This is a genomic window from Desulfobulbus oralis (genome assembly GCF_002952055.1).
GTDB lineage: Bacteria > Desulfobacterota > Desulfobulbia > Desulfobulbales > Desulfobulbaceae > Desulfobulbus > Desulfobulbus oralis.
Map to the genome: position 1 here is coordinate 2694612 of NZ_CP021255.1, position 57671 is coordinate 2752282.

47 protein-coding genes, 2 tRNA genes and 1 pseudogene (2 of these 50 cut by a window edge) are annotated in these 57671 nt (G+C 60.0%); 28 read left to right on the forward strand and 22 right to left on the reverse strand.

The window, feature by feature from the left end; genetic code table 11:
• The 3 genes in view from CAY53_RS12015 to CAY53_RS12025 are tightly spaced (at most 14 nt apart) and all read left to right on the forward strand, a layout consistent with a single transcriptional unit that may run on beyond the window.
• Positions 1-182, forward strand: the final stretch of a protein-coding gene (locus tag CAY53_RS12015) for an adenylate/guanylate cyclase domain-containing protein (protein WP_104937303.1). It extends 469 nt beyond the left edge of the window; the window shows 182 of its 651 coding nt (coding positions 470-651); its start codon lies beyond the left edge, outside the window; it ends in the stop codon at positions 180-182.
• A gap of 3 nt (positions 183-185) precedes the next feature.
• Entirely contained in the window at positions 186-1139 is a 954-nt protein-coding gene (locus CAY53_RS12020) for an AEC family transporter (RefSeq protein ID WP_104937304.1), read from the forward strand.
• A gap of 14 nt (positions 1140-1153) precedes the next feature.
• The gene (locus CAY53_RS12025) at positions 1154-2593 is read left to right on the forward strand and encodes an aldehyde dehydrogenase family protein (protein WP_181040472.1); all 1440 of its coding nucleotides are present in this window, start codon (positions 1154-1156) and stop codon (positions 2591-2593) included.
• On the opposite strand, the gene CAY53_RS12030 is transcribed toward CAY53_RS12025, so the two are convergent.
• Positions 2588-3337: a GTP cyclohydrolase I FolE2 gene (locus tag CAY53_RS12030; RefSeq protein ID WP_104937306.1), complete on the reverse strand. Its 750-nt coding sequence runs from the start codon at positions 3335-3337 to the stop codon at positions 2588-2590. The two genes, CAY53_RS12025 and CAY53_RS12030, sit on opposite strands and share 6 nt — an antisense overlap.
• 178 nt (positions 3338-3515) lie before the next feature.
• On the opposite strand from CAY53_RS12030, the gene CAY53_RS12035 reads away from it, so the two are divergent.
• The 12 genes and pseudogenes from CAY53_RS12035 to mfd all read left to right on the forward strand — a co-directional run bounded on the left by CAY53_RS12035 (position 3516) and on the right by mfd (position 21766).
• Positions 3516-3908: an RNA-binding S4 domain-containing protein gene (locus CAY53_RS12035; protein WP_104937307.1), complete on the forward strand. Its 393-nt coding sequence runs from the start codon at positions 3516-3518 to the stop codon at positions 3906-3908.
• Between the two features lie 8 nt (positions 3909-3916).
• Positions 3917-4492, forward strand: a pseudogene (locus CAY53_RS12040) (IMP cyclohydrolase); the annotation flags it as partial.
• Between the two features lie 44 nt (positions 4493-4536).
• The gene (purN, locus tag CAY53_RS12045; protein WP_104937309.1) at positions 4537-5136 is read left to right on the forward strand and encodes a phosphoribosylglycinamide formyltransferase; all 600 of its coding nucleotides are present in this window, start codon (positions 4537-4539) and stop codon (positions 5134-5136) included.
• The gene (gene pyrR, locus CAY53_RS12050; RefSeq protein ID WP_104937310.1) at positions 5115-5651 is read left to right on the forward strand and encodes a bifunctional pyr operon transcriptional regulator/uracil phosphoribosyltransferase PyrR; all 537 of its coding nucleotides are present in this window, start codon (positions 5115-5117) and stop codon (positions 5649-5651) included. Before purN ends, pyrR begins: the two co-directional genes overlap by 22 nt.
• Before the next feature lie 37 nt (positions 5652-5688).
• On the forward strand, positions 5689-7128 hold the full coding sequence (locus CAY53_RS12055) for a sensor histidine kinase (protein WP_104937311.1): 1440 nt from the start codon (positions 5689-5691) through the stop codon (positions 7126-7128).
• Between the two features lie 20 nt (positions 7129-7148).
• Positions 7149-9383, forward strand: coding sequence for a peptidase U32 family protein (locus CAY53_RS12060; RefSeq protein ID WP_104937312.1), 2235 nt, complete (start codon positions 7149-7151; stop codon positions 9381-9383).
• 63 nt (positions 9384-9446) lie between these two features.
• Positions 9447-11207, forward strand: coding sequence for a lipid A export permease/ATP-binding protein MsbA (gene msbA / locus CAY53_RS12065; protein WP_104937313.1), 1761 nt, complete (start codon positions 9447-9449; stop codon positions 11205-11207).
• The gene (locus CAY53_RS12070; protein ID WP_104937314.1) at positions 11204-12448 is read left to right on the forward strand and encodes an O-antigen ligase family protein; all 1245 of its coding nucleotides are present in this window, start codon (positions 11204-11206) and stop codon (positions 12446-12448) included. The genes msbA and CAY53_RS12070 overlap by 4 nt, the downstream gene beginning before the upstream one ends.
• Positions 12445-13497: a glycosyltransferase family 9 protein gene (locus CAY53_RS12075; RefSeq protein WP_104937315.1), complete on the forward strand. Its 1053-nt coding sequence runs from the start codon at positions 12445-12447 to the stop codon at positions 13495-13497. The genes CAY53_RS12070 and CAY53_RS12075 overlap by 4 nt, the downstream gene beginning before the upstream one ends.
• Positions 13498-13606: 109 nt before the next feature.
• Positions 13607-15097, forward strand: a complete 1491-nt coding sequence (locus tag CAY53_RS12080; RefSeq protein ID WP_146106519.1) for a hypothetical protein — start codon at positions 13607-13609, stop codon at positions 15095-15097.
• 354 nt (positions 15098-15451) lie between these two features.
• Positions 15452-18139, forward strand: a complete 2688-nt coding sequence (gene bamA, locus CAY53_RS12085) for an outer membrane protein assembly factor BamA (protein ID WP_245874821.1) — start codon at positions 15452-15454, stop codon at positions 18137-18139.
• A 21-nt stretch (positions 18140-18160) separates the two neighbouring features.
• Complete coding sequence (gene mfd / locus CAY53_RS12090; RefSeq protein ID WP_104937318.1) at positions 18161-21766, forward strand: transcription-repair coupling factor; 3606 nt, start codon at positions 18161-18163, stop codon at positions 21764-21766.
• Positions 21767-21819: 53 nt separating this feature from the next.
• Here the strand turns inward: mfd and CAY53_RS12810 are convergent, their stop codons facing one another.
• From CAY53_RS12810 to pilM, 8 genes are all read right to left on the reverse strand, one after another.
• On the reverse strand, positions 21820-22746 hold the full coding sequence (locus CAY53_RS12810) for a hypothetical protein (RefSeq protein WP_146106520.1): 927 nt from the start codon (positions 22744-22746) through the stop codon (positions 21820-21822).
• A gap of 211 nt (positions 22747-22957) precedes the next feature.
• Positions 22958-24055, reverse strand: a complete 1098-nt coding sequence (locus tag CAY53_RS12100) for a hypothetical protein (RefSeq protein ID WP_104937320.1) — start codon at positions 24053-24055, stop codon at positions 22958-22960.
• A gap of 50 nt (positions 24056-24105) precedes the next feature.
• A complete protein-coding gene (gene mshL / locus CAY53_RS12105) occupies positions 24106-25803 on the reverse strand; it encodes a pilus (MSHA type) biogenesis protein MshL (protein ID WP_104937321.1) in 1698 nt (565 codons plus the stop codon).
• A gap of 22 nt (positions 25804-25825) precedes the next feature.
• On the reverse strand, positions 25826-27313 hold the full coding sequence (locus CAY53_RS12110; RefSeq protein ID WP_104937322.1) for an AMIN domain-containing protein: 1488 nt from the start codon (positions 27311-27313) through the stop codon (positions 25826-25828).
• A complete protein-coding gene (locus tag CAY53_RS12115; RefSeq protein WP_146106521.1) occupies positions 27310-27912 on the reverse strand; it encodes a pilus assembly protein PilP in 603 nt (200 codons plus the stop codon). Before CAY53_RS12115 ends, CAY53_RS12110 begins: the two co-directional genes overlap by 4 nt.
• Positions 27913-27942: 30 nt before the next feature.
• Positions 27943-28593 carry a type IV pilus inner membrane component PilO gene (locus CAY53_RS12120; RefSeq protein WP_104937324.1) on the reverse strand — a complete coding sequence of 217 codons (651 nt, stop codon included), beginning with the start codon at positions 28591-28593 and terminating at the stop codon, positions 27943-27945.
• A gap of 10 nt (positions 28594-28603) precedes the next feature.
• Positions 28604-29122, reverse strand: coding sequence for a PilN domain-containing protein (locus CAY53_RS12125; protein WP_181040306.1), 519 nt, complete (start codon positions 29120-29122; stop codon positions 28604-28606).
• 70 nt (positions 29123-29192) lie between these two features.
• Positions 29193-30242, reverse strand: a complete 1050-nt coding sequence (gene pilM / locus CAY53_RS12130) for a type IV pilus assembly protein PilM (RefSeq protein WP_104937326.1) — start codon at positions 30240-30242, stop codon at positions 29193-29195.
• 287 nt (positions 30243-30529) lie between these two features.
• Here pilM and lepB point away from each other — a divergent pair, with 287 nt between their 5' ends.
• From lepB to CAY53_RS12145, 3 genes are read left to right on the forward strand one after another with little or no spacing between them, the layout of a single operon-like run.
• On the forward strand, positions 30530-31291 hold the full coding sequence (gene lepB / locus CAY53_RS12135) for a signal peptidase I (RefSeq protein WP_104937327.1): 762 nt from the start codon (positions 30530-30532) through the stop codon (positions 31289-31291).
• A complete protein-coding gene (locus CAY53_RS12140; RefSeq protein ID WP_104937328.1) occupies positions 31288-32217 on the forward strand; it encodes an aspartate carbamoyltransferase catalytic subunit in 930 nt (309 codons plus the stop codon). Before lepB ends, CAY53_RS12140 begins: the two co-directional genes overlap by 4 nt.
• Positions 32217-33524 carry a dihydroorotase gene (locus CAY53_RS12145; protein WP_104937329.1) on the forward strand — a complete coding sequence of 436 codons (1308 nt, stop codon included), beginning with the start codon at positions 32217-32219 and terminating at the stop codon, positions 33522-33524. Before CAY53_RS12140 ends, CAY53_RS12145 begins: the two co-directional genes overlap by 1 nt.
• Here CAY53_RS12145 and queC read toward each other — a convergent pair.
• On the reverse strand, positions 33512-34198 hold the full coding sequence (gene queC, locus CAY53_RS12150) for a 7-cyano-7-deazaguanine synthase QueC (protein WP_104937330.1): 687 nt from the start codon (positions 34196-34198) through the stop codon (positions 33512-33514). The two genes, CAY53_RS12145 and queC, sit on opposite strands and share 13 nt — an antisense overlap.
• A 6-nt stretch (positions 34199-34204) precedes the next feature.
• On the reverse strand, positions 34205-34909 hold the full coding sequence (gene sfsA / locus CAY53_RS12155; protein WP_104937331.1) for a DNA/RNA nuclease SfsA: 705 nt from the start codon (positions 34907-34909) through the stop codon (positions 34205-34207).
• A 162-nt stretch (positions 34910-35071) separates the two neighbouring features.
• Here sfsA and CAY53_RS12160 point away from each other — a divergent pair, with 162 nt between their 5' ends.
• The 8 genes from CAY53_RS12160 (at position 35072) to CAY53_RS12195 (ending at position 41281) form a co-directional block, all read left to right on the forward strand.
• Entirely contained in the window at positions 35072-36289 is a 1218-nt protein-coding gene (locus CAY53_RS12160) for a glyceraldehyde 3-phosphate dehydrogenase NAD-binding domain-containing protein (protein WP_104937332.1), read from the forward strand.
• A 35-nt stretch (positions 36290-36324) separates the two neighbouring features.
• Positions 36325-36738 carry a ribosomal protein S18-alanine N-acetyltransferase gene (gene rimI, locus CAY53_RS12165; RefSeq protein ID WP_281261057.1) on the forward strand — a complete coding sequence of 138 codons (414 nt, stop codon included), beginning with the start codon at positions 36325-36327 and terminating at the stop codon, positions 36736-36738.
• Positions 36735-37910, forward strand: coding sequence for a phosphoglycerate kinase (locus CAY53_RS12170; RefSeq protein ID WP_104937334.1), 1176 nt, complete (start codon positions 36735-36737; stop codon positions 37908-37910). The genes rimI and CAY53_RS12170 overlap by 4 nt, the downstream gene beginning before the upstream one ends.
• A 21-nt stretch (positions 37911-37931) precedes the next feature.
• Positions 37932-38684 (forward strand): triose-phosphate isomerase, encoded by a 753-nt coding sequence (tpiA, locus tag CAY53_RS12175; RefSeq protein ID WP_104937335.1) that lies wholly within the window; start codon positions 37932-37934, stop codon positions 38682-38684.
• A complete protein-coding gene (secG, locus tag CAY53_RS13625) occupies positions 38681-39346 on the forward strand; it encodes a preprotein translocase subunit SecG (RefSeq protein ID WP_245874822.1) in 666 nt (221 codons plus the stop codon). Before tpiA ends, secG begins: the two co-directional genes overlap by 4 nt.
• 12 nt (positions 39347-39358) lie before the next feature.
• Positions 39359-39444, forward strand: a tRNA-Leu gene (locus CAY53_RS12185).
• Positions 39445-39963: 519 nt separating this feature from the next.
• The gene (locus CAY53_RS12190) at positions 39964-40677 is read left to right on the forward strand and encodes a cytochrome c biogenesis protein CcdA (protein WP_104937336.1); all 714 of its coding nucleotides are present in this window, start codon (positions 39964-39966) and stop codon (positions 40675-40677) included.
• A 22-nt stretch (positions 40678-40699) separates the two neighbouring features.
• Positions 40700-41281, forward strand: coding sequence for a TlpA family protein disulfide reductase (locus tag CAY53_RS12195; protein ID WP_245874823.1), 582 nt, complete (start codon positions 40700-40702; stop codon positions 41279-41281).
• Here the strand turns inward: CAY53_RS12195 and CAY53_RS12200 are convergent.
• A complete protein-coding gene (locus tag CAY53_RS12200) occupies positions 41278-41727 on the reverse strand; it encodes an acyl-CoA thioesterase (RefSeq protein WP_104937338.1) in 450 nt (149 codons plus the stop codon). The two genes, CAY53_RS12195 and CAY53_RS12200, sit on opposite strands and share 4 nt — an antisense overlap.
• 418 nt (positions 41728-42145) lie before the next feature.
• On the opposite strand from CAY53_RS12200, the gene CAY53_RS12205 reads away from it, so the two are divergent.
• The gene (locus CAY53_RS12205; protein ID WP_245874824.1) at positions 42146-43954 is read left to right on the forward strand and encodes a cysteine synthase; all 1809 of its coding nucleotides are present in this window, start codon (positions 42146-42148) and stop codon (positions 43952-43954) included.
• A gap of 20 nt (positions 43955-43974) precedes the next feature.
• A complete protein-coding gene (locus CAY53_RS13630; RefSeq protein ID WP_245874825.1) occupies positions 43975-44550 on the forward strand; it encodes a DALR domain-containing protein in 576 nt (191 codons plus the stop codon).
• Between the two features lie 784 nt (positions 44551-45334).
• Here CAY53_RS13630 and CAY53_RS12210 read toward each other — a convergent pair.
• The 10 genes from CAY53_RS12210 to CAY53_RS12255 form a co-directional block, all read right to left on the reverse strand.
• Positions 45335-45410: transfer RNA gene (locus CAY53_RS12210), tRNA-Ala, on the reverse strand.
• Between the two features lie 157 nt (positions 45411-45567).
• Positions 45568-46233 (reverse strand): NikL family nickel/cobalt ECF transporter subunit, encoded by a 666-nt coding sequence (locus tag CAY53_RS12215; RefSeq protein ID WP_104937339.1) that lies wholly within the window; start codon positions 46231-46233, stop codon positions 45568-45570.
• Between the two features lie 454 nt (positions 46234-46687).
• Entirely contained in the window at positions 46688-48106 is a 1419-nt protein-coding gene (gene gltA / locus CAY53_RS12225; RefSeq protein WP_104937341.1) for an NADPH-dependent glutamate synthase, read from the reverse strand.
• Positions 48093-48938, reverse strand: a complete 846-nt coding sequence (locus CAY53_RS12230; protein WP_104937561.1) for a sulfide/dihydroorotate dehydrogenase-like FAD/NAD-binding protein — start codon at positions 48936-48938, stop codon at positions 48093-48095. The genes gltA and CAY53_RS12230 overlap by 14 nt, the downstream gene beginning before the upstream one ends.
• 570 nt (positions 48939-49508) lie before the next feature.
• Positions 49509-51929 carry a carbamoyltransferase HypF gene (hypF, locus tag CAY53_RS12235; RefSeq protein ID WP_104937342.1) on the reverse strand — a complete coding sequence of 807 codons (2421 nt, stop codon included), beginning with the start codon at positions 51927-51929 and terminating at the stop codon, positions 49509-49511.
• A 45-nt stretch (positions 51930-51974) separates the two neighbouring features.
• Positions 51975-52166 (reverse strand): hypothetical protein, encoded by a 192-nt coding sequence (locus CAY53_RS12815; protein ID WP_146106522.1) that lies wholly within the window; start codon positions 52164-52166, stop codon positions 51975-51977.
• Positions 52167-52420: 254 nt separating this feature from the next.
• A complete protein-coding gene (locus tag CAY53_RS12240; RefSeq protein ID WP_104937343.1) occupies positions 52421-53854 on the reverse strand; it encodes a GTPase/DUF3482 domain-containing protein in 1434 nt (477 codons plus the stop codon).
• Entirely contained in the window at positions 53851-55644 is a 1794-nt protein-coding gene (locus tag CAY53_RS12245; protein ID WP_104937344.1) for a DUF2868 domain-containing protein, read from the reverse strand. Before CAY53_RS12245 ends, CAY53_RS12240 begins: the two co-directional genes overlap by 4 nt.
• Before the next feature lie 603 nt (positions 55645-56247).
• Positions 56248-57168, reverse strand: coding sequence for a manganese-dependent inorganic pyrophosphatase (locus CAY53_RS12250; protein WP_104937345.1), 921 nt, complete (start codon positions 57166-57168; stop codon positions 56248-56250).
• Positions 57169-57341: 173 nt separating this feature from the next.
• Positions 57342-57671, reverse strand: partial view of a Bax inhibitor-1/YccA family protein gene (locus tag CAY53_RS12255; RefSeq protein WP_104937346.1) — the 3' portion only. Its footprint extends 399 nt past the window's final position; the window shows 330 of its 729 coding nt (coding positions 400-729); its start codon lies off the right edge, out of view; its stop codon occupies positions 57342-57344.

Sequence of the window (57671 nt, forward strand, 5' to 3'; positions counted from 1 at the left end):
CCCTGGGCGTGCCGGTCAATGTGGCGCAGCGGCTCGCGGCCGAAGCGGCGGAGGGTGGCGTTTACTGCACCGCCGCAGTCCGGGCGGAGGTGGACGCAGCCATTGCCGCCGAGGCCCTGGGCGCTGTCCAGCCACGGGGCATGAGCGCGCGGATCACGCTCTTCCGCCTGCGGCAGGGTTGAAACATGTGCACCATTTTTGCCGTCACCGGCCCGATTTTCGCCCTCATGGGTCTGGGCTTCTGCTGCGTGCGGCTGGGGCTGTTTCAGCGGGCCGACATGAGTGTGTTGGGCCGTTTTGTCATCCATGTGGCCCTGCCGGCGCTCCTGGTGTCTACCATCTCGCAGCGCGCGCCGGCGGAAATCTTCCGGGCCGACTATCTGTTGGCCAGTGCCGGCGGCACCCTCCTGGCCTTTCTGCTGGTGCTGGGTCTGGCGCTGGGCCCCCGGCGCCTGGGCCTGCAGCAGAGCGCCATTCGGGCCATGGGCGTTTCGGTGTCCAACAAGGCCTTCCTCGGCCTGCCCATCGTGGCGCAGGTTGTGGGAGGGGCTGCGCCGGTGGCGCTGGCCCTGAGCCTGGTGGCCGAAGACATTCTGGTCCTGCCGCTGGCCCTGCTGTTGACGGATTTGGGCGGGCGGCAGCGCCGCGGCCTGTGGGCGCTCTTGCTGGATATCGGCCGCTCGCTGGCAGGCAATCCGGTGATTCTGGCGATCTGCATTGGTCTTGCCCTGTCCCTGCTGCACGTGCAGGCGCCCGACCCGGTCCTGCGCCTGCTGGACATGCTGGGTCGGGTGGCCGCGCCGACCGCGCTCTTTGCCATTGGCGGCACGCTGGGCGGCAGCCTCGCCACCCTGCGTGCCTGCGGCTCATGCGGCGACATCGGCCTGATTGCCGGGGTCAAGCTGATCCTGCACCCCTTCCTTGTCGGGCTCCTGGCCCTGCACCTGCCGCTGTCGCCTGAAATGCGGGCCGCGGCGATTCTCTACGCCAGCATGCCCATGTTCAGCATCTATCCGCTTTTCGGCGCCAAATACGGGCTGGAAGTCTTCTGTTCGGCTACGGTGCTGCTGGGGACCAGCGCCTCCTTTATAACCATCAGCACGGCCATCTGGTGCGTGCAACACTTTGTGCTGTCATGATTATCCTGCATGAAATTCTGGCCTCCCGTCTCAAGCGCCCGGAGCTTTTGCAGACCTGCGCCCACGTGGTGGATTCCGGTCTGCCGGTCGTGGATCCGGCCAGCGGCGCGGTGCTGTGCCGGGCGCCGGCTGTGGGAGCGGAGGCGGTGCGGGCCGCGATTCTGGTGGCAGATCGCGCCCTGTTGGCCTGGAAGAAACTGGGTCCTGCCGCACGCTCCCGGCTCTTGCACGCCTATGCCGATCTGATCGCCGAAAACGTGGACGATCTGGCCGTGATTATGACCGCCGAGCAGGGCAAACCCGTGCCCGAGGCAAAGGGCGAGGTGGAGCATGGTCTGGAGTATGTGCGCTGGTATGCGGAGGAGGCCCGGCGGGTGTACGGCCAGGAGTGGCGGCTGGATGCGGGGCGTCGGATTCTGGTGCAAAAGGAGGCCCTGGGTGTGGCGGCAGCCATCACGCCCTGGAATTTCCCCTGTTCCACGCTCCTGCGCAAGATAGCGCCCGCACTGGCAGCCGGTTGCCCGGTTCTGGTCAAGCCGGCCAGCCAGACGCCGCTTTCGGCCCTGGCGCTTGCGGCGCTCTGGCAGGAGGCGGGCGGTCCGGCAGAGGTTTTCCAGGTGCTCGTGGGTGATGCCCAGGAGATCGGGCAGGTCCTCACCGAAAGTCCACTGGTGCGCGGCCTCAGCTTTACCGGCTCGACCGAGGTGGGCAGGCTGCTCATGCGCGCGAGTGCGGCCACGGTCAAGCGCCTGTCTCTGGAGCTGGGCGGCCACGCGCCCTTTATCGTGTTTGCGGATGCGGATATGGATGCGGCCCTTGCCGGCGTGCTGGCCTGCAAGTTCAGGAACAGCGGCCAGACCTGCGTCTCCGCCAACCGGCTCCTGCTGCAGGAGAGCATTGCAGAGGAATTTTGCGCCCGCCTGGTTCCGGCTGTTTCCGCCCTCAAAACCGGCAACGGCTTCGATGCGGGGGTCGATCTGGGGCCGCTCATCGATGAGGCGGCCATGGCCAAGGTGGAGCGCCATGTGGCCGACGCCCTGGCCAGGGGCGCCAGTCTGGCCTGCGGCGGCGGCCGGCTGACGGTGCCCGGCAATGCCGACCATTTTTTTGCGCCCACCCTGCTCGTGCAGGCCAGGCCCGATATGCTGGTCGCCCGGGAAGAAACCTTTGGCCCGCTGCTGCCGGTCCTCACCTTCAGGGATGAGGCCGAGGCCCTGCGACTGGCCAATGCCACGATCTACGGCCTAGCCGCCTATTTCTACAGCCGCGATGTGGCCCGGGTGCAGCGGGTGGCGGAGAGGCTGGCATTCGGCATGGTGGGCGTCAACACCGGCCGCATGTCTGCCGAGGCCACGCCCTTTGGCGGGGTCAAGCAGTCTGGCTTTGGCCGCGAGGGCGGGCATTTCGGCATCGACGAATTTCTGGAAATCAAAACCCTGCATCTGGGGCTATAGGCCCATGCTGTCGCTGTCCACCAGGGCAAAGGCATTGTGCCTGTGAATGGACTCGAAGCTCTCGACCGCCACCGAAAAGCGGTGGATGTCCGGATGGGCCGCCGCCTTTTGCGCCACCATGCGGGCCACGTCCTCCACGAACATGGGGTGCTCGTAGGCCCATTCGGTGACGAATTTTTCGTCCGGCCGCTTCAACAGCGTGTAGACCTGGCTGGAGCCGCAGGATTCGACCAGGGCGATCAGATCCTCCAGCCAGACGAGCGCTCTGGGCTGCACGGCAAGCCGCACGGCAGCCCGCTGGTTGTGCGCCCCGAAGCGGCTGATCGCCTTTGAGCAGGGGCAGAGCGTGGTTACCGGGACGAGTACCGTCAGCTCCGGCTCGCCTGTTTCGGCATCGCTGCCGGCGGCAAAGGCGCCGCGATACTCCATGAGGCTCTCCGTGCCGCTTGCCGGCGCGGTTTTGCGGATGAAGTAGGGAAAGCGCATGGCTATGCGGGCGCTTCTGGCCCCGAGCCGGGCCCGCACTGCGGCCAGAAGCTCCGGAAAGATGCCGCTGTGGATGTCCGGCAGCCGTTCTGCCAGCAGGTCCCGGATGAGAGCCGCCGGAGTTGCTGCCGGCGCGCCGGGGCAGGCGGCTTCAAGTTCGGCCCACAGACCGATGCTGGCCACGGTCTGCTGGATGCCGCCGCTTTTTTCCGGGATGCGCACCGGACAGGTGAAATCTGCAATGCCAACGCTGAACATGGGGGCCTCGCCTGGTGGATGTGACGCAGGCTTTAGCCGTTTTTTCCCGGTCCGGCAAGCTCCCTTTTTTGGCTGGGCCGGGCAAAAAGAGCCGGAATCGGCCTGAGGCCGGCCAGATAATGGCTGCCCGGCCGCTTTCTGTTTTGCGTTGCGGCAAAGTTACGGTATTGTACTGCCCATGAAGACGCTTGCGGATGCTGTGCGCATAGACAGGTGGCTCTGGGCGGCCCGTTTTTTCAAAACACGCTCGCTGGCGGCCAGGGCGGTCGCGGCCGGGCATGTGACGGTCTTTGGCCAGCATGTCAAGCCGGCGAAAATGGTGCAGCCGGGCGATCTGCTGGGCATCCGGGTCGGCTTTGCGGTCTATGGGGTGCGGGTGCTGGCGCTTGCCGGGCAGCGCGGACCTGCGGCGGTCGCCCGGCTTTTGTACGAGGAAACTCCCGAATCCGTGGCCCGGCGCGAAGCGGAGCAGGAGGCCAGACGGCTGGCGGGCGGCGGCGCTTTCCGGCCCGCCACCAGGCCGGAGAAGCATCAACGCCGGAAGATCCGGCAATTTTTGAAAAAAGAGTGAGGCATAGCATGCAAAAGGCGGAACGCGCGCTTATCAGTCTGACGGATAAAGATGGCTGCGCGGCATTTGCCGGCGCCCTGGCCGGGCTGGGGATAGAACTGCTCTCGACCGGCGGTACCGCGGGGGTGCTGAGAGCTGCCGGCTTGCGGGTGGTAGAGATTTCCGATTTCACAGGTTTTCCTGAAATGCTGGACGGCCGGGTCAAGACCCTGCATCCAAAGGTGCACGGCGGCATCCTGTTCCGGCGGGACAATGCCGAACACCAGCGCCAGTGCCTGGACAACGGCATTCTGCCGATCGACATTGTGGCGGTCAATCTCTATGCCTTTCGGGAAACCGTGGCCGATCCGGCCTGCACCCTGGACAATGCGGTCGAGCATATCGACATTGGCGGGCCCACGCTGCTGCGTGCGGCGGCCAAGAATTTTCACGACGTGACCGTTATCGTGGACCCGGCGGATTACCCGCAGGTTCTGGCCGAGCTGAAGGACAAGGGCCATACCGAACTGGAGACGCGCTTCAGGCTGGCGCGCAAGGTCTTTGCCCTGACCAGCGCCTATGATGCGGCCATCGGCCAATGGCTGGACAGGCTTGACCCGGCAAGCCTGCCCGGCTGCAGGGATTGACCATGCAGAAACTCGCGGTGCTGCTTTCGGGCAGCGGCAGAACACTGGACAATTTCCACCACTGCATCCAGGCCGGAAGCCTGCATGCCAAGATTCTGGTGGTGGTTTCCAGCAGCGAGAGGGCCCTGGGTTTGACAAAGGCCAGAAACTACGGCTACCCGGCCTTTGTGGCGAAGAACAATGCAGCCATCAACGAGATCCTCGCAAACTACGACCCGACGCTGATCGTGCTGGCCGGCTACCTGAAGCTCTACACGCCGCCGGCCGGACTGGCCCGTTCAGTGCTCAATATCCATCCCGCGCTCATCCCCTCCTTCTGCGGTCCCGGCTTTTACGGCCACCGTGTCCACGAGGCGGTCAAGGCCCGGGGCTGCACGGTCAGCGGCTGCACCGTGCATTTTGCGAACGAGCGCTATGACGCCGGGCCGATTGTGCTGCAGCGCTGCGTGGCCCTGGAGGAGGGCGACAGCCCGGACGACATTGCGGCCCGGGTCTTTGCGAAGGAATGCGAGGCCTATCCCCAGGCCATCAATCTGGTGGACCGGCGGGGCGTGGACTATTTCTGGAACAGGAGCACAGAATGCCTGCAAAAATCATCATGACGAGCTCTGACATCGAACGGAGCCTGAACCGCATTGCCCTTGAGATTGTGGAACACAATCCCAGACTCTCCGAACTCTCCATCATCGGGGTGCATACCGGCGGGGTGTTTTTGGCCCAGCGCCTGAAAGAGCGGATAGAGGCCACGGAGCCGGACAGCAGCCTGCCCTTCGGCACCCTGGACATCACCCTGTACCGGGACGACTGGAGCCTGATTTCCCAGAACCCGGTGGTGAAGAAGTCGGAGATCGGCTTTCTTATGGAAGAACGGCGGGTGATTCTGGTGGATGACGTCCTCTTTACGGGCCGCACCATCCGGGCCGCTCTGGACGCCATCATGGACTACGGCCGGCCCCTTGCCATTCAACTGGCCGTGCTGGTGGACCGCGGCGGCCGCGAGCTGCCCATTCAGCCGGACTATGTGGGCATGAGCGTGAGCGCCAGCCCGGGCGAGCGGGTGGACGTGCTGCTGGCCGAATCCGGCCAGGGCGATCGGGTACAGCTTTCCGGCCCCTGACCGGCCTTTTCCACGAATCCTGTCTTTGGATCCATCCATGCCTGCCCTTGCCACTCCGTCCATACCCGCCGATCTGGACGCCATTGTCCAGCGCATTCACGAGAAGATGGCGAACTACGAGCGCTACAACTTCTCGGCGGACCATAACGATTTTCTCAAGGCCTTCTTCGATCTGTCCCAGGAATACGACCAGATGGAGGATTTCTATCGCATCTGCGTGGCGGTCCCGCTCACCGTGGCGGCCATTCCCTGCGATCTCTATCTCTGCCGCAAGCCGGACGGCGTCCTGGAACTGGTCTGCTCCTGCGACTGCGGGCTGCTGCCCAGGCCGGAACCCGCCGCCTGGCCGGTGTACCTTTCGGAAATTTCCTATATCGACAGCGGCCACTTCGTGGCGCCGATTTTCAGCCACCACAGCGCCAGCCAAGGCGGCCTCATTCAGGGCGGCGTGGCCGGGCGGCAGCAGGAGGGCCGGGACCTCCGTCTCCTCGGCATGTTTGTGGTCCGCTGCAACGACCGGCTGAACGAGAACGACCGTTTTTTCCTGGGCAAATATGTCAACCGCATCGCCTACAATCTGGACAACCGCCTGCTGGCCCAGCAGAACGCAGACCGGCTGACCTTCATCAATACCCTGGTCGCGGACATCGAGCACAACGTGATCGTGCCCAACATGTACTTCCGCCACCTCTTTGGCCAGCTCAAAAAGCGCATTGCGGCCCTGCAGCTCATGCGCGAACAACTGGAGGAACTGGCGGCCCGGGATGGGCAGGACGCGCTGTGCAGCCATCATGCCGCCCAACTGCTGGACATCGAGGGCAGCCTGAAGAACGATTATCAGGAAATCGTCAAGCACCATGCCCACATGGCGCTCTTTATCGAAAGCCTGTTCCGGCGCGAGCACTTCGAGCAGGGCCGTCTGGTGCTTCGGCCCAGGCGCTGCTTTATCGAGAAGAGCATCATCATTCCCCAGCTGGAGCACTATGCGACCCGGCTCAAGGCCGCCCACATCAGCGTGGACAGGCCCATGAACATGGACCAGGAGGAAGTGCCCATCATGGTGGACATCGGGCTGCTGGCCCAGGTTTATGCCAATCTCTTCTCCAATGCCGCCAAATATACGCGGGAGATCGTCGATCACCGGGGCCAGTGCCGCAAGGCCATGGCCTATGGCCGGGAGCGGGTGGAGAATTTCCCGAAGGCCGGCCAGTACGGCATCAAGTTCAACGTCTTCACCACCGGCCCGACCCTGGATGAGGAAGAGGGCAACCGTCTCTTTCTGGAGGGCGCCCGCGGCGAAGGCGACGGCCCCCTGCCTGGCAGCGGCCACGGTCTGTCCTTTATCCGTCACGTGGTGGAGATGCATGGCGGCAAGGTGGGCTATGAGGCCACTGCCGAGGGCAACAACTTCTATTTCATTCTGCCGCTGCCCTGCAGCCAGAAGAAGAACGGGCATTGCCCCGACCGCTGCTGTTAACCCTTCCCCGTGACCCGCCCATGACTCCGGAACTGCTTGCCCCGGCCGGCACGGTGCCTGCCTTCGAGGCCGCGCTGGCGGCTGGTGCGGATGCCGTGTATCTCGGGGCGCCGGCCTGCAACGCCCGTGCCCTGGCCCGTGATTTTTCCTTTGCCGAAATCGGCGCCATGATCGCCATGGCCCACGAGCGCGGCAGGAAGGTGTATCTGGCCATGAACAGCCTGGTCAAGGAGCAGGAATTGCCGGCGGCCGTGACCACGCTCGCCCGCCTGGCGGCGCTGCGGGCCGATGGGCTGATTGTGCAGGATCTGGGGCTGCTGGCGCTGGCGCACCGGCATTTTCCCGAATTGCCGCTGCATGCCTCCACGCTGATGGCCGCCCACAATAGCCCTGCCGTGGCCTGTCTGGCCGGCCTGGGCTGTCGCCGGGTGGTGCTGGCCCGGGAACTCTCGCTGGCTGAAATCGGCCTTGTCGCCAGGCAGGCCGCCCGTTTGGGCGTGGCGATCGAGGTCTTCATCCACGGCGCGATGTGCTTCAGCTATTCCGGTCTCTGCCGTTTTTCCAGCCTGCACGGCGGCAGATCCAGTCTGCGCGGCCAGTGCGTGCAGCCCTGCCGCAGGCGCTATCAGTGGCTGGCCTCGGGGCAGGGCAAAAAAGGCGACCGGGGCAGCCGCGGCGGGGCCGGGCGGGGCCGGGAACGGCCGCCGCAGGAGGGGGGCTATCTTTTTTCCATGAACGACCTCTCGGCCGTCGATCAAGTCGACGCGCTGGCCCGGGCCGGGGTGGCCAGTCTGAAGATCGAGGGCCGCCTGAAGTCCGTGGCCTATGTGGCGCATACGGTGCGGGCCTATCGGCTGGCCCTGGATGCGCGGGCGGAGCCGGACGAGCGGCGGCGCGCCGGGATGCTGAGCGAGGCCAGGGCCGCATTGGCCGCCGCCATGGGCCGCCGGAGCGGCAGCGGCTTTTTCCTGCCCGGCGCAGCCCAAAGCGCCAGGCTGATCAGCCCGGAGCAGTCCGGCAACACCGGCACGCCGGTGGCCACTCTGCTGGACCTGAAGCCGCTGCGCTCCGGGAACCGGAAGCTGGTGCGGGTGCTGGCCCGCCTGCAGGCGCCGCTGCGCTCCGGTGATCGTCTGCGCCTGCACGAGGAACGAAGCGATGCCCGTATCGCCTTTACCCTGCGCGAATTCAGGGCAGCCGGGCGATCATCCGCCGCGGCCGGGGCCGGGGCAACCGTGGAAATGCTCGTGGAGGATGCAGCACTTTTGGCCCTCAGGCCGCCTTTTCACGGCAAGCTTTACCGGGTTGACGTCAGCGGCCGCAAGGAGCGGCCCAGTCCGGAGCTGGCCCAGTTGGTGGCCAGATTCAGCGCGGAAGACGAAAGGCTGCGCCGTCTGGCCCAGGCCCGGGCCCAGGCGCTCATGCCACCGCAGGCGGAGCGGCCACCGGCTGTGTTCAGGCCCGCCAAGGCAGCAGCCAGGGCGCAGTGGTGGCTCAGAGTCGCCACGCTGACGGCTCTGCGCGAGCGCCTGCCCTTTGCGGTCAGCCGGGTGCTGCTCGACCTGAACGCCGGGAACCTGGAGCTGGCCCTCTCCGGCCAGCTACGCCGCCTGCTGCGCGGCCCCAAACTGAGCTTCGCCCTGCCGCCGCTCATGCAGGAGGCCAGTCTGGAATCCTGGCGCGCCAATCTGGCCCGTCTGCAGGCCGCAGGCTATACGTCCTTTCAACTGGGACATCCGGGCCAGGTCCAGCTCTTTGCCCAGCCCGGGAAACTGGAACTCTTCGGCGACGCCTCCTTCAACCTGCTGAACCATCAGGCCCTGGCCGCTGCGGCCGGGCTGGGCTTTAAGGGCCTGCAGTTTTCGCTGGAAAGCGACCGGGAGACCCTGCATGCCGCCCTGGCCGCCCGGGCAACCCACCTCTGCGCTGTGGGCCTCCTGGTCTATGGCCGGCCGGCGCTCTTCACCGCCCGGGCCCAATCGCCCCACTTCCAGGGCCGTTACGCCCTGCAGAGTCACCGGGGCGAGCGCTATGCGCTGAAGAGCGGCGAGGATGGCGTGAGCCTCTTTGCCAAAGAGCCCCTGTCCCTCCTGGCCCATGGCCGCAGGCTCCTGACCAGCGGGCTCGATTATCTGGTGGTCGATCTCAGTTGCGGCCACCCAAAACAGGAGGCCCAACTGGTGACGGCCCTGTGGAGCGGCAAGGGCGAGCTGCCCCCGCACCTTGCCGGCAACTACAACGGCCTGCTCGCATAACAACAAACACAGGTTTCTTCCATTCCTTCTGCCCGGCGCTGGAGCGCCCCGGAGTCCACAGGCATGTTCACATTCAAGGCCCCACTCCAACTGCATGACCCCACCCTGCGCCATCTGGGCACGGTGCTCGGTCCCTACTCCCGCAAGCTGGCCATTGCCATGGCGGCCATGGTGGCGGTGGGCATCTTCAACGCCCTCCAGGCCTGGATGGTGCAGCCGCTTCTGGATGAAATTTTTTACCGCAAGGACGCGCGGCTCCTGCACCTGCTGCCCCTGGCGCTGCTGCTGGTCTTCTTCGTCAAGGGACTGTTCTATTTCGCCTATTCCTTTATCCTGGAGGGTGTGGGCCAGAGTATCATTCGCGACCTGCGCAACCGGATCTATGCGCATATCCACGAGCTGTCGCTTTCCTACTTCCAGAACACGCCCACCGGCGAGCTGATCTCCCGTATCATCAACGATGTCAGCATGCTGCAGGGCGCGGTTTCCCATGCCCTGATCCATCTGCTGCGCGACCTGTTTTCCGTGCTGGGGCTGTTGGGCGTCATCTTTTACATGGACTGGCGCCTGGCCACCATCTCACTCCTCTTCCTGCCCGCGGCCGGAGTGCCCATTGTGCTCTTTGGCCGGAAATTCCGCCGGCTGAGCACCAACTACCAGACCCAGCTTGGCGAAGCCACCAACCGGCTGCATGAGACCATCGCGGGCATCCGCATCGTCAAGGCCTTCTGTACCGAGGCCTACGAAAAAAAGCGCTTTGCCGACAAGACGCAGCGTATCATGGATATCCTTATGATGGAGGCCAAATACCGCTGTCTGGCCCATCCGGTGGTGGAACTCATGGGCGGCGTCGGCATAGCCCTGATCATCTGGTTCGGCGGCACGCAGGTGCTGAACGGCCATGCCACGCCCGGCACCTTCATGTCCTTTCTGACCGCGCTCATCATGCTCTACGAGCCGGTCAAGGGCGTGACCCGCATCAACTCCACCATTCAGCAGGGCATGGCTGCCGCGACCCGCATCTTTGAACTCCTGGACCTGCGGCCGGATATCCGCGAGCAGGCAGCCGCGCAGGTGCTGCCGCCTTTTCAGGACAGCATCCGCTTTGCAGACGTCTGCTTTCATTACGGCAGTGATCCGGATGTGTTGCGCCACCTCAACCTGGAGGTGCGGCGGGGCGAGGTGCTGGCCCTGGTCGGGCCGAGCGGCAGCGGCAAGACCACGCTGAGCAATCTGGTGCCGCGTTTTTACGATGTCAGCTCAGGCGCCATTCTGATTGACGGCCAGGACATTCGCCGGCTGTCCCTGCACAGCCTGCGCGGGCAGCTCGCCATGGTGACCCAGCAGACCATTCTCTTCAACGATACGGTGCGCAACAACATCATGTATGGCCGCAGCGATTCCACCGAGGCCGAGGTGCGGGCAGCGGCCCGTGCCGCCTATGCCCTGGACTTTATCGAGGCCCTGCCGCGAGGCTTCGACACCGTGATCGGCGAGGCCGGGGTGCGGCTTTCCGGCGGCCAGCAGCAGCGGCTCTCCATTGCCCGGGCGCTTCTGAAGAACGCCCCCATCCTGATTCTGGACGAGGCGACCTCCTCCCTGGATACCGAGTCGGAGCGCGAGGTGCAGCGGGCGCTGGACAACCTCATGCAGAATCGGACCACCATTGTCATTGCCCACAGACTCTCCACCATCATTCATGCCCATCGCATCGTGGTGCTCAAAAACGGCGAGCTGGTGGAAGAGGGCACACATGAGGAGTTGCTGGCTCTGGGCGGCGAGTACAGCACCCTCTACCATCTCCAGTTTGCCGACAGACCATGAGCGGCGCAGATTTTCGTCGGTGCATGGGGCACCTCAATTCCTGGCTGCTGGTGCTGGTGGCCTTTTGCCTGCCGATTTCCACCACAGCCACCTCGATCGCTGCCCTGCTTTGCGTGCTGGGCTGGGCCCTGGGAGGGGATTACCGCCGTAAGCTGGCCGAGATTGCGGCCAATCCCATGAGCCGGGCGGTGCTGGCATACGTAGCGGTTCTGCTCGCGGGCCTGACCTGGAACGAGCAGCTCGCGGAGAGCCTGAACGGGATTCACAAACAGTGGAAGATCCTGCTCATGCCCTTCTTTCTGGGGATCATCCGGCCGAAACAGCGGCGGCTGGTGCTCTGGGCCTTTATCGCGGGCATGGCCCTGATGACGCTTTCCACCTTCCTGGCCTGGTTTGGCCTGATTCGGTATACCGGCGTCCCCCCCGAGCAGCTCACGCGAAAGACCTACCATGTGGTCTACAATCCCATGCTGGCCCTGGCCATCTATCTGGTGCTGCACCAACTGATCTGGACCCGGCTCAGACAGCGGTGGATGCGCCCGGCCCTGGTGCTGTTGACCATTCTGATGCTCACCAGCATGTTCATGACCGATGGCCGTACCGGCCAGATGGCGGTGCTGATCCTGCTGGGCCTGTATTTTTTTCAGTATTTTCAAGGCTCGCGCTGGAAGGCCGCACTGGCCCTGGTGCTGGTGCCGGTGCTCGTGTTCTGCGCTTCCTACAAGATCAGCTCCACCTTCAGAGGGCGAATCGAGCAGGCCAGGCAGGAGATTGCCATCTTCAACCACAATCCCCGGACCTCGGTGGGCCAGCGCCTCTTTTTCTGGCAGCAGTCCCTGCAGATTTTCCGTGATGCGCCGCTTCTGGGCGTGGGTACCGGCGGCTTCGCCCCGGCCTACGCCGAACACAACAGAACCTACACGCCCTACATGCCGCCGAGCAGCAACCCGCACAGTCAGTACATACTCGCGCTGGTGCAGGGCGGGCTCCTGGGGCTCGCGGCCCTGCTGGGCCTCTTTGTGACCCAGTTTTATCTGGCCCTGAAAAGCGGGGACGAGTGGGGCAGGCTGCGTCTGGCCTTCCCCCTGTTCTTTTTGGTGATCATGCTGACCGAGAGCTACCTGTTGATCCATGAAACCGGCATCCTCTTTTCCCTCTTTGCCGCTGTCCTGTACAAGGAAGATCGCCCGGAGGGCCGGCGGCTGACGCGGCAGGTGGCCCCGGGGCCTGAGCCCGTATGACCCGCATCCTCATTGTCAAGCCGAGTTCCCTTGGCGACATCGTTCATACCCTGCCCCTGGCCCATGCCCTGAAACGCGGCCTGCCCGACGCTCATATCGGCTGGGTGGTGGACAGCGCCTTTCAGCCGCTTTTGGCAGCCGATCCCACGATAGCCAGCCTCTATCCCATGCACATTCCGGCCACCAGTGCTCCCGGTGCCGGCAGGGGCGTGTACGGCAAGGCCCTGCGCGCGCTGCTCGCCACCATGCATGGCCTGCGGGCCGCCTTGCGCAGCCGGCCCTATGATGTGGTGCTGGACTTGCAGGCCTCGTTCAGAAGCGGCCTTTTGGCCCTGATGAATCCCGGCGGCCGGCGGATTGGCTTTGCCGATGCCCGGGAGCTGAACACCCTGTTTCAGCACGAAGGCATCCGGGTTCCTGCCGGCATGGAGCATGCGGTGGACAAAAACAGCCTCTTTGCCGCGCATCTGGGCGCTCCGGTGCGGGAGGAAGACTTCTTTCTGGCCAGCACGGATGAGGCCGAGGCAGCGGTCAGCGCCTTTCTGCAAAACGAGGGTCTGGCCTCGGAGCCCTGGGTTTATGCCCAGCCGGCTGCCCGCTGGGCTTCCAAGGAATGGCTGCCGGAGCGTTGGGCCGAGCTGGCGGACCGGCTCCCGGCGATTGGGCTGCAGTGCGTGTTTGGCGGTTCGGCGGCCGATCTGCCGCACCTGCAGCGCATTGCCGCAGGCATGCGGGCCAGGGCGCATATCGCGGCCGGCCGGCTGAATCTGGTGGCGGTTGCGGCCTTGATCAGGCGGGCAAGACTGTATGTGGGGGTGGATACCGGCCCCATGCACATGGCCGCGCTGGCCGCGGTGCCGGTGGTGGCGCTCTTTGGCCCCACCCATCCGGAGCGGGTTGGGCCCTATCACACGAAAAGCCGGGTGCTGCAGGCAGCGGGCCTCCCCTGCCTGCGCTGCCGCAGACGCCTGTGCGAGCATCAGCGCTGCATGCAGGGCATCAGCGTGGCGATGGTGACAAGGGCTGTCCGGGAATTGCTGGAGCCCTGAGCGGGAGCAGCCTTGGCAATGAGCATCTACCCGTCACTGCCGGAAGCGGCATGAACGGGGCTGAGTGATGGGCCGCCGGAACAGGCGCCGTAACCAGGAGGCAGTCATCATGCGCATCAGGTACACTCTGATCAAGATATGGCTTGCGACCATCGCGCTTGGCGCGCTTGCCTATGTTCCGCTCGACCGGGCAAGCGGCCTGATCGTCGAATTTGACCTCGTCCACGATCTCGACGCGCCCAGCGAAGCCTTTGTGCGGATTGACCATGCCTCGCACAGGTTTGGGGAGGAAAGAGCACAAGAGGAATACGCCAGCGTCTGGGTACCGCTGGCAGACGGCAGAAGCGGCATAACACACGTAAAGACCAAGCTGCCCCTGCCGCTTGCGCGGGCGCTTTGCCGAATCCAGCTGCATTACCAAAGCGTGCCTGGCAGGGCGCTTATCAAAAATTTCACGGCCTACGATGCCCTGACCCACCTGCGGGTCAAATTGACGGACAATACCCTGAGCTCATGGACCGAAGAGGTAAAAGACGCGGTGTTTGACCGCGACCCACCCTACGTGTTTCCGGCTTTCCGGCTCTATCTCTTCCTTCTGCTGAATATTGTTCTGCTGGCGCTTCCGGGGGCCATCCTTTTGGTTATCCTGCTCGTCGCAGGTAAGTACCTAACGAGCCACCCGGCGCTTATTTGCCTGACAGGCTGCATCGTCCTGCTGATAGCCGGAAAGATGTGGCACGGCAGGTGGCGGGCAAGACGGCAGACATTCAGGCGCTTCTTGCAATCTTGCCAAAGGATATTCGCGCGCACGCTCGTCTTTGTCTGGCTTTGCAGCCTCTTGCTTCTGGTGCACGAACACAAATACTGCGGGCTTATTGTCGAGTTTGATTTTGACTACGACCGCTACAGCACCAGCCCGGCCTTTGTGCAGATCTATTACGAACCGGAGCGGGGGATAGAATTGAACGGCGTCTTTGACATCGGCAACATATGGGACGGCACCAAAGAACATGAAAGCGTCAAGATTCTGTTGCCCAACCAGAAACGCGGCGAAACGCATATCAGGGCCAGACTGCCCTTGGGCTTTACCCAGGTTCTCCGCAGCATTCGGATCGATTATCTGAATGTGCCCGGCAAGGCGCTTATCAAAAACTTCACGATAAAGGATGCCATTACCGGCAAACTGCTGGTAACGCAGGGCGCCTGCCGGCCCCGTTGCAAGACCTACGACAAACAGGGAAAGTGTACCGGCTATTCTGAGCCCTACGATATCATTGTCCGCAGTGATGCGGAACCTGACCGGCAGCCGTCATGCCTGGGGCTCGGCGACCCGGGCTTTCAGACGAAGAGCCAGGCATGGCGCAACTATTCATTGGCGCAACCCGGCGCCTTGTATCTTGAAACAGAACCGTTGGCCACCGATGCGTATCTTGAGATACCCGCAGCGGCTGTTTCACCCCTTTTCAGGTGGTGGTGGTATCCACTTGTTCTGATTTCGCTCCTGTTTGCGGCAGTCTTTCTGCCAGCGATCATCATCCAGCTCGTCCAATGGGGGCGCCGGCGCAAGGCGCTGGCAGAAGGAAGCTTTTTACCGCGTTAGACCCGCCTGAAATCTTGCATAGCCCGGGAGCGCCTATGGCACAAAGCCTCCCTGAGGGCATCCAACCGGCTGTCCAGCCTGTTGGGACAGGCCGGCTGTTTTGCTGCCGGCCCCATCCATGATGGCAGACCGCCGCATGAATCCCCTGATCCGCGGAATGCAGGCTGCACTCTTCTGTCGCTGCTCCTATCGGGCTGCCCTGACGCTGCTCTCTAATGTCTTGCAAAATGACTGGAACATGTCATAATGCGCCGCTGACTCTCCACTCGCGGCTATTGTGCTGAAAAATAAGCATTCCTGCTGTCCGGCCATCTCAAGTTTGCCGCTTGCAACATGCACACAAAGGAAGCGATCATGTCCCAATTTCTTCTGCCCACCCGGCTCCGCCATTTCTCCCTGACGCTGCTCTTCCTGACCTTCACGTGCTGTCTGCCGGGGCAGCCGGGTCTGGCCCAGGCTCTGGAACGTAACACGGTGTTTCTGCCTTTCAAAATCAATGCCGGCGACTCTTCGCAAAGCGCACTCACAGAAGCGGCGGACAAAACGCTGTCCCTTGAGGCCAAGGCCAAAAACATAAAGGTGCTGTCCCGGGCGGAGGCGCGGAAAATCGTCAACTATGAGGGTGCCTGGCCGCCGCCCCGTGCGGCACTGGCCGCGGTCGCCCAGGCCACAGGCGCCAGCCATGTGGGTCTGGGCAGTGTCACCCAGCTCGGCCGCCGCATCAGTGTTGACGCCGCCATTTTCGACGGCTCCTCGACCGGGGCGCCGCGCACCGCCTACCGGGTGGGCGAATCGCACAGAGACCTGCCCCGGCTGACTGCCGAACTCATAGGCGATCTGCTCACGCACGCCGGAACAGGGGCCACCATTACCGCCATCAGCACCTCGGGCAACAAGCGCATCGACAGCGGCGCCATCCTGCAGAAAATCGCCACCAAGCCCGGCGACCTGTACAATCCGGCAGCCCTCAGTGCAGACATCAAGGCCGTCTTCGCCATGGGCTTCTTCGACAGCGTCGAGGTGGATGCGGAAGAGGTGGATGGCGGCCAGGCACTGACCTTTCGCGTCGTGGAAAAGCCCCTGATCAACGAAGTGCTCATTACCGGGGCCGAGGCCATCAAGGAAGAGGAGATCCGCGAAGCGGCGGGCATTGGCGCCAACACGATCCTCAATCCGACCAAGGTCAACGAGGCGGTGGAAAAGATCCGTACCCTCTACAAGTCCAAGGGTTACTACAACGCAGACGTGCAAAGCAGCATGGACAGCGATGACCGGGGCGCTGCCAGTGTCCGCTTCAACATAAAGGAAGGCGAAAAGGTGGTCATCCGCGAAATCGCCTTCACTGGCAACAAGAGCTTCTCCGACAGCGAACTGCGCGACGCCATCCAGACCTCCACCCGTTCCTGGTGGATTTCCTGGCTGACCGGTTCCGGTATTCTGCGCATGGATGTCCTGAATCAGGACATGGAGCGTGTGGCGGCCTTCTATCAAAACCACGGCTATCTGGACGTCCGGGTGGGCAAACCCGAGGTCTCGCAGAGCGACGATGGCCTGAGCATCACCTTCCCGGTGATGGAAGGCCCACGCTACAGGGTGGGCACAGTGGACATGCAGGGCGATCTCATCAAGGACAAGACCGAGCTGCTGAGCACGATGCAGATCCGCAAGGAGGAATACCTGAACCGCCAGATCATGCGCGACGACATTGCCCGCCTGACTGAAATGTACGCCGAACAGGGCTATGTGTATGCGGAAATCAACCCGCAAATCAGGAAAGCGCCCACCGGGAACCGTATCGACCTGATGCTCGACGTCAAGCAGGGGCCGGTCGTTTATGTGAACCGCATTGAGGTGCAGGGCAATACCCGGACCCGCGATAACGTCATCCGGCGCGACATCACCCTGGAGGAAGGCAGCAAATTCGACGCCAAGGCCCTGCGCACGTCGACGGCGAAACTCAACCGGCTCGACTTCTTCGAAAGCGTGAACATCGCCCCCAGGCCCACCATGCGGGAGGATCTGCTCGATGTCGTGGTGGATGTCAAGGAAAAGCCAACCGGCCAGTTCGCCGTTGGCGCCGGCTATTCTTCCTCGGACCAACTGCTGTTCATGGGAGAGATTTCCGAGCGCAACCTTTTCGGCACCGGCAACAAACTTGCCCTGCAGGCCAACACCAGCGGCAAAAGCACCCGCTACAATATCCGCTTCACCAATCCCCGCATCTACGATTCCCAGGTATCCGGTTCTCTGGAAGGCTACGACTGGACCCGGGAATACAGCGACTACACCCGGGACACCATAGGCGGGGGCATCGATATCGGCCATCCGCTCTTCGAGGAGTGGCGCATTTACTACGGCTACAGCCTCTCGAACACGGACCTGAAGGATATCCGGCCCGATGCCTCGTCGGTCATCCTCCGCTCCAAGGATATCCACCTCGTCAGTGAAGGGGAGCTTTCCCTGGTACGTGATACCCGCGACAAGTCCTTCTCGCCCACCAGCGGCTCCCGGAACAGCATCACGGTCTCCTATGCCGGTGGCCCACTGGGCGGCGATGCCGAATACACCAAGATCGAGGGCTCTTCATCCTGGTATTTCCCCATGGTCTGGTCAACGGTGTTCCACGTCAAGGGCGCGGCAGGTCAGGCCTTTGAAAACAAGGACAACAAGCTCCCGGTTTTCGAACATTTCTATCTGGGCGGCATGAACTCCATCCGGGGTTTCAAATCGGCCAAGATCAGTCCCAGGGATCCGGTCACCGGTGAGCGCATCGGTGGCGATAAGATGTGGTATGTCAACCTGGGCATCATCTTCCCCCTGGTCAAAGATCTGGGCCTGGACGGCGAACTCTTCACCGACTTCGGCAACGTATACGACGTGGACGACGACTGGGACTTCGGCGACTACAAGAAAACGGCTGGTCTTGGCATCAACTGGGCTTCGCCGCTTGGGCCGCTCCGTCTGGCCGTTGGTTTCAATCTGGACAAAAAGGACGACGAGGACAGCTCCACCTGGGATTTCAGCATCGGCGGCAGCTTCTGATTCGTCCACTCCCCGCCATTCATGCAGACCATTCTTGCCCGCCTGCAGGAAGGGCAGACCGTTCCCACAGCCATATCGGGATGTACCTCCGCCTCGGCAGCCTTGCTTCTGGCAAGGCTGCTGGCCGCGGGCAAGCGCAGTCTCTGCTGCCTGCTGCCTTCGGAAGAAGAGCTGCAACTGCTGGCGCAGGACTTTGCCTTCTTTTCCGCCAGCCCGCTTCTGCTCTTCCCTGGAACCGGCATTCCGCCCTATACCGTACTCAAGCCGGAAATGGCCGCCTGCGGCGAACGGGTGAGTACACTCTACCAGGTCCGGAATCTGCAGGAGCCGGCTCTGATTTTGAGCACTGTCGAGGCGGTCTGCCGGCGCCTGCCGAGCCCCCAGCACCTGAATACAAAGTGCGAACTGCTCATCGCGGGGGAAGACGCAGACCGGGATGCGCTGATTGCCTTTGCCCTGGCCAGCGGCTACCAGCCCTGCGAACTGGTGCGGCAGGAGGGCGATCTGGCTATCCGGGGCGGCATCATCGACCTCTACCCACCCTCCTGGCATGGCGAATCGGTGGGGCCCCTGCGGCTGGATTTTTTCGGCGACACGGTCGAATCCATTCGGACCTTTGACCCTGCAAGCCAGCGTTCCACCGGCGAACTGGCCGAGGCCATCCTGCTGCCCTGCTCGGAACTGCTCTACCCGGATGACCCGGCCGGGCAGGCCCGCATGCTGGAGGCTTTTGACAGGCTCCGCGACGGCCTGCAAGCACCGGCCCAGGCAAATGCCGGCGTCCGCGAGCATCTGCAGCTCCGGCAGCGCTTTGCCGGAATGGACATGCTGGCCCCCATGCTGACAGGTGCGGACGGACTGCGCTCCTTTTTTGAATACCTGCCCGCGACTTGTTCTTTGCTCCTTTTCGACGCCCCTGCCTGCCGGCGGCGCGCCCGTCTGTTCTTTGAGCGCGTAGACGCCAATTTTGCCGCAGTGCAGACTCAGGGCATGGCAGTCTCGCCTCCGGAAGAGCTTTTTCTTGCCGAATCCGAGCTGCTGGCCGTACTCGGCAAGCGCACGCTGGTTCATCTGATGCGGCTGCCCGATCCCGAAGCCCTGACGGCGCCCCTGCCCCTGCCGGTCAAAAACCACAGTCTGCTTGCCCAGGAAATGACGCTTTCGCGGCAAAAGCAGGGCATACTTGGGCCCCTCGCCACGCATATCAAGGAGTGGCAGGCGCGGGGCGAAAGTGTCCTGCTCGCATGCCGGTCGCTCAGGCAAGCCGGACACCTGCAGAGCATGCTGGCCCAGCACCAGGTGGACGCTGCCTGCCCAGGCCGTTCCTACGCCGCCATGACCTCCATACCCAGGGCTCAGGTCATCTGTCTGGCCGCGCCCCTCTCCCAGGGCTTTGACCTGCCACATGAGCAACTGCACATTCTCTCCACCGCGGAACTTTTTGGTGACAGGCGGATATCGCCGCGGCGGAGCGGCAGGAATGCGGGCCCCGATGCGCCAGCCGTCCAACTGGAGCAGTTGCATAAGGGCGACATTGTCGTACACGCAGATCACGGCATTGCACGCTTCGAGGGGCTGGTCAACCTGAACTATGCGGGTGTGCACGGTGATTTTTTGCTGCTCCTGTTCCGCAACGACGACAAACTCTACGTGCCGGTGGACAGGCTCCACAAGGTCGGCAGGTACAAGGGCCTGAGCGAACAGGAGCCCAGGCTGGACCTGCTGGGCTCGCAGCACTGGCTCTACACCAAAAAAAAGGTCAGCGACGCGGTCTGGAAGATTGCCCAGGAACTGCTCGACATCTATGCAAGGCGGGCCATGCGCCAGGGGCACCGCTTTTCTGGGCCGGGCGAGTTTTATCGCGAGCTGGAGGAGTCTTTCCCCTACGACGAAACCAGCGGCCAGCTCAAGGCCATTGGCGAGGTGCTGGATGATCTCTGCAAAGCCCGACCCATGGATCGGCTCATCTGTGGTGACGTTGGCTACGGCAAAACCGAGGTGGCGGCCAGAGCGGCATTCAAGGTGATCGAGGACGGCTATCAGGTGGCGATCCTGGTGCCAACGACCGTGCTGGCGGAGCAGCACCTGGCGACCTTCAGGGAGCGTTTTGCCACCTTTCCGGTACGCATAGCCTGCCTGAATCGCTTCCGCACCCGTGCCGAGCAGAAACAGATCATCGGCGATCTGGGCACGGGCAAAATCGACATCGTTATCGGAACGCACCGTTTGCTGTCCAAGGACATCAGCTTCCAAAAGCTGGGGCTGCTGGTTGTTGACGAGGAACACCGTTTTGGCGTGGCCCACAAAGAAAAAATAAAAAAAATCAAGGCAAACGTGGACGTGTTGACGCTCACGGCAACCCCGATTCCACGCACCCTGCAGATGTCGCTTGTGGGTATTCGCGACCTTTCCATTATTTCCACCCCGCCCAGGCAGCGACGCCCCGTCAAAACCCTGTTGGCCAAACGCGATGCGCTGATCATCAAGGAGGCCTGCCAACGGGAACTGGAACGGCAGGGACAGGTATTTTTTCTGCACAACCGGGTGCAGTCCATCATGCAGGTGGCGGCCCGAGTCTCCGACTTGGTGCCCCAGGCGCGGGTAGGGGTGGCCCATGGCCAAATGCCCACGGAGGAGCTGGAGAAGGTGCTCGTCCAGTTTATCCACCACAATCTGGATGTGCTTGTCTGCACCACAATCATCGAATCGGGGCTGGATATTGCCAACGCCAATACGATTCTTATCGATCGCGCCGATAGGATAGGCATGGCCGATCTTTACCAGTTGCGTGGCAGGGTGGGCCGCAGCGAGCGTCAGGCCTATGCCTATCTGCTCGTGCCCTCGCTCGAACACCTGAGCAGCGATGCAGAACGCCGGCTCCAGGCCCTGCTCGAGCACTCGGATCTGGGAGAAGGTTTTCAGGTGGCGATGAATGATCTGCAGATTCGCGGTGGCGGCAATCTGCTGGGCATCTCCCAGTCAGGACACGTGGCCGCAGTTGGCTACGACCTGTATTTTCAGCTTCTGCAAGACACGGTGGCCGATCTGCAGGCCCGGAAAAATGGCCGGCAGCCGGAAAACGGCGATCCGGCCTTTGATCCGGAAATCAAACTGCAGGGCGAGGCATTTTTACCGGAAGACTATATCCGGGATACGGCGCTGCGTTATCAGATGTACCGAAAACTGTCCTACGCAGGCAGCGGCAGCGCGGAAGAGCTCAGCGCACTGGCGGAGGAATTGGAGGATCGCTTTGGCCCATTGCCTGCACCCGCCCAGGCAATGTTCACCATCATTGCCATCAAGCAAAGACTAACTGCACTTCGCATCAGACGTCTGGAGCAAGGGGCTCAAAGGCTGCTCTTCTGCTTCGACGAGACAACAACAGTATTACCGGAAACGATCCTGGCCTATGTGCAGCAACAAAATGTGAGCAGGAGCAAGAATGCCCTCTGCCGCTTTACACCCGAGGGCCACCTCATCGTACCGCTTGATCAAACCACCAAGGTGATGGCAACCATTGATCATGTGCTGACAGCGCTGGCTGCCGGGCGTTCGGAAAGGCAGGGGTCAACCGCAAACAGCGCAGCACAGCGCTTATCTGGCGGAGCCATCCAGAGCACTTTATAAAATACAAAGGGGACCAATTTCTTGGTCCCCCATAAAGGTCAACTCAGCCACTGCTACTGGGCAGATCCTTTCTTCTTGTTGGAATGCGCTTTTGCATTGCCCGGTTTGGCATGTGCCGCTGCTGCTTTCGGCGCTGGATGGGTGTTCTGCACAGGCATTGCACTGATCTGCTGCTGCAAGTCATCCTTCAGGGTCGCAATTTTTAAATGCAACTCTTGAACGTTTCCGCTGAGATCACCTTTAAGAGCATCCATCTGATTTGCCAAGTCTGCAGAAGCGCTCACGCGCTGTTCCATTTCCGCAAGTCTTATGGCAATATCGTCCAATCTGCTGATGGCTGCCTCAAAATGCTCATCTCGTTGCGCTGCTGCATCCAGACCTGCCTGTATCAGGGCCATTTTTTCTGCAAATTCCTTTTTTGCAGCATCCTCATGCTGTTGCAAAATGAGGTGCAGCTCATCCAGTTGCTGGCTTTTTACAAAGTGTGCTGCATTTGCTTCCAGGGACTGCACAGTAGAATCAATCGAAGAAAGGCGAGTTTCAAGTCGCTGAAGAGTTTCAGGCAGACTCCGGGTTACTACTGGTGCTTCAGGGGGCTCAACGGAGGCGCAGGCAGAGCCGCAACACGCTTCAGCTCCAGCAAAGTTTCCAAAATACTGGGGAGCAACAAACGTTAAAATTCTCCTCACCTGCGTGCAGGCAAGAAGCTTCGTCCGGGCTGCGACTTCTGCGCCCTGTGACCTGTTCACAAGGTACGCGGAGGCGACATAGATGCATAGCATGACCGCAATGCAAAGCGCCACACCAATAACCAAACCGATAATCCAAAATACGAGCTGGAAAATGGTTACCAGGATGAGGCCAATCGAATGAAATATACCGCTACCAGGATGGGCCAAGGTCAGTTGCGCCACAAGGCTAAACAGCAGAAAAATGATGCCAGCGCTGGCAACGGCACACAGGGATGCATTTTTTTTCATTTCGAACCACCATGCAAGTTAAATGAGCTCTGAAAAAACGCTTGTCTCCAGCAAGCAGAGTTGTGCAGGCGAATCTCGTTCAGCCTTCTTTGCACTGAAAGCTTTTAGTCTACTGTCTTATTAAAAATTAGGCAAGCGGGAGAAAAAAATGAAGGGAACGATCACTTGACCGTCCCCTTCCTTTCTTGACCGTAAAGTCACAGTGCGGCGCTTAGCGCCGTGTAGAACGCGCACCTCTTTTATTCAGGCTCGCCTCCTTCTCGCGTGCCATTGCCTGCGCGCCCGGGTTCAACTTGTAGAGAAAGTCATCCATCAGTACATGCACAGCCTTTTCAGTCGCACTTTCAAAAAGCGCATCATACTGATAATCAGCCAGGACCGATTGTGGTGAGACTTTCACATCGATTCGGTTTGTCCACACCACTTCACCGTTGTAGGCATCCTGTACCCACATGCGGAGCTGCACCACTGCCTGGGGGATATCCCCAGCATTGTAGGCTATATTGCCCAACCCTGCACCGATAGCACCCCACACAATTGTATTTCCGTTCTTACCGCCAGAAACACCAAGAATTGATTTATTCGCTTTATTATACGGCCAGTTGTTTGATTCATTTCCATAGATTGCGCCTAGTGCGCCACCTGCTACCATACTACCCAACTCGTCATACGTATCAGAGCTGGCCTGCCCAAAGGCAAGCTTGTTGGTTACACCAGCTACAAAAGTGACAATGCCTTTTTTCCACGGAGCCCAGCTTGGATCCTGACGCGTCTTATATTGAATGATGCTCCCTCTGACAACATAATCAGCCGCAAAGTTTTGCCCCAATTGTGAGATCTCTGCCTGATCCAGACCTAAGGTACCCGGAGAATCGGTAGCGGGATTGCCAAAAGAATTCGAACGAGCGCTACGCTTATAGCGCTCCAATTCCTTCTGCATACTCGAAGACCAGCCACCGTTACGAAGTTCATAATCAATAGAGCGTGAGGTGTTCTCAGAGTACGCAACTACGTTAATTATGTTACGGTTGATCAGATAGCGGAACACATCCTCTTCAACAGGTACCAAAAAGCCATTCTGAGCAAAGCGGTCGGTCAGATTTGCGCTGATGAATAAATTACGCCGATAGGCGGACTCAATATCATCTGCATCCGTATAATCTGCAAAGGGCAAGACAACAACACGCCTGTTTTGACCGATATTAGTCTTCAATTCAGGGTTAATTTTTAAGGATTCCTGCACTGAGGTACCACAGCCAATTAGGGCAGACACGCAAAAAGCGGAAAAAACAAATGCTAATGGTTTCATTATTCGCACCTAAATTAAGTGAAGAAGATTATAAGTTGCTCCAAATATAATCAAATGATCTTTGGCGCCAACAGAATCACAAGCTCCCGCTTTCTGACAGCTTTATCCTCATAACCAAAGAGGTACTTAATAAGTGGAATCTTGCCAACCACTGGAGCAAACTGCTCTTTTTTCTCGGTAGCAGTATCAATTAAGCCACCAATGACCAGCATTTCCCCGTCACCTACTTGAACAGTGGTTGATAGCTCTCGCATTGTTATGACCGGGAGACCAATTTCTGCAGCATTGATTCCTACAGTTCTGTATGGGATAGCATCACCCTCCAATTCAGTGGTCACCGGTGTTAACTGCATAATCATGCTGTGATCATCAGTAATTGTTGCAATGACACCCATGGAGACTCCTTCCACGATGCTATCCGTTTCAACTGTATAGTTGTGTTCATTACTGTCGCCATCATAATCATCCTCAATAGAGGAAATATATTTTCGCACCTTACCAATACTAATAATTGCAGGTTGCCCATTCAAAACGGTCAATTTTGGATTCGAAAGAATGTGCGTTTCCCCTTGTTCATTTAAGGCATTAATTAGCACGCTAAAATCAGCATTTGGCATGGAAATTTTGCTCACAAAGCGATTCGAACCAGTCCACGGGTACACCTGACCGTTAGTGCCAAAGGCTACGGTACCTGTAACCTTAAAGCTCTCCAACACGCTCCCCCAGTCCAAACCAATTTTGGTTCGATCTGACAGATAGACCTCAATTATTTTGGCCTCAATGGCAATCTGGCGATAAAGTTCCTTTTTGAGGTTTGCAAAGTAATTTTCGACCGTTGCCATAACAGATGGCTTGGCCGTAACTGTCACGTTACCAGTCGCCTTGTCTACAATATAGAATGCGCCATCTTCAGCGCGCTGTCCGCTTTCGCCTTGCTTTGCTTTCTCACTCTTCACCACCGCAGGCTTGCGGGCCCGTTGGGGCAGCGGATTGCCAGTCTGTTCTGCCGCAGCGATTTCAGCCGCTGCCTCCGCAGCTTGTGCTTTACTTTCGGCTAGTGCAGCGCGTTCGGCAGCAGCCACATTCAAAATGACATCCAAGTTCTTTTGAACATTTTCCCAGATGTCAAAGGGGTTCTTCTCGCTGTTCAGTTTTACAACCCCCTCTGTTGCGGTAGTCACTTGTCCCTGCGTGGGAAGAAAATTGCCCCCAACCTTGGACGTATAATCACCTTTGACGTAGGGCACACCGACATGAAAAACCTTGGTCGTTTTGTTCTTGACCACAATGGTTTTGCCGTTCATCTCGTAAAAATAGTCAGCCTGGCGCAGCAGGTTGGCAACTGCGTCCTGAAACAGATCCTGAGCATTGATATCGACATCAACCAGGTAATTCTGATCAACGTCACTAGCCCAGCTGACTGTCATGCCCTTGAGGTTTGCCAATCTTTTCAGTACGTCCCAGAGCGGCTGCGGCCCTGACGTCGATTTGATCGTTGCGCCTACCCGTATTTGAAACTCCGCCGGCGTATCACCAAGATCATCCCCCAAGGCTGTTCGTGATGCCAAATACCCTGGGTTTTGGTAGCGCGATGGCATTTGGACAGGCTCGTTCATCTTTGTTGGCATGCTGGACATGGCTGACGGGGCGGGAGTTTCTTGCTTACCACCCTTTTTTCCACTGCAGGCGCCAAGAGCACAGATCAATGCTAGTGTCGCAAAGATCACCAATGTTTTCTGCAAGTTCATCTCTTTTCTCCGTATGAAATGATCAATTCGCCATACCAACTCTTGCCCTGACGAACCGCGACAGATCAGATGGCAACGCAAAGCCCGAACTCAGAATCTCCCGATAGGCCTGCACAGCCTGGGAACTTGCGCCTTTCTTATCCAGGATCCTTGCCTTGGCCACCATAGCCTCCAAGGTCCTACCATAGAGAGAATCGTGCTTCGCGAGAATTTGCAGGGCAAGATCATATTGGCGAGCTTCTTCACGAAATAGGGCATAACTCAGAAGTGCCTCCTGACTAGGGCTGTCACCCTGCACACACATATCGAAGTAAGAAGCTGCAGCCTGCATGCTACGCATATTGGCCGAGGCAATAGCTGCGTTGAGGGCAGCTACACGATCCTTTTTATTGATTGCCAAAGCACTCTTGGCGTATTGTAGGGCTTTGGCATTCTGCCGCAATTCCACCAGGTAGATAGCCGAGATCCTATTCGCCAGCTTGGCATTGGAACTCCACTTCTCAAAGGCCTGTTCATAGGCCTGCACAGCCATGGTCGGATTGTGTGCCTTCTCAAACTCGCGGCCCCTGGCAATCAGTTGCGAGGCCTCAACCAGGCCCACAGGCTGCTGTTCCATCTGGGTAATCACCAAAGCGTCCTGCTGGGCTATGTCTTCATCAGCCTGGAAGGAGAGTTTGCTTACGGTTTTGTTTGGCCAGATAAACTCCTTTGACTTTGGGTAGATAACGATGGTGTTGTAACGCTCCTCTTTTTTCAGGTCCTTCAGATTCAGGATAGCGTCAAGAGCAAAATCCCAGGGGACGTCATCAAGGGTCAAGGTCAAAGTGCCCTGAACAGACTCATCCACAATAATGTTTGTTCCGCTGACTTCCCTAAGGAAGCGAAAGACATTGTGGAGATCCATTTTATAAAAATCCACGCTGATTCGCTCGCGCTCATAACCAGAGAAACCAAAGGTCTCGTTGCCCTGGCTGCTGCGCGCTGGGCCTGCCGCCTTGGATGTATCAGGGAGCTGCTTGGCCAGTGCCTTGCCGGAAGCTGCATTCGTTTTGCTTTTGCCCGCCACAGCAGGCTTCTGCAACTCAAAATTCACCAGAATATCCTTGCCATCCTGCTTCGTGGTATAGGGCAATGACTTCTTTAATATGAATTCAAACCGCAAAATCTGAGGACTTGCATCAGCAATTTCCTTGGTCTGCAACTGAATCGGGGTATCTTTGGGAATATCGGCAGTTATCCCGGATTTGAGACTTGCGTTTGCCACATCAATAACGACCCGTGCCGGCTTCGGCAACTCATAGGTCTGATAGGTCAAACTTTCATTGCCTTTAATACGGACTTCCAATGATGCAGCCGATTTCTTGACGGCAATTTCGGTAACCGCAGACTTTTCCCCTTCCTGGGCCTGCACCACCGCGACAAAGGCCAAGCCTACAAAAGCAGCTGATGCAGCGCCCAACCACCGCCGACAGCACTCACGAAAAAGTGCACTATCTCCAAGCCTTTTCATTTACCTTCTCCATCTCTTTTCAGCTTCATGAACACATCTGTCTCTATCTTCTCTCCACCGCGGGTCTGGGCCGTTTCGGTAACTTTCACCTGTTCCTTCTGGATTTCCGTTACCTGACCGTGTCTGCCGATCAGCTGACCCACGGTAATTTTGTAGCCTTTTTTGGTCACATCCTCCACCATGGCTATTCGACCCCGTGGTGTATCCATCACTGCGACTAAACTCAGTTGGGCGGGTTCAAAAAGCTGCATGCCTGTCAGCTCGCCCTCTTCATCCAGCAGCTCGTTCGGATTGACCGACTTGAGCGTAATAAAGGGTTTAAAAGGATCTGGTCTTGATGCAACCTGATATTCATACTGAGGCGCTGCTGCACCCTGCGCTGCATTACCCTGCAGGGGCGCAGCCTCCTCCTGCATGGGAGCTGGTGGTGAACCGCCCATATCTGTATCTGCATCAGAAGGCAATAGAGCCTGGCTTGACGAAGCGTCAATTGCCATAGCTATATTGCCTCCACCAAGCATGATGGACATCACCGCCACAATAATCCTCACAGAGGTACCCAGATGAAAAGCCGATTTTGTCAGATGCTGCATTTTCATGATATCATCCACCCTCTTGCAATAGGACCACTATTTTTTCGCGGCCTGCTTTCCGGCTTGACTTTGCGGAGTTGCAGTAGATTCTACTGTAGAACGATAAGTGACCAGCGTACCCGTTGAAGTCAAAAGAATCTCATCATTTTCCTGTTTCGGCGTGGCCATGCTTAGAGAATCAAGCGTCACAATCCGATCCAGCTTGGACAATTTATCTAAAAATGTACCAACGCTATGATACGGGCCATACAGAGAAATAGAAATAGGAATTTCCGCATAGAATTCCTGCGGGACTTCCGGACCCGGCGCAAAAGACAGGAACTCAAGCCCTGCAGCCTTACCCAAATCTGAGATTGTCCGCAGCAGCTTCGGAATTTCGTTAGTTTTCGGGATATTGACAAGACTTTCATCAAATTTGCGCTGCGTTTCCGCCAACTTGGCCATGAAAGCCGGCATATTGGCAATAGCGCTTTGAGCTTTATGAATTTCCTCGTTCACATCGGCTATCTGCTCTCTTAAACCTTTTTGCTCCTCAATGTTTGGCTCATATACTGCATAGTACATTCCTGCGAGCGGAATCGCGATTGCCAGCAGTAAAACAAAAATCTTAATCTTATTGTCCAGCGACTGATATTGACCATCAATAAAAGAATCAAGTTTATTCTGTCGCGCATTTTTTGCAGCCATGATCCACTCCTTACTGAGCTTTGGCCGGAGCGGCGGCGGGTTGCGTCGGCCCAAGCCTATCTATGGAACTCCGCAGCGTGAATTCCTTAAGATCGCGATCAGCGTATTTTTTCATGTCCGATTTTCCCAAGGTCACATTAGACAAATATGGTGAGTTTTCCAACTCATCCATATATCTGGCTATTGTTTGATTGTCCTGGGACATGCCGGTCACTTCAAGCCCGCTTGAACTCTGTGACAATTGAGTGAGCCACATTCTGTCCGGCGGGGTATGACTCGCGACGTCATCCATGACATGAACGGCTACCCCTGCATTCTTTTTCAGCTCCTTGATTATTGCTATCCTGGTTTCAAGGAGTGCCTGTTGTTGCTCTAATTGTTTGATTTTATTCAATTCATCATTATACTTTTCTTTCTCTTCTTGTACTACCTCAAGTTCAGCACGCAATCCTCTCGTCTGGATTACCTGCACGATACCAACAAACGCTAGCGCAGCAATGAACAGACCTACAGTAAGAATGGCCAACATAAGCTCTTTCTTGGCCTTATTCCTACGTCTGATTTCACGGACCGGTAATAAGTTTATCTGTATCATAGTCTTAAAGAGTGGCTGGGCGAATTGCAAGACCCGCTGCAATTGCCATTTCTGGGCCTAAGGCTGCCAAAAATTGGCGATCAAACCTCTTTTCGTCAACCTGAATACGATCAAAAGGATCAAACACCTGAACAGGCAAGTCTATTTCTTTGGCAATGTATTCCGACAGTCCAGAGACCTTTGCCCCCCCTCCGCTCAAAACGATATGGGATAGTGATCTCTTCTGATTGTTAGAGCGATACAAATCGACAGCCTTTCTGATTTCCATCGCCCATTGGCTGCACACCTTGGTAAAAATGCCGCGGATTTTCGCCTCGTGCTCCGGCGCCGCTACCGCGCCCAGTTTAATCTTCTCGGCCAAGTCGTAGTCGACATCCAGATCCACTGCAATGCGATTGGTCAACTGGGCACTGCCCACGGCAACATCACGGGCGACAACAGATACACCATCAGCTATGATGTTAATATTCATCTTGGAGGCACCGATATCTATCAGTGCCACATTAACCTCAGATGAGGTAACTACCCCCCAAATATTGCTGAGAGCGAAACCGTCGACATCGACCAAAACCGGATTCAGCTTCAACGCTGCAAGCATATCAAGATAGTGGTTGACCACTTCCTTCTTTGCCGCCACCAGCATGATATCTTGCCGGTCAGAACCGGCTTTTCGGACCGGTAACCTTTGAAAATCCAAGTAGATGTCCTTGGAGTCAAAAGGAATATACTGCTCGGCTTCCATTGCAATATATTTCCTCAATTCTTCATCAGACATCTGTTCCAGGTTGATCTTTTTTACGATGACAGAATAGCCGGAAATCGAAACGCCTACCTTTTTCCCCTTGACCTGGAGATTTTTCAGCAGGGCGGCAACCGTTTTACCTACAGCCTTGGGCTCTTTCAGATCGCCATCCTCGACCGCTTCGGCAGGCAAAGCTGCACTCCCCGCTGCCAGCAGGCGGTAGCCTTCTTTACCGCTCGGCTGCAGCTGGCACACCTTCACCGCATGCGTACCAATATCAATACCAATTACCAATTCTTTTTTCTTCGCCATGGTCTTCTTATCCGTGTAATGGACTGCTCATGAGCGCCTGTTTCAGATGCTTCCTTTATAGCCCATATGGGTGGTGGTTTGTCAAGGAGGCTTCCCTATTTTTTCATTTTTTTCCCAGAAAAAACGGGATAGTACCGGCTTGCTCCCAGGATTCCCAAGGCAAATTAATGCATAACATATTGAAATATTTAATAATTTCTTTTTTCACAATTTTGCGCCTTGCTCCCCATTAAAGTTTCGGGTAGGAATAGGAAAAATTTTCCACTCACTATTTTTGGTATGCCATCGTGCGCTTCTTTTTATTCAGCCGGCGCGGTTCCGCCCTTCGCGAAAACCTCGAGGCGCTTTGCGTAGCCCTTCTTGCAGTGCTGTTTATCCGCACCTTTATTGTTCAGGCCTTCAAAATCCCCAGCGGTTCCATGCTGCCAACCCTGCAAATTGGCGACTATATTCTGGTGAGCAAGTTTGCGTACGGCGTCAAACTGCCCTTCACCGGAAAGACCCTGATTTCGGGCGCAGACCCGCGACCTGGTGATATCATTGTTTTTCAGTACCCCAAAGATCCAAAAGTCGACTACATCAAACGGGTCATCGCGGTGGCAGGCGACGTGGTGGAAATCAGGGACAAAAAGCTCCTCATCAACAAGAAATCAGTGCCCGACCCGCATGCGACATTCAAGGATCCCATCATTCACCCCGAATCCCTAGACCTCCGCGACAATTTCGGGCCGGTCACAGTGCCTGCAAACTCGCTTTTTGTCATGGGCGACAACCGCGACAATTCTCATGACAGCCGTTTCTGGGGCTTTGTTCCTTTCCATGCCGTAAAGGGCAAAGCCTGGCGCCTGTACTGGTCCTGGGATATAAATCAGCCCTTTTTTTCCTGGACCCGTATCCTGTCCATTCGGTGGCGACGAATCGGCCGGGCGGTAGTTGATTCCGGGGCTCCGCCGACCACTTTCCGCCCTGGCGCCCCGCCCCCATCGGCGACATTCGCCCCCAATCCAGGCAGTACACCAGCAGTGGGCTTCACTGATCTGTTGCCATGAAAACGGAATATACCTTTTCCCACCATCATATTCTCGGGATGGATCAATTCTCCCGGGAAGACATTACCCACATCCTGGCTACCGCAGAGTCCTTCAGGGACATCTCCGAGCGGCCCATCAAAAAGGTACCGGCGCTCCGTGGGCGCACGGTTGTCAATCTGTTCTTCGAAGCCTCGACCCGGACCCGCACATCCTTTGAGATTGCGGCCAAACGCCTGAGCGCAGACACCTTCAACTTCAGCTCCGCAACCAGCAGCACCAGCAAAGGCGAGACCCTGATCGACACGGCCCGCAACATCTCGTCCATGCACCCGGACGTCATCATCCTGCGGCACCCGAATGCAGGCGCTCCCCGCCTGATCAGCCGCTATGTACCCGCCGCGATCGTCAACGCAGGCGACGGTGCACACCAGCATCCGTCTCAGGGTCTGCTCGATCTGCTGACCGTACGGCAGCGCAAAGGCCGCCTTGATGGTCTGAAAATCGCCATTGTCGGTGACATCACCCACAGTCGGGTGGCCCGATCCGACATCCAGGGCTTTACCACCATGGGCTCAACGGTTTTTGTATACGGCCCGGGCACCCTCGTGCCGATGTACATAGAAAGCATGGGCGCGGTGCGAGCACGCAGCATGCACGAAGCCCTGGACCAGGCCGATGTGGTCATCGTGCTGCGTATCCAGCAGGAACGATTGTTCGAGGCCCTGCTGCCATCGCTTCGGGAATATGCCCAGCGTTTCGGCCTCTCGGACGGCCCCCTGGGCTGGGCCAGGGAAGATGCCATCATCATGCACCCCGGACCGGTCAACCGCGGGGTGGAACTCAACCCGGAACTCGCGGACTCGGCGCACTCCGTCATTCTGGATCAGGTCACCAACGGCGTTGCCGTACGCATGGCGCTACTCTATCTTGTGGGGAATGCCTGATGTCGAACTCCTGGCTCATTGTGAATGGCCGTATCCTGGATCCTGCCAGCGGCAGGGACGAACAGGGCGACCTGCTCATTATCGACGGCGTATTCGCGCCACCTGGCGAGGCCGTTCCCCCCGATGCCGGCCGCATCGACGCCACCGACCTCTGGGTGACGCCCGGTCTGATCGATATGCACACCCATCTGCGGGAACCCGGCTGGGAATACAAGGAAGACATCCGCTCCGGCTGCCAGGCGGCAGCAGCGGGCGGTTTCACGGGTGTGGCCTGCATGCCGAACACGAGGCCGGTCAATGACTGCGCCGCAATCACCCGCTTCATCCTGGAAAAAGCCAGGGTGGCGGCAGCACGTGTCTATCCGATTGGCGCCATCAGTCAGGGCAGCAGAGGCGAGCTGCTGGCTGATTTCGGCGAACTCAGGGAGGCCGGGGCGGTGGCGGTCAGCGATGACGGCAGGCCGGTTGAGAGCAGCCAGCTCATGCGGCGGGCGCTGGAATATGCCAACGACTTTGAGCTGCCGGTCATCTCCCACTGCGAAGACCTGGGGCTCGGCAGGGGCGCCATGCACGAGGGGCCGCATGCCACCCGGCTGGGGCTCAGGGGCATTCCGGCGGCAGCCGAATCGGTCATGGTCTTCCGGGACATTGCGCTCGCGGAGTGCACCGGCTTGTCCGTGCATATCGCCCATGTGAGCACCGCCCAGTCACTGCACATCATCCGGGCCGCCAAAGCGCGCGGCGTGCGGGTCACGGCGGAAACCGCGCCCCACTACTTCACGCTGACCGACGAGGCTGTGGGCGACTACGACACCAACGCCAAGATGAATCCGCCGCTTCGAAGCGCAGACGACCGTGAGGCGGTGCGGCAGGCCCTGGCCGACGGCACGCTGGATGTCATCGTCACCGACCACGCGCCTCACTCCTGTCTGGAAAAGGAATGTGAATTCGAAAAGGCGGCCAACGGCATCATCGGACTGGAGAGCTCGCTGGGGCTCAGCCTGTGTCTGGTCCGGGACGGCCTGCTCAGCCCACTCAGGCTCATCGAGCTGATGTCGCTGGCGCCGGCCAGGATTCTCCATCTGCCCGCAGGTACACTGGCGCCGGGCGCAGCGGCGGATCTGACGCTCATCAATCCCGATCTGCCCTACATCTTTTCAGAAGGGGATATCCGCTCCAAGAGTCGCAACACGCCCTTTCTGGGACGGCGGCTGCCCGGCCGGGCCGTGCTGACCATGGTGGACGGCAGGGTCAGCTACCGGAAAAATCTGTCCTCAACTGCTGCGGCACCAGCTCATGACGCATAGGGGGCCGGGTCCTGCGCTCCGGCCTCGGCAAAGCCCTTCAGTCGCAGGCGGCAGGCGTCGCAATGCCCGCAGGCCCGCCCGTCCACCGGGTCGTAGCAGCTATGCGTCATACTGTAATCCACACCCAGCGCCAGACCCCGCACAATAATTTCCTTCTTGCTCAAATACTGCAGCGGGGCGTGAAAACGAAACGCCCTGCCCTGCACGCCCGCCCTGGTGCCAAGGCTCGCCATGCGGGCGAAAGCCTCTAAAAATTCCGGCCGGCAATCCGGATAGCCGCTGTAATCCATGGCGTTGATGCCCAGGAAGATGTCGTCTGCCCCGAGCACCTCGGCCCAGGCAAGCGCATGCGCCAGAAAGATGATGTTCCGGCCCGGCACGTAGGTGGCCGGAATGTCCTGCCCCACGGTATTCATGGGCCGGTCTTTGGGCACGGCCGCGCCGGTGGTGAGCGCGGAACCGCCGATGATATCCAGGTCCACCCGCAAAATCAGATGACTGGCCCCGAAATGGCGGGCTATGTGCTGCGCTTTTTCCAGCTCCAGCTCCTGGCGCTGGCCATAACGAAAACTCAGGCAGTGACAGGCAAAGCCCCTGTCCTTGGCCATGGCCAACACGGTTGTGGAATCCAAACCGCCGCTCAACAGAATGACCGCCTTTTTTTCGTCCTGCATCCTGGCTCAACCGATATTCAGATGAAAGGGAATCTGCCGTGTCATGCCCACGGCTTCCGGCCGCACTTCGGCCTGCCAGGCCAGAAAGCGCACGCCTGCAGCCATGGCCTGCTCCACGGCCTGCGCGTAGCCGGGATCAATCCGGCGTGCCACCGAGCAGAGCTGCACGTCTGTCCGCGGCACGCAGAAGAGCACTGCCGCCTGCTCGCCGCCTGCCGCCAGGGCCGCCAGCTCCCGCATGTGTTTCGCGCCCCGCGCGGTCACCGCATCCGGAAACAGGCCGATGCCGTCCTCCGCCAGCGAACACTGCTTGACCTCCAGATACACCCGGCCTGTGCCGGTGTGCAAAAGAAAATCCAGCCGGACATGGCGGCCCAAAGTCACCTCCCGCCGGATACTGCTGATCCGGCCAAAGGCGTCTATGAGACCCCGCTCCAGACCTTCATGCACGACTTGATTCGTGCGGCCGGTGTGCACGCCGATCCAGCAGACCGGGCCACGCACCATTTCGAGCGTCCACGCATATTTCCTGGCCGGGTTGTCCGCACAGGAAATGATGACCCGGCTGCCCGGCTCCGAACAACCCAGCATGGCTCCTGAATTGGGACAGTGCACGGTCAGTTCAGCGCCATCGTCCAGACGCACCTCGGCCAGAAAGCGCTTGTACCGTCTGAGCAGTGTGCCTGCCAGCCGTTTTTCAGGCAGCAGCATGACACGACTCGCAAAAGAAGCGGGGGACCTGTTTCTGCACGGTGGTTTTTTCCACAAAATCATGTAAAATGCACAGGGAAGCAGGCCAGCGCAGCCATAAGGCGATGCTGACCAGACCGACATCAACGCTTATCATAGCCAGACAGCAGGGGGATTTCCACCATGAAACTCGGACTGAACGGGCTTGGAAGAATCGGCAAACTTTCTCTGTGGAACCACGTCACAAAAAAATATTTCCCGGAACTGGTCGTCAATCTGGGCCGGGACGTGGGCTGCGGCCTGCAGGATCTCGCGGCTGCGATCGAAAAGGATTCCACCTATGGCCGCCTCAGCACCTATGTCAACGGCTACAGGGGCGGCCGGGTGATTGAAAACCTGGACGAGGCGGCCGGCACCATGACCATCAACGGCACCCCGGTCACCTTTCTGCGTCAGGCGAGAAATCCGAAAGACATTGACTGGAAGAGCCACCAGGTCCGTCTTGTGGTGGACACCACCGGCCAGTTCAGGGATCCGACCGCCGACCCGGACGAGGGCAGGGGTTCCTGCCGCGGCCATCTTCTGGCCGGGGCGGAAAAGGTCATCGTGTCCGCTCCGTTCAAAATCAAGGCCAAAGGCCTGGCCATGCCCGAAGACGCCATCACCACCGTCATGGGCATCAATGACGACGACTTCGACCCCGCGTGCCACACCATCATTTCGGCAGCCTCCTGCACCACCACCTGCCTGTCCTACATGATCAAGCCCCTGCTCGATCATTTCGGGGCCAAGCGACTGCTCTCCGCCTCCATGGTCACGGTTCACGCCTCGACCGGCACCCAGGAGGTACTGGATCGCCTCCCTGCCGCCGGGGCGAGCGATCTGCGCAAAAACCGCTCGATCCTCAACAACATCATCCTGACCACAACCGGCGCGGCCAAAGCACTCTCACTCGTTATCCCTGAGATGCAATCCATTGGTTTCATTGCTGAATCGGTGCGCATCCCCACCACAGCCGGCTCGCTGATCGTCCTGGTGCTCAATTTGCAGGACGAGCTGGACAACCCGGTCAAACGCAATCTCATCAACGAGATTTACGAAGAATACGCCAAGACCAGCCCCTACCTCGTCTTTTCAGCGGAGCAGAACGTGTCCTCCGACATCATGGGCATGCCCAAGGCGGCGGTGGTCATCGAATCCACAGAAATTCATACCCGCACCGCCACGGTACGGGTCAATCTGGATCAGTTGAAAAACGTAAAAATCGAGGGCGCCAGCTCCTCCATTCTGGAGGTGCCCTTCACCCAGGCGGTCATCTACGGCTGGTACGACAATGAACTGGGCAGCTACACCAACATGCTGGGCGAGCTGAGCAAAACCGTTGCCGACCAGATGCTGTGATCGTCCGCCGCCTGCGCCCCCAAGACGTCCCTGCAGTGCAGGCCCTTGAAGAGGCGGGGATGCAGCATCCCTGGACGGCCGGGCAGGTGGCAGGCGAGCTGGAATCGGCCGCAGGGCTGGGCTTTGGCGCGGAAGACCGTGGGCAGCTCCGGGCCTTTGCCTTCTTCCGCTGTTATCCGCCAGAATGCGAGCTGCTGCGTATCGTGGTGCATCCGGATGCACGGCGGCAGGGTCTGGCAGAGCGGCTTTTGAGCCTGGCGCTCACCGAATGCGCGGCGCTGGGCGCCCTCGTCTGTTTCCTCGAAGTGCGGGCCTCCAATGGGGCGGCACTCGCCTTGTACGAACGGCAGGGTTTCCGGATCGATGGCAGGCGCAGGCGCTATTACGACAGTCCAGAGGAAGACGCACTGCTTTTGCACAAGCATCTCGAACACAGGAGAAAACAATGACAAATCTGCGTGACCTGAACCTGCAGGGCAAGCGGACGCTTGTCCGGGTCGACTTCAATGTGCCCATGAACGACAGGGGCGACATCACGGATGATCTGCGAATCCGCATGGCTCTGCCCACGCTGGAATACCTCATTGGCCAAAACGCCAAGATCATCCTCTGCTCCCATATGGGCCGCCCCAAAGGCAAGCGGGCCATGGAGTTTTCGCTCGCGCCGGTTGCCGTCCATCTGTCGCAGCTCCTGCACAAAGCGGTTCCACTCGCCCCTGACTGCATTGGACCAGAGGTGGAAAAAATGGTCGTGCAGGTGCAGAATGGCGAGCTGCTCCTGCTGGAAAATCTGCGTTTTCACGCGGAAGAGGAAAAAAACGATCCGGAATTTTCCAGACAACTGGCAGCCCTTGCCGAGGTCTATGTCAACGACGCCTTTGCCGTGTCGCACCGCGCCCACGCCTCGGTGGTGGGGGTGACCCCGCATTTTGCCGCCAGGGCGCCGGGCCTCCTGCTGCAAAAGGAAATCGACTATTTTCACCGAGCCATCGACAATCCGGCACGGCCGCTGGTGGCTCTGATCGGCGGCGCCAAGGTTTCCGGCAAACTCCAGGCGCTGGAAAACATGCTCGCCAGGGTGGATCGTCTGATTCTGGGCGGCGCCATGGCCAATACCTTTCTGAAGAGCCAGGGCTTCGATGTCGGCGCCTCCAAGGTGGAAGACGATCTGCTGGACAGCGCACGAAACCTGCTCAGACGGGCCGCTGAGCGCAAGGTCAAAGTCTACCTGCCGGTAGACGTCATTGCGGCTGACAGCTTTGCCCCTGATGCGGTCAGCATGGCGGTGACCATTCAGGACATTCCCAAGGGCTGGCTGGCCCTGGACATCGGCCCGGCCTCGGTGCAGTGTTTCCGGGAGGCGCTGGCCGATGCCAAAACCATTGTCTGGAACGGCCCGATGGGGGCCTTTGAAATGGATGCCTTTTCCCGGGGCACCATGGCCATGGCCCATGAGGTGGCCGCTGCCCATGCGCTCAGCGTGACCGGCGGCGGCGATTCCAACGCGGCCATCGAAAAATCGGGAGAAGCTGACAATATTTCCTACATGTCCACCGGCGGTGGTGCCTTTCTCGAGCTGATGGAAGGCAAGGAACTGCCCGGCATCAAGGCATTGCAATAAGCGCAGCACCTGGAGGAAGGTATGAAAAGACGTCCCCTGCTGGCCGGCAACTGGAAAATGCATCTGAACATCGCCGATGCTGTGGAGCTGGCCAAAAATGTCGCTGCGGCGGCAGAGCAATCGGACCGAGATGTCATGATTGCCCCGGCTTTCACGGCCTTGAGCGCCGTGGCAAAAGCGCTGAAGGGCAGCAGGCTTTTCCTGGGCGCGCAGAATGTCGCCTGGGAAGCCCAAGGCGCATTCACGGGCGAAATCGCGCCGCCCATGCTGACCGACATCGGCGTACGCATGGTCATTATCGGCCACTCCGAGCGGCGGCACATTTTTCTGGAAGACGATGCCATGATCAACCGCCGTCTGCGCGCAGCCCTGAACTATGACCTGACGCCGGTGCTCTGCCTGGGCGAAACCCTGGCCGAACGCGAGGCCGGCAGCACCTTCCAGGTCCTGGAAATGCAGTTGCGGGGCGGCCTGCAGGAGGTGAGCGCCGCCCAGGCCGCGCAGGTGGTTCTGGCCTACGAACCGGTCTGGGCCATCGGTACCGGCAGGACAGCGAGCACGGACCAGGCCCAGGAGGCCCATGCCTTTCTGCGCCGGCTGTTAGCAAAGATCTACAACAAAAATCTTGCCGAAACAGTCCGTGTCCTGTATGGTGGCTCGGTTAAGCCTGACAATATCAGCGCTCTGATGGCCCAGGCTGACATAGACGGCGCTCTGGTTGGCGGAGCTGCCCTGAAAATTGATGCATTCGAGCGGATTATTCGCTTTCAATGACCACCTTACTGATCGTCGTTCACGTCATCGTCTGCTTCTTTCTCATCGCCATCGTGCTGTTGCAGCACGGGAAGGGCGCGGATATAGGTGCAACCTTTGGGGGATCCAGCCAGTCCCTGTTCGGCACCGAAGGACCCGTGCCGCTGCTGCACAAAATTACAACCGGCGCAGCCATCATTTTTATGCTCACGTCGGTCACGTTGGCCTATTACTCCGCCAATAAATCGACCGGTTCGGTCATGAGCAAGGTTCCCATGCAGGAACAGACGGTGCCCGCAAGCCAGGAAGCGACTCCGGCTGCCCCGGACGCCGCGCAGCCGGCTGCTCCGGTTTCAGCGCCTGCAACCGCATCTAAAAAGGCAGCGGAAGAGGCAAGAACTCAAGCAACTGAAGAAGCAGCCCCTGCAAAAGCGCAACAGTCCGCATCAGCAGGCAGCGACGAAAAGGCCCAATCTGCAGTTCCCGCGAGTCAGCAAACAGCCCCAGCGGCCAGCCCCGCTCCGCTTGAGCCTGCAAAGAAGGCCTCTGCAAAAAAACAGGCAGAAACAGCGGCTGCTGCCGAAAAACCTGCGAAGGAAACATCCAAACCGGTTAAAAAAGTGGCTCCTGCTCCCCGGCAGAAAGTAGAAATACCGAAAGGGGCGGATAAGCAGAAGCAGTAAGACAAGAAAAGAGCCGAAGTGGTGGAACTGGTAGACACGCTATCTTGAGGGGGTAGTGGCCACAGGCTGTACGAGTTCGAGTCTCGTCTTCGGCACCAAATTCACATACAAGGAAGTAGCGAAAGTCTCTGCGCCCCGTGAAGCCATCAGGTTTTGCGGGGTTTTTCTTTGTTCTCCCTGCCCGATAATGCCGAGGAGGACAGAGCAAAGCCCGGCACAAAGGAGCGGTGGACACGGCAAATGAGGCGTCAAGGCTACGCTCATGCCGCCCTGCCTTTTCCAGGCATGATCTGCCATGCGCTGAAAACGAAAGCCGCTCGCCAAGCTGTTGCCGCACATGCTCTGGCAAGACCGCTGGCTGGGGCCAAAAATCCGAGCATTGCCCGGCCGCTCAAACCATATCAGGAGCGCAGCAAGCTGCCAGCGGACGATGACTCTGGAGCAAGAGCGCCCCATTGGGGGCTTGATCGGTTACATTGACAACTCCGCAAGAATGCTGCCCATCTTCAATCCGGCAGGAACCGCATTTGCAGGAGAGGCCCTGCCGAGCCCCGCTTTACATCCCCCCTGCCCTGCTTATAGTTGGGCAAATTTCATTTTTCCCCTCTGGAGTTTGCATGGAGATCTTTTCCACCGAATTCGAGCAGGCGCTCGCCGCCTCGCCCCTCTTGGCCCTGGCCCTGGCCTACGCGGGCGGCTTGCTCGCCAGCCTGACCCCCTGCGTCTATCCAATGCTGCCGATTACGGCAGGCATCATCGGCCGCGCCAATGTGGGCGGTTCAAAACTTCGGGCTCTTGGCCTCTCCTGCATCCATGTCTTCGGCATGGCAAGCACCTATGCGGCTCTGGGCGTTTTTGCCGCTGCCAGTGGCCACATCTTTGGCAGCTTGGCCAGCAATCCCTGGACGCTGCTCATCGTGGGCAACATCTTCGCGCTCTTTGCCCTGTGGATGCTGGACGTGTTTCCAGTGCCCTCGCTACATCTACATGGCCCGGCCCTGTCCGGACTCACCAAAATGGGCGGTTATGCCGGCATTTTTGCCGCCGGCATCGCTGCCGCGCTCGTGGCCGGCCCCTGCACCACACCGGTTTTGGGGGCGCTTTTAACCTATACCGCAGTGGCCGGCAATGTGGCCTTTGGCGCGCTGCTGTTTTTCGTCTTTTCTCTGGGCCTGGGCACGCTGCTGCTGGCGGTCGGCGCCTTTTCCGGCTGTCTGGCCGCACTGCCGCGCTCCGGCCAATGGATGCTCTGGGTGAAAAAGGCCCTGGGAATGCTCATGCTGGCAGCCGCCGAATACTGCATCTTCAGGGCTGGTTCCTTCTTTTTATAATGCCTCAAATTTGGTGAATTTCATGCGCAAGCCACACTCTACCCCGTTTTTCCTGGCAATGACTCTGTGTGCCGCCCTTTCCCTGCTCATGACGGCCAATGCCGTTTTTGCGGATGACACGGCCAAAGCTCCTGCCGACGGCAATACCGCCGCCCCTGAGGAACAAGCGGCAGCGACAAAAGAAAAGGGCATTCAGCTCATTCCCTTCAAAGGCTACGATCTGGATGGCAAGCCGCTCAATCTGGGCGACCGTATCGGCAAAAAACCGGTGCTCCTGGTTTTCTGGGCCAGTTGGTGCCCGGGTTGCAAGGCAGAGGTGCCCAAAGTGAACGAGCTGGCCAGGCAGTATGCCAGCCGGGGCATGGACTTCATCGGCATAAATATCGGCGAAAACGATACCTATAAGCGGGCCAAGCTCTGGGCCTCCAAACACGGCGTGAGCTATCCCAACTATTTTGATGCCACCGGCATGGTTGGCCAAATGTACCGCCTGCAGGGCGTGCCCACGGTGGTGGTTGCCGACAGCAAGGGCTACATCCGCTTTTACGGTCACGATGTGCCGGAAATCAGCGAGGATATTTTCCAGAAGTTAACGGCCAACTAAAGGCCGGGTTCGTCTTCCGGGGCCACGATGGGGTAGTCGCCAAGCACTTCCTCAGGGATGCTGACCGGGCGGCCGCTGGCATCATCGCAGAGGATGAAGAGGGTCGAGGCCAAAGCCAGGACGGTACTGTCCCTGGGCCTGAAGAAACGGAATTTGCGCAGAGATTTGATGCGCTTGAAATTTGCGACCCAGGTTTGCACCCAGATCAGCTCGCCTGCAAAGGTGGAGTGATGGTATTCGATGTTGTGGCTGCGGATGATCCAGTGCCGGCCAATGGCACGATAACGCGCGGCAGGCCAGCCGAGCGCGGCGGAATGCGCCTCTGCCGCGTTCTGCATCCATTGCACATAGTGCACGTTGTTGACATGCCCGTTGCCGTCAATGGTGCTTTCCGGCACCACGATTTCCAGCCGGAAGACGGCCTTGCCGGCGTCATCCGCGTTCATTGCCGCACCTGGCAAAAGCATTGTCTGAGCAGGAGGGTTCCCAGCAGGAGCGCCCGCCTGTCTGTTCCAGTTTTTTCACTGCCTGTCCGAAAAACATCGCCTGCCTTGTTGAGTTTGGCCTGCATCGCGTCAAGGAAATTCCTCCGGCAGTGCCGTTCCGAAAGCGGCTGACAACAGCCGGTCTCAGCCTTTCCCGGCGGCCCACGTAAACAGCCAGTTATATCGATTGCCCGCAGCATACTGCGTTTCCGCCCTTTGTGAAAAGATAAAAAAGAAAGCTGCCAGGGTGGCGGCACCTGCCCCGGACTGCGAAACTTTGGCGGGACAATATCGGCATATGCTGTATGATGACACCCTGTTTTCAGGACGGAAATCCGGGGCGGTTCCCGGCCGCACCTTTGTTGAGGAAGATGGCATCATGAATTTGATTGAACTTATCGGCAATACCCCGCTGGTCAGCCTGGATAAAATCAACCACAGGCACAATCAGGTGCCCATTCTGGGCAAGCTGGAGGCCAAAAATCCCGGCGGCTCGATAAAAGACAGGGCCGCACTTTCCATGGTTCTGGCCGGTGAAAAGAGCGGTGAACTCAGCCGGGACAAAATTCTTATTGAAGCCACGAGCGGCAATACCGGCATCGGCATTGCCATGGTCTGCGCCCAAAGGGGCTACAAGTGCCTGCTCGTCATGCCGGAATCCGCCTCCATCGAGCGCCGCAAAATCATGCTGGCCTATGGCGCGGAAATCATCCTGACCCCGGCCAAGCTGGCAACCGACGGCGCCATTGAAAAGGCCTATACTCTGGCCCGGGAAAACCCGGAGCAGTACTATCTGGTGGACCAGTACAACAACCCGGCCAACTGGCAGGCGCACTACAACGGCACAGCGCCGGAAATCTGGGCGCAGACCAGGGGCCTGGTGACAGATGTCATCGCCACCATGGGCACCAGCGGCACTGCCATGGGGCTGTCCCGCTGGTTTCGGGACCATCACCCGGAGGTGCGGGTGATTGCCGTGGAGCCCTGCCCGGGTCACAAGATTCAGGGCTTGAAAAACATGAAGGAATCCTACCGGCCCGGAATCTTCGACAAAAGCCTGCCATCCGAAATCGTCACCGCCTATGATGAGGGCGCCTTCAGTATGGCAAGAAGGATGGCGGCGGAAGAGGGGATTCTGGTCGGCATGAGCGGCGGTGCCGCCGTCTTTGCCGCCCTGGAGCGCGCGAAAGAGTTGAGCAGCGGCTGCATCGTGGTCATCCTGCCGGACAGCGGCGAGCGTTATCTGAGCACCACACTCTTTGCCTCGCAGGAAAGAAGCGGTTCGGGCACGAGCCTCCGGCTTTTCAACACCATGAGCCGCAAAAAGGAGGTCTTCAAACCGCTGAACCCGGGCAAGGCCACCATGTACGCCTGCGGGCCCACAGCCTTCACCCCGCCCAATCTGGCGCACTGCCGCCGCTTCGTAGTGGCTGATCTGATCCGCCGTTACCTGGAGTATCGGGGACTAACGGTGGATTCCTACATGAATTACACCGATCTGGACGACAATACCATTGCCGGGGCAATGCAGGCCGGGCTTGACCTGAAGACCTTTACCGGCCGTCATATCGATCAGTTCAGGCAGGCCGCCGCTGCCCTGGGGGTACAGCCTGCCACTGGCAATCCACTGGCCTCCGAGCACGTGCAGGACATGATCGAAATTGCCCATGAGCTCATTCATCGGGGCTATGCCTACGAAAAGCACGGTTCCATCTATTTCGACATCTCCAAATTCCCGCGTTACGGCCGCCTGTCCGGTGTGGATCTGGGCAAGATCAAGGTGGGCCAAACCGTTGACCTGGACAACTATGACAAGGACAACCCGCGTGACTTTACGCTCCTGAAGCGCTCGACTCTGGCCGAGTTGAAACAGGGTATCTTTTTCAAGACCGATCGGGGCAACGTGCGGCCTGGCTGGCATATCGAGTGCTCGGCCATGTCCACCCGCTATCTGGGCCAGACCCTGGACATTCACACTGCAAGCCAGGATCTGATGTTTCCACACCACGAAAACGAAATCGCCATTGCCGAAGCCCTGACCGACAAGCCGCTGGCCAACTACTGGCTGCACTCCGGTCAGGTGATGGAAGGCGGCCGGAAAATGGCGGCCGAGGCGGGCAATATCGTGACGCTGCAGGAGGTGCTTGACAGGGGTACAGCGCACGGGAACTGCGTTTCCTGCTCCTGAGCGTCCATTACCGCAAGCCGATGCACTTTTCCTACAAGCGGCTCAATGCGGCCCGCATAGCGCTGAAACGGATCGACGAATACACGCGGAAGCTGCTCTGTCTGCCCGCAGGCCTGCCCAGCTCGGCTATCCCGGCCCAGTTGGAGACCTTGCAGACCCGTTTTACCCAGAGCCTGAACGATGACCTCAACGTCTCCGGAGCCATGGGCGCCCTGTTCCACTTCATCAAGCAGAGCAATCCCCTGGTGCAGCACCGCATGGTGGATGCGGAGCAGAAAAAGGCCATTACCGCTCAACTGGAAAGCATGAACACCGTATTGGGCATTTTCGACATGAATCAGTGTCCCCTGTCGCCGGAGATCAACAGGCTGATCCAGAAGCGGGAAGCGGCACGGGCACGCAAGGCATGGGCCGAGGCCGATGCAGTGCGGGAGGAACTGCTGGCCATGGGCATCAATGTGCTGGACACGGCCGGCGGCCCGGTCTGGGAGCGGGTGGTCAGAAGCTGCGCCGTGTGCGGCAAGCAGGCGGCCTCCTGCGCCTGTCAGCTGGAAAAAGAAGGCGGGGCAGGACAAGGCGCCTGCGGCCAGGGCTGAAAAAAAGCAAAAGGCCTCATTGCAAAGGCAGCATGTGTGAGGATGCAAACAGGTTAACAGGACAAGGCGGGATTCCGGTCGATCGGCAGGAGCAACACGCACTCAGCCAGGGGGTGCCCAGAGAGGCGGCAAGAGGAAGAGTCGCCCTGGGTAAGAGGAGGCGCATTTGCGCCCTGAATACAGCGGGGCGGCTTTTTGTGGTTAGAGACCACAAAAAAACCGCCAGAGTTTTGCTCTGGCGGCCAAGCTTGGGAGGTGTAGGAGAACACGGCCCTTCCCAAAAAATCCTGCGCAGGCCACCGACCAAGGAAACGACGGCCTACGCAGTTCTCTCCTGCAGATTGGTCACCCACTTACCAATCCGCATTGGACGGTTCCATATGTACCCGAAAGCGGAGATCTCCGCTTGCACCTGCGGAATTCTTCCTGTCATCCCACAGGATTTTTTCATTCCGCGCCCGGCTTCCCGCACAAGATCCATGAATTGAACATGGGAAAAGGGCCTGGATCCACCGAATGGCATTGCAGCAGGATTGTGGAGCACAGGGGGCGGTTCATGGAATCAAGGCACGAAGCCTGCGGCTTGCCCGAAGCTCCACGGACTACCTGGCATCAAGGCTTGGCGGAGGATGACCTGCGCCTGGGGATGCGGCTGGCCGGGGCACGTCGATAACAGATTGGGTAGTGCCCAGCCCAACACATTCTGACGGTATGCAACAAGCCCGCGATTCTTGGTAAAATCGCGGGCTGATCGTATGTAATCGGTCTTAACCGGACTATCCTGTGGTGGAGAAGAGGGGATTCGAACCCCCGACCCCCGCCTTGCGAAGGCGATGCTCTCCCAACTGAGCCACTTCCCCACTCGTTTTGTACTCGCCCTTTTACGGAAAAAACAGCAGTCTGTCAAGTACCTGAATGGTCACAGCGGCAACCACAGCTTTTCGCCCACCACGCGACACATTCAGGCTGCCGGTCAGGGTTCTTATTCCACAGGGGACAAGAGGGAGGGCAGCCCCCTCATGGCTCTTTCGAAACGAACGGCTGCAAGCGTTCGCCCTGCTTGCAGCAACGCCTTGCCAGGATAGCAGCGCCGATTCCAGCCAGACCTGCAATCCAGCCCAGACCACCAAAAATTTCCCGCCAGCCAGGCGGATGCGGCGCGGTGGCCTGCGCCAGTATCTGCCGCATGGGCGCCAGTTGCGCCTGCAGTTCCTCCCGGACAAGAGCGCGCAGGCGGGCATCATCCGGCAGAGCCATGGGCTCCGGCTTTGCGGGCGTTTGGGCCTCCCCACCTGCATCCGTGCCATGCTTTTCCGCTCCACCCTGCGGCAAACTGTTCAGGGCGGCCCGCACCTCTTCCTCCGACATTGTGTACTGGGCACGGTGCCCCTCTCCGGCATCTACGACAAACCTGAGCGCCTCCACCTTGTCCGGAGCCCGGAAGCAGGCCCTGCCTTCCTGATCGCTTTGAACGATCTGCAAGGATTCACCTGCTGCCGTCATCATCTCGACTTTTCCGGCTCGCACCTTCTCCTCTGTGCTGTAGTAACTTTCGGTGCAGATGCCCCCATGCTCAGGCCAGGCATAGATGTACACGCTGTGTGCATGGGCGAGACCTGCGATGGACAGGACCGAACAGAGGGCGAAACATGGGACGAATCGGCAGACATAAGAAAAAAACATGTTATATCCTCTTGGTATTTGTATCGAGTCATGCCTAGTTGAGCAGTCTGACAAAGGCTCTCTCTGATAGCTATGACCAGAAAAGGGAAGTACACGCATCGTTCGGAATTTCTGGAGCTACATCCGGCAAATTGTCAGGCTGTTCATTGCATTGATCTGGTTTTGCTCAAGAAACTGAACAGTCAAATCAGCAATGAGCCGATTTGTTGGTTGCTTCCGGCTTCGGACTGCCAGTTCCAAGGGCTCGGGAACTTGGTCGTACACGGTGTCGGGGGCGCTGTTGGTCAGGTGCTGTATGCTTTCTGCCTGCCTTGTCACCAGTTGAAGCAGCCGATCCGATCCTTGCCAAATTCGGCCATGCAGCGCAGAGCGCCGCCCAGCAGGTCGGCAAAAACGCGGGGGCCGGACGGCAGGCGTCCGGCCCGCTTGACCGCTTGCTGCCGATTTGTGACAATCAGCCTAAAATTCGCTTGACCATGGTCTGCCCTGCCCTGCGGCCGGCGCCCATGGCCAGAATGACCGTAGCCGAACCGGTGACGATGTCGCCACCTGCAAAGACACCCGGCATGGAGGTCTCACCGGTTTCCTCGTTGATCTCGATATAGCCGCGCTTGTTGAGCTTGAGCTCGGGCGTGGCCTGCAAAAGAATCGGGTTGGAGCGCGTGCCCAAAGCCACGATGGCCAGATCGGTCGCCATCTCGTACTCCGAACCGGGAATGGGCAGCGGCCGGCGGCGGCCGGAGGCATCCGGCTCGCCCAACTGCATCTTCTGCAGGGTCACGGATTTGAGCCGCAGATTCTCGTCACCGTTGAAATGCAGGGGCGCCGAAAGTATGTCGAACTGCACGCCCTCCTCCTCGGCATGCTCCACCTCTTCAACCCGGGCCGGCATTTCGGCCCGGGTGCGGCGATACACGACATGCACTTCGTCCGCGCCCATGCGCAGGGCCGTACGGGCCGCATCCATGGCCACGTTGCCCGCGCCGAATACGGTCACGCGCTTGCCGGGGGCAGCCGGGGTGTCGTAGTTCGGGAAATCATAGGCCCGGCCCAGATTGACACGGGTCAGGTACTCGTTGGCCGAAAGCACGCCAACCAGGTTTTCACCGGGCACACCCAGAAAAATCGGCAGACCCGCACCCACGCCGATGAAGACCGCATCGTATTCCCTGGCCAGCTCCGCCACATCCACGGTGCGGCCACCCACGTGATTCAGATGAAAATCCACGCCGGTCTGCCGCAGGCCGTTGACCTCGGTGGCCACCACGCCTTTCGGCAGACGGAAGGCCGGAATGCCGTAAATCAACACGCCGCCCGGCTCGTGCAGGGCCTCGAACACATCCACCTTGATGCCCGCCGTGGCGCAAACGCCAGCGCAGGTCAGAGATGAGGGGCCAGAACCAATGCAGGCCACCTTCCTGCCGCCTGCGGGCATGGCGCAGGCATTGGTGCCGGTCACCTGCTCACAGGCCGTGGAGGCAATATAGCTGTCCGCCACAAAACGCTCGAGCCGGCCGATGGCCACGGCTTCCCCCTTTTTGCCCAGGATGCATTTGCTCTCGCACTGGCGTTCCTGGGGACAGACCCGGCCGCACACGGCAGGCAGACTGTTCGTGGTTTTGATGATGCGGTAGGCGGCGTCCAGGTTGCCGGCCTGAATCTCGCGGATGAAGTCGCGGATAGGCACCTCGACCGGACAACCGCTTACGCACAGCGGCTTCTTGCACTGCATGCAACGGCCGGCCTCGGTCATGGCCATTTCCCTGGTGTAGCCCAGGGCCACTTCCTTGAAGTTGTGCCGCCGCTCTTCCGGTGGCTGACAGGGCATGGGAGTGCGGGGCACCGCGGCTTTTTTCGGCTTATTTGTTTCCATGGCAAGAGCACCTCCACAGCTCAAGAGATTGGGTTTCCTGTTCGCGGAACGCGCCCAGGCGGCGGCGCAGCTCGGCAAAATCGACCTGATGGCCGTCAAATTCCGGGCCATCCACACAGGCGAACCTGGTTTCGCCACCCACCGTCACACGGCAGGCGCCGCACATGCCAATGCCGTCCACCATGACGGGGTTCAGGCTGACCGTGGTCTTGACGCCGAAAGGCCTGGTGGTTTCGGCTACGGCGGACATCATGGGCACCGGCCCCACCGCCACGACCTCGAAGACTTCCCGGTCCTTCTCCAGCCTGTCCTTCAGCAGTTCCGTGACCAGCCCCTTGTGGCCGTAGCTGCCGTCGTCCGTGGAAATCAACAGCTCGTCCACAAAGGATTTCAGCTCCTTCTCGAAGAGCAGCAGATCCTTGCTGCGGGCGCCGATGATGCCCACCACCCTGTTGCCGATTCTGGAATGGCCCTTGGCAATGTGGTGCATGGCCGCAATGCCGGTGCCGCCCCCCACGCACACGACAGTGCCGCGCTTTTCAATATGGGTGGCACGCCCCAGAGGACCGCAGACATCCAGAATGGCATCACCGGCATTCAGACTCTCCAGGACAGCGGTGCTCTTGCCCATCACCAGATACACGATGGTGATGGTGCCTTTTTCCGGATCCGTGTCGGCGATAGTGAGCGGTATGCGCTCGCCCTTTTCGTTCATCCTGAGGATGACGAAGTGGCCGGGCCGCGCCTTCCCTGCTATCTGTGGCGCCTCCAGAACAAGTTTGCTGGTTTTGCCAGGAATCAGGCTTTCCTTGGACAAAATAGGTGTTGGCATCTTGCTATTCCTCCGTTGAATGTTCACATGAGAACCTGCGCACCAGGGTAGTGAGGCGCTCTTTTTGAGGGAGACGATCACCTCCGTGAGACTCAAACGCAGTTTGTTTTCCAGCATGGGCGCCAGGGGCAACTGCTGCCGGTGGGCACAACCGGTATGCCACAGCGCCTGAGCCTTCCGGGAATTGGGCCCGCCCATCAGGAGGCCTGGCATCAAAGACCAGAAAGCCCCGCCTGCCCAGGCAGATCCGGGCCGGGTCGCCCGGGTCGAAGTTGTCGAAGATCTGCGCGTCGCCATTTGCGGGAACAGAGGCAGCGCCCGGCCCGACTGTCATGGTAATGCCATCCCACAGCCCACAAACCAAGTCTGGCGTGCCAGCCCCCTGCGACTGCTGACATAAATAGCACGATATTTTTCATAAAACGATATTTTTTTCAGCAGCTCTGCCCCCCCAGCAGGCGCTGAAAGTGCCGCCGTAAATGCCCCACACGGAGTGTGTTCCCGGATGGCCAGTCCCTGCATGCTGGCCAGCGCCTGACTGCATGCAGCGGTACAGCAGCGGAATTCCGCTTACCCTCCCGCTGGCATCCCAGCCCCATCGGCATCCCCGGCGCTCCCGCTGGCATCCTGTTTTGCCAGGAGCCGGTGCCCCTGCCGGAAGCCGGCGATCACCGCCTGCCCCAGCGCCAGACCGCCGTCGTTGGCCGGCACCATGCTGTGCGTGAGCACGCGAAAACCCCTGTCCCGCAGGAGCCGGTCACTGGCGGCCAGCAGAAGCCGGTTCTGGAAAGCGCCGCCGCTGAGCGCGCAACAGTTCAGGCCGCTCTGCTCCCGGATCTTTTCGCAGACAGCGACCAGCATGGCGCAAAGGACAGCGTGAAAGCGCAGGGCCAGAGCAGCTACAGCCCCGCCACAGAGCCGCCTGCGCACCATATCCGCCACCAGACTCCCGGTCGCCGCCTGCACAGGGCCCTTTTCAGACGACAACAACTCGCCCACCCATTCGTCCGGCACACGGGCAGCCAGCCGGGCCAGGGCCGCGCCGAAATCGTCCCGGTCAAGGCCCCGTTCCTGCAGGCCGCGTTCAGCCGCGAACTGCAGGCGCATGGCCGCCTCGCCCTCGAAGCTCGAAGCCCGGCACAGGCCCAGAACCGCGCTCACCGCATCAAAGAGCCGGCCCACACTGGTGCAGTTCACCGTGTTGATGCCCTTCTCCGCCATAAGCCTCAGCATCCGGGCCTGCTCCCCGTCGCACAGGCGCAGTCCGGCCAGCCGGGCATGCGCGTCTTCGGCAAAAAGCGTCTGCACCATCGCCGTGGCCACCCGCCAGCCTTCCCGCGCCGCCGCGTCGCCACCCACGAGGTTGAAGGGCTGGATATGGCCCGCCCGCTCGAAGCCTGCGAAATCGGCCAGGAGAAACTCGCCGCCCCAGATGCTGCCGTCCACGCCATAGCCGGTACCGTCGAAGGAGACGCCGATGACCCGCTCCGCACAGTCGTTCTCCGCCATGCAGGACGCCACATGGGCGTAGTGATGCTGCAGGGCCAGAAGCGGCAGACCGCGTTCTGCCGCCAGTTCACGGGCCATATGGCTGCTCTGGTAGAGCGGGTGCAGGTCGCAGGCCACAAGCGTGGGCCGGATCTCCAGAAGCCGCTCCAGCCGCGCAAGCGAATCGGCAAGTGCCGTCGCCGTGCGCAGATCGCCCAGATCCCCCACATAGGGCGAGAGGTAGAAGAGACTGCCCCGGCCCAGGCAAAAGCTGTTTTTCAGCTCGCCGCCCATGCCCAGAACCTCGCCCTGCCACCTGCCTGACATCATGCAGGGCAAGGGCGCATAGCCCCTGGAACGGCGAATCATGGCAGGCCTGCCGGCCACCACGTCCAGAACCGAGTCGTCGGCTCGCAGGCGAATGTCCCGGTTGTGGGTGAGTATCCTCTCGCAGAAGCCTGCGATTTCCTGCCGCGCATCCGTATCGTTCCGGCAGATGGGCGCACCCGCCGCATTGCCGCTGGTCATGACCAGCATGTCGGTCATCCTTTGGCCGTCCGGCAGGGCAAACAGCAGATGGTGCAGCGGCGTGTAGGGCAGCATCAGGCCGATCGTCGGATTGTCCGGCGCCACGAGGGCGCTCATTCTGCCCCCCACCCGCCGGGGCGCCAGCACAATCGGCTTCTGCCAGCCCTCCAGAAGCGAGCGGCGGACAGCATCGGGCATGGCCTCCCGCATGGCAACCGCCATATTTTCCACCATAACCGCAAAGGGCTTCACCGGCCGGCGCTTCAGCTCCCGCAACCGGGCAATGGCCGCATCGCTCGCCGCGTCACAGACCAGATGAAAGCCCCCAATGCCCTTCACCGCCACAATGCCGTTTTGCATGACAAGACGCCGGGCCTCGGCAATCGCCGCATATCCCCGCTCCGGCCCGTCCAGCATAAACACCTCCGGCCCGCAGTCCCTGCAGCAGACCGGCTGGGCGTCGAAGCGGCGGCTTTTCGGATCCCGGTATTCCCGCGCGCAGGCCGGGCACATGGGAAAGGCGGCCATGCTGGTGCGCTCGCGGTCGTAGGGCATGGCATCCAGAATGGAAAGCCTTGGACCGCAGGCCGTGCAGTTGATGAAGGGATGCAGATAGCGCCGGTCTCCGGGGTCAAAGAGCTCTTTCAGGCAGCGTGGACAGATGCCGATGTCCGGCGAAACAAAGATGTCGCCCGGCTCCCTGGCGCTCGCCACAATGGCAAAACCGGTGGCTGCAGGCAGATCACAGTGGCCCAGCGCCAGATCCATCACCAAGGCCCGCTCCGGGGCCTCGTGCCGCAGCCGGGACACGAAGTCGGCCAGCGCGGCATCCCCCCCCTGGGCAAAGACCTCCACCCGGGCGCCGCGGTTGGCCACGCTGCCCGCGAGCCCGCAGGCAGTGGCCAAGCGGTGCACAAAGGGCCTGAAGCCCACGCCCTGCACAATACCACGCAATTCGATTTTCAGGGTTTTCACCGCATCTGATCCCGCTTTTTCCAGTTCACTGGTGCAAAAGAAGCGTCAAACAGCAGCCATCAGCCGGCCCGAGACCGCGAAGTGCGGCAGATCCAGCCATTCGCCCGCAAATTTTCCCGCTGCCCGGGCCCTGTCCGCCACCACGGCGTCAAAAGCGGGCCGGGGCTTCGGCAGAATCCGCCGGCATCGCCGTCTGCCGGCGGCGCGAGATAGCTTTTGCCGATAACGATCGGGCATAAATGCTGTGCTCTTCGCTCAGGGGATTCGTGGTCCTGTGAAAGCTGATCCTCCTGAAAATATTGCAAAGGCCGACATCGTTCACGCCGCGTGGCCGGGAGGAATGGGGCCTGCAAAGGTACGTGCCCAGGCCCTGAACCGGGCCGTTTTTTTGGGCTGGGGCCGATAGATGCCTGCACCAGCGGCGCTTCGATGCTTCCCTCCCGGGTGTTGTATCACCTGCCCCTTACTCCATGGGACTGAAGCTCCGACGTTCAGCAGAACGGTGCCCCGGCAATACGGGCGAACTGCTTCAGCAAGAGCTGGTGCAGGGCAGCACAGCGTTCCTCCACGTCTTCCCTGCCCCCGCGTACGCTCACGAAAAAGTGCTCGCAGATCCGGCGCTCCTCTGCACTCCAGTTCGTGGCATAGCCGCCCTTGCCGCCCTGCCGCACGGCCTGCCGGCCCGCGGCCTCGTAGTCGCGACGGCCATGGGCCCAGTTGATGACATGGGCATAAAACAAAAGCGCCCGGTCGATCAGGATGAAGAGCAGTTGTACGTTGCTGACCGGCCCGACCTGCAGCTGCTCGCCGCCCACCTGCATGCCCAAAAGACGCGCGCCGGAAAAGAAGTCCTCGCCCTTGAGGGCTGTTGCGCCTGCGCCGATAATGCCGCCGATCACCGAAGCGATGCCCAGGGAGTGGCCCAGGGTGGCGGCATCCAGCCCCAGGCCCAGTGCAGCCCCGCCCACGGCTCCGGCCACGATGAGCTGGCCCCGGCTCAGCCCCAAAAACTCCCAGGTGCGCTCGCTGAACACATCTTCCGCCAGAATGGACTGGGGCGGCAGTTCCAGATTGAAGATGTTGTGTTTGAACAGGCGGCGGATGGCGGTATGGGCCTTGTGCTCCTCCTGGGCCACATAGTCCTGGAAATGCTCCTGCATCCGGAGGCGCTGCTGCTCTTCCGCGCCCTGCCTGCAGGGCACGGACTTGCGGTACACCAATATCTCACGAAAAAAATCGACCAGGATGCTGGCGCTGCGGCTGTTGCGCTGCCCCCAGTCCGCCTGAAAGGCCTCCACCACGCGGCGCAGCACCGGTTCCAGATTCTGGTCGATAGATTTCAGGCTGTCCAGCAGTTCAATGCGCTGGGCATAGGTGGCGCGGTTGGAGTTGAACAGACGCACCGAGTTGAAATGCTTACGGAATTCGTTCTGCCAGTCGCGCAGGTAGGCCGTGTCCTCCTCCTTGGAATTGATAACCGCCATGCGCGCCGCGCCGGTGAGGCGGAGCACCTCCATTTCCGCCAGATCCACCTGGCGCAGGGGTCTGGAGCCGTCCACCACAAAGATGACGCCCGCGCCGGCCTCGACCGGCCCCAGGAGTTCGCAGTCATCGTGAAAACCGGGATCATCGATGTGGGCGCGCCGGAAGGCGGCCACCAGCCGCTCCGGCGGCCCCTCGTAGCGGTGCATCCATTCCAGCGTGGCACGCGGATTCTGAAAACCCGGAGTGTCGATAAAGCGGATGACTTCCCGGCCGTCAATGCGCACCGGAAAGGTCTGGCAGGCCACGGTTTCTCCGGGCACCGGGCTCACGCGCACGCTGTCGTCCTCGGCCAGGGTGGACAACACCGAGGACTTGCCCTCGTTGGGATGGCCAATAATGGCAAAGACCGGAATACTGCCCGGCCTGCTGTAATCGTTCATGGAGCCTCCACCAGTTCGAGCGTGTCAAGGGAAGGGTCGGCCATGCCCTGCATTCTCTGGCGCCAGACCTCTGCCTGCTCCGGCCGGACCGGGCCCAGGCGCGCCCGGCCCTGCGGCCTGCCCAGCAGCAGCACCGTGAGGGGCGTGGCAAGGCCAACGGCCGCCCGCAAGCGCTCCAGCAGCTTGCAGGTCTCCTGCAGGGGCGGCATCCAGGCCTCCTGCAGGAGGTAAACTTCATCCAGGCCCCCGGCCTCATGCTCGCTTCTGATCTGGGCCAGGAGCTCCGTTTCGCCGCTCTCCGCAAAGGGCAGAGCCGCCACGCCGATCTCGCCGGGGCCGACACGCCGGACCAGCGCCTCCCCAAGCTGGTTCCGATCCAGACCGGCCAGCAATTCTTCCGGCGCCAGGATCAGGCGTTGCAGCGCCCTGCCGCCAAGAACCGGTGCGGCTGCCGCCTGCGCCTCCAGCCGGGCCAGCTCGTCTTTTGACACAGCCTCTGGTCTCAGGGGCATCCCGGCCGAAAGCGCGGCCGCCACATGGCCAGGCCTTGCCTGCTCTTCATCTGCAAAAACTCCTGCAGGCGCGGGCCGGATTTCCGGTTCCTGGGGCGGCGAATCGTCCCCCGGGGCAGGGTCTGGGGTCGCGGCCGGCACGGGCCGCTGCAACGCCGCCGGGGCCGGCCGGCCGAAACCCGCCCGCGTACCCCTGGTTTCCACCTGGGGCGTGGTCATGCGCTGCAGCAGCCGTCTGGTCTCCGGATAGCGCAGTTCCAGCCCTTCGAGCTGGCGGCGGTAACGGCTCAGACCCGCAAGGAGCATGATGCAGCGTGGCAAAAGCCCGTAGCACACGAGCGACATGCAGAGAAAGGGCCACCACGACACCAGATTTTTGGTGTCCAGATTATAGATGCCCTCCTTCAAAACAATTTGCGTGCCCTGCACCTGCTCCAGGCTGGGGTAACCCAGCCCCTCCTGCAGAAACCAGCTCCAGGGCAGGGCCAGACAGCGCACCGCCTCGGCCACCTGTCCGGCGGAAAGCTGAAGCGAGGACTGCCAGCCAAAGGCCATATCGGAAAAGACCACCCGCGCCAGGGTCAGGCCCAGAACGCCGGCCGTAAAACCGATGGCGCCCAGTTGCAGAAAGATGAAGACCGGCCAGACGAACAGCCGTGCCTGCTCGCGACGGCTGCGCAGCCGGCCCAGCAGGGCGGAAAAGCCCAGGCGCTGCCCGGCTGTGGCGCTTCTGCGCGCCCGGGCATACATCCAGTCGGCGCAGGAGCTGGCCAGCCGCACGAGCAGCATCTGCAGCAAGGAAGTCCGGGCTGCTCTTCGACCCTGCCGGCCCAGGATGAAAAATAGGCTCTGTCCCAGCAGCAACAGCAGCGGCAGGGCCACAAAAATACCCAGAAAGGCCGAAACATTCAGCGGCGCGCGCCCGGTATAGGCAAGAAAGGCAGCGGCCAGCCCGAGACCGCTCAATGCGCCAAAGAGCAGCGCCAGCCAGCCCAGCAGCCGGGCCAGTTCGCGCCACACGCCACCCGGAAGGATTTCCTCCTGCTGCCGGGCCTCGTTGCCGCCCAGGCTATGCTGCCGCACCCGGAGCCAGAGGTGGAGCAGCTCCTGCGGAGCCAATGCGCGCGTTTTTTTCAGTTTGGGCGCTATTCTCGCCAGATAGATGACACGATCCCGTCTGCCCAGCGCCTGTTCGCCATCCCGGCGCAGGACTTGCTCGTCGCGGCCCAGGAAGTATTCGAGATCCAGCAGATCGGCCAGGGTCCAGCGGGTCTTCATGGGGCCTCACCGGGGATGGGCGAACGCGGAATCGGGGCGACAGCCCGGCATGGGCAAAGGAAGCAAGAACGGGGCAATGACATGATGTTCCAAGGGGCAAGGACAGGCCGGAGCCTCCGGCGCGGGAGCGTTGTTTACCTCCTGTCATAGCGAAAAAACGGCTTCAGCACAAGGAAAGAGCGCAAATTCCCCTTGTGGAGCCAGGTCTCCGCCCAGGCCGGCATGAAAAAGGCCAGTCGGTGAGCCGGCAGTCCAAAGAGGCCAGGCCATTCCAGGCAAAGTTGCGTGATCTTCCAGCACACGCAGGACGCTGCGGCGCCTTCCCGGGGCGCAGCATGGCTCCCGCGTTTTGGCCTTCTCCGGAGCAGATGAAGCCGCCTGCGCCTGCACGGCCGGCGTGCCCAAGGAGGCACAGGCAGGAACACAGGCTATTCCTTCCCGGAGCAGCGACTTTGACAAAAGACCCAAACGCCCGGATGGCAAAAATTCGTCCTGATACCCGAGACCTAGCTGAACAGGCGGCAGCAGGATCCCGGAAGAGAGCACAAAAAAGGCCGTCCGGCTTGTGCCGGGCGGCCTCGATGCTTTCAGGAAGGGGGTCAATCAGCAGCCAAAAGCCTTCTGCATGTTGGGCACAGTCTGCTTTTTGCGGCTCATCATGCCGTCAATCCACATGGAATTGCCAGAGAGCTTCGTGCCAAAGGCCTTTTCAACCAGAGCCGGCTCATCGGAGAGCACCATCAGATCCGTGCCTTCCTTGACCACGTCGGTGAGCATCAGCAAAATGGTATGGCGCTCCGTACCCTTCTGGGTCTTCATGGCCCCATACAGGGCCTCGCGCATGTCGGCGACCTGATCCAGGGTTGCCAGCTCAAGCTGACCAATGCCGACCTTCTTGCCGTTCATGTCAAAGTCCTTGTAGTCGCGATGCAGGAGATCCATCGGCGGCACCCCGGCGACCGCGCTCTTGGCCTTCAGCATTTCCATGAAGAGCGCGTCGGTATCCGTGACGCCGGCAATCTCCTTCAGGGTGGCAACCGCCTTCTTGTCATCCTCGGTGCAGGTGGGCGACTTGAAATTGACGGTGTCGCTCAGGATGGCGGCCAGCATCATGCCGGCAACCTTCGGGTCGATTCTGACGCCAGCGCGCTCGTACAGATTCGTCAGCACGGTGCAGGAGCAGCCGACCGGCATGGCGCAGAAAAAAATGGGGCTGTTGGTGGTGACATCGCCAATCTTGTGGTGGTCAACCACGGCCAGCAGTTCGGCCTGGGCGAAGTTGTCCGGGGCCTGGGCCAGATCGTTGTGATCGACCAGTGCGATCTGCTTTCCCGCAGCGTCCGTCATCTCCTGCGGTGCTGAAATGCCGAAATGCCTGAGCACCATTTCGGTTTCCGGATTCGGCTTGCCCTGCATAACCGGCACATAATCCTCGCCCTGGGCCTTCTTCAGAGCGGCAAAGGCGATGGCCGCAGCGACAGAATCGGTATCCGGACTCTTGTGACCAAAAACATAAACAGACATAACGGCATCCTCCTGAAATAGGGAAACAGGCGAGAGCTGCTCGCAAGGTGGGTGAAATACCCTAAAAGCAAAAAAATTTATGCAAAATATAATGCGAGCTGATGCACGTCAAGCAGAAAAGGCCGGCAGGATGCCCGAAGACAGCCGCCGGCCAGCCAGGAAGGCCAGGCGTTTCAATCGCGGCCGCCGCCAAACAGGCGCAGCAGCATGATAAAGAGGTTGATGAAGTCCAGATACAGTGTCAGCGCGCCGATAATCGCGCCCTTCCGGACTGCGGCCGCCCCCTGCTCCATGATGCCCTGCTCGCCCATGGTCTTGATCTTCTGCGTATCATAGGCGGTAAGCCCCACAAAGATGAACACGCCAATCACGGAAATGGCCAGATCAAGGGTGGAACTGTGCAGGAAGAAGTTGACAACCATGGCCAGCAGCAGCCCGATCAGACCCATGAACAGAAAGGAGCCCAGGCCGGTCAGGTCGCGTTTGGTCACCAGCCCGTACAG

Excerpts from the sequence above, each read along its gene's own strand:
- CAY53_RS12215 (WP_104937339.1), bottom strand. The coding sequence starts at position 46,233 with ATGTTTTTTTCTTATGTCTGCCGATTCGTCCCATGTTTCGCCCTCTGT.
- CAY53_RS12020 (WP_104937304.1), top strand. The coding sequence starts at position 186 with ATGTGCACCATTTTTGCCGTCACCGGCCCGATTTTCGCCCTCATGGGT.
- CAY53_RS12125 (WP_181040306.1), bottom strand. The coding sequence starts at position 29,122 with ATGTTGGCCATTCTTACTGTAGGTCTGTTCATTGCTGCGCTAGCGTTT.
- pyrR (WP_104937310.1), top strand. The coding sequence starts at position 5,115 with ATGCCTGCAAAAATCATCATGACGAGCTCTGACATCGAACGGAGCCTG.
- CAY53_RS12170 (WP_104937334.1), top strand. The coding sequence starts at position 36,735 with ATGACAAATCTGCGTGACCTGAACCTGCAGGGCAAGCGGACGCTTGTC.
- CAY53_RS13630 (WP_245874825.1), top strand. The coding sequence starts at position 43,975 with ATGCACTTTTCCTACAAGCGGCTCAATGCGGCCCGCATAGCGCTGAAA.
- CAY53_RS12190 (WP_104937336.1), top strand. The coding sequence starts at position 39,964 with ATGGAGATCTTTTCCACCGAATTCGAGCAGGCGCTCGCCGCCTCGCCC.
- CAY53_RS12815 (WP_146106522.1), bottom strand. The coding sequence starts at position 52,166 with ATGCCCGATCGTTATCGGCAAAAGCTATCTCGCGCCGCCGGCAGACGG.
- CAY53_RS12250 (WP_104937345.1), bottom strand. The coding sequence starts at position 57,168 with ATGTCTGTTTATGTTTTTGGTCACAAGAGTCCGGATACCGATTCTGTC.
- CAY53_RS12115 (WP_146106521.1), bottom strand. The coding sequence starts at position 27,912 with ATGAAAATGCAGCATCTGACAAAATCGGCTTTTCATCTGGGTACCTCT.
- CAY53_RS12120 (WP_104937324.1), bottom strand. The coding sequence starts at position 28,593 with ATGGCTGCAAAAAATGCGCGACAGAATAAACTTGATTCTTTTATTGAT.
- CAY53_RS12810 (WP_146106520.1), bottom strand. The coding sequence starts at position 22,746 with ATGAAAAAAAATGCATCCCTGTGTGCCGTTGCCAGCGCTGGCATCATT.
- CAY53_RS12060 (WP_104937312.1), top strand. The coding sequence starts at position 7,149 with ATGACTCCGGAACTGCTTGCCCCGGCCGGCACGGTGCCTGCCTTCGAG.
- CAY53_RS12110 (WP_104937322.1), bottom strand. The coding sequence starts at position 27,313 with ATGAAAAGGCTTGGAGATAGTGCACTTTTTCGTGAGTGCTGTCGGCGG.
- CAY53_RS12160 (WP_104937332.1), top strand. The coding sequence starts at position 35,072 with ATGAAACTCGGACTGAACGGGCTTGGAAGAATCGGCAAACTTTCTCTG.
- CAY53_RS12080 (WP_146106519.1), top strand. The coding sequence starts at position 13,607 with ATGCGCATCAGGTACACTCTGATCAAGATATGGCTTGCGACCATCGCG.
- CAY53_RS12195 (WP_245874823.1), top strand. The coding sequence starts at position 40,700 with ATGCGCAAGCCACACTCTACCCCGTTTTTCCTGGCAATGACTCTGTGT.
- CAY53_RS12100 (WP_104937320.1), bottom strand. The coding sequence starts at position 24,055 with ATGAAACCATTAGCATTTGTTTTTTCCGCTTTTTGCGTGTCTGCCCTA.
- CAY53_RS12230 (WP_104937561.1), bottom strand. The coding sequence starts at position 48,938 with ATGCCAACACCTATTTTGTCCAAGGAAAGCCTGATTCCTGGCAAAACC.
- CAY53_RS12030 (WP_104937306.1), bottom strand. The coding sequence starts at position 3,337 with ATGTTCAGCGTTGGCATTGCAGATTTCACCTGTCCGGTGCGCATCCCG.
- gltA (WP_104937341.1), bottom strand. The coding sequence starts at position 48,106 with ATGGAAACAAATAAGCCGAAAAAAGCCGCGGTGCCCCGCACTCCCATG.
- CAY53_RS12145 (WP_104937329.1), top strand. The coding sequence starts at position 32,217 with ATGTCGAACTCCTGGCTCATTGTGAATGGCCGTATCCTGGATCCTGCC.
- CAY53_RS12205 (WP_245874824.1), top strand. The coding sequence starts at position 42,146 with ATGAATTTGATTGAACTTATCGGCAATACCCCGCTGGTCAGCCTGGAT.
- queC (WP_104937330.1), bottom strand. The coding sequence starts at position 34,198 with ATGCAGGACGAAAAAAAGGCGGTCATTCTGTTGAGCGGCGGTTTGGAT.
- secG (WP_245874822.1), top strand. The coding sequence starts at position 38,681 with ATGACCACCTTACTGATCGTCGTTCACGTCATCGTCTGCTTCTTTCTC.
- CAY53_RS12200 (WP_104937338.1), bottom strand. The coding sequence starts at position 41,727 with ATGAACGCGGATGACGCCGGCAAGGCCGTCTTCCGGCTGGAAATCGTG.
- pilM (WP_104937326.1), bottom strand. The coding sequence starts at position 30,242 with ATGGCGAAGAAAAAAGAATTGGTAATTGGTATTGATATTGGTACGCAT.
- mfd (WP_104937318.1), top strand. The coding sequence starts at position 18,161 with ATGCAGACCATTCTTGCCCGCCTGCAGGAAGGGCAGACCGTTCCCACA.
- CAY53_RS12240 (WP_104937343.1), bottom strand. The coding sequence starts at position 53,854 with ATGAACGATTACAGCAGGCCGGGCAGTATTCCGGTCTTTGCCATTATT.
- tpiA (WP_104937335.1), top strand. The coding sequence starts at position 37,932 with ATGAAAAGACGTCCCCTGCTGGCCGGCAACTGGAAAATGCATCTGAAC.
- sfsA (WP_104937331.1), bottom strand. The coding sequence starts at position 34,909 with ATGCTGCTGCCTGAAAAACGGCTGGCAGGCACACTGCTCAGACGGTAC.
- msbA (WP_104937313.1), top strand. The coding sequence starts at position 9,447 with ATGTTCACATTCAAGGCCCCACTCCAACTGCATGACCCCACCCTGCGC.
- CAY53_RS12035 (WP_104937307.1), top strand. The coding sequence starts at position 3,516 with ATGAAGACGCTTGCGGATGCTGTGCGCATAGACAGGTGGCTCTGGGCG.
- mshL (WP_104937321.1), bottom strand. The coding sequence starts at position 25,803 with ATGAACTTGCAGAAAACATTGGTGATCTTTGCGACACTAGCATTGATC.
- CAY53_RS12245 (WP_104937344.1), bottom strand. The coding sequence starts at position 55,644 with ATGAAGACCCGCTGGACCCTGGCCGATCTGCTGGATCTCGAATACTTC.
- bamA (WP_245874821.1), top strand. The coding sequence starts at position 15,452 with ATGTCCCAATTTCTTCTGCCCACCCGGCTCCGCCATTTCTCCCTGACG.
- CAY53_RS12140 (WP_104937328.1), top strand. The coding sequence starts at position 31,288 with ATGAAAACGGAATATACCTTTTCCCACCATCATATTCTCGGGATGGAT.
- purN (WP_104937309.1), top strand. The coding sequence starts at position 4,537 with ATGCAGAAACTCGCGGTGCTGCTTTCGGGCAGCGGCAGAACACTGGAC.
- CAY53_RS12075 (WP_104937315.1), top strand. The coding sequence starts at position 12,445 with ATGACCCGCATCCTCATTGTCAAGCCGAGTTCCCTTGGCGACATCGTT.
- CAY53_RS12055 (WP_104937311.1), top strand. The coding sequence starts at position 5,689 with ATGCCTGCCCTTGCCACTCCGTCCATACCCGCCGATCTGGACGCCATT.
- CAY53_RS12070 (WP_104937314.1), top strand. The coding sequence starts at position 11,204 with ATGAGCGGCGCAGATTTTCGTCGGTGCATGGGGCACCTCAATTCCTGG.